We start from the raw sequence: 57,671 nt of genomic DNA on the forward strand, positions 1-57,671 counted from the left end.
GATACCATATTAAAAAATTCCGGATAGTATTCTTATCTAGACTGGAATACTACTTTCCTCAGCTTTTCGATTTACGCGCTATTGAACGGGACCATTCGAGCAATGTTTATGTACTAGACATCTGATTCATATATGCAGAGATCCCGAGGTAACCCTCTAACCGTGCTAGTAATATTTCTTACGTGCTGGATGCCTATCTTTGTCACTACTGACTTTGAGCGCTGATTTTCTGCCAAATGCGTCACGTGTAGACGCTTCAACCCAAAGTGTTTTTTACAGTGAGCAATAAGAGCCTTTGAAGCTTCTGTTGCATAACCGTTTCCCCAGTAAGGAACACCTAACCAATAGCCTAATATGCCAAGCCCGTCGGACAACTTAGGTAAACTCACTGTTCCTATAAGGTCACCAGTTTGTTTTAACGTTACAGCATAGATGATAGAAGTGCGGTTTTCGTAACGTTCACGATGGCTAGCAATCCAGGAAGCTGCATCAGATTCAGTGTACGGATAAGGTATATTTGATGTCATTTCAGATATAACTTTGTTTGCTAACAATTCAGCAACTCTCGTAGCATCTTGAGGCTCGAACGGACGCAAACACAACCGCTCTGTTACTATCATTTCTTGCATTGATACCACCAATTTAACCTTACGAATATTCTCAGAAGCAATGAGGTAGACGCACACCATTCCTCTAATCTAATGAAAAGCGCTTCAATTCTCTACCTTTCGAGAAAATTTTTCACCGATGGTGCTGCTCTCCACGTTCCCCCTTTTGACATTGCTCCTTATAACCCTTCTAACTACTTGTTAGCGATCGAAAAACTCTTCATAAACATCAAATCGCAGCGGGTTGTCCGAATGTTGCTGAACCTTAAAGACCAAGCAGCCCGGCTCTTCCAACGTCAACTTTTCATGATTAACAAGCTCTCGCGTCACAGCCTGAAGATCAGCGGCTGGCACGAGAATAAAGCCTTCTAGAGTGACTTTTGACATATAGTTTATTTTTTGAAAAATTCAGTTAGCATTAAGAAAATGCTCACTAACTAAACAGTGATATTCGTGGCCAGTAAAACGGATCAAGTCCAGAATCCCTCTTAAATTGCTTGTTAGCACACAATTTCCAAACTGTACTCCGCTGTATTTTCACTATTAGAAGCTGTCTGTTCAAAACCCAGTTTCTTTAGTACCGAAGAGCTCCTACTATTCCAAGAATGGACACCTGCCCAAATACTACCTTGATAACCCGAACTACGAACATGTGATAACAACGCTTTGCACATTTGCGTCGCTAAACCCTGACCCCAGAATTCCGGATTAATCCAATAAGCTAAAGCCAAACGATTTTCCTGAGGAAGCAATGTGACCTGACCAATAACTTGGGAGTTGTGCAATCGGCGACAGCTCCAAACATAACATTTGCCCATACTCCATTCTGACATACGATTTGAACACCAATTCTCAGCTTGAGTTAGAGTTTTAATGTTTGCTAATGGAAGCGACTCAGGAAATAAATCGGAGTTCACTGCGGTTAATAAATGCACTGCATCAGCGATTTCAATTGGAGTAAATACAAAACTTGAACATTCAAATTTTCTTGCGAATTTCAAAGTCTTCTCCTTGTGTGCTAACGCCTCAATAACCGACGCAGCTTTGCTGCGTCCGGCGCCTGAAAGGCGCGTAGTTGATTGACTTGTTAGCTTTTATGGTAAACGGACTTGCTTAAAGTCAATGTCTTTAAAGTCGATACACATAGGTTTGGTAAAGTGCCTTACATATACATCAGAATCAAACCGACTAAAATCAATACCTTTATCTTTGAAATGGCCAAACACTTTAGACATAGCTGAAATAAATATTGGAACGATATTTATATAAACCTGATTACTAGGATAGCGTTCGCTTATTGCTTGCGATGCAATTGAACTAAAGTAAAGATCTTCATTCAGTTGCTTTGTTAACTTCTCTCTATTCCTTTTGCCCATTTTATTTTCTAAATAAGGGGATGCCCTTGAGTCGTCAATACGGTCTAAAATGTCATCCAGCCTATAGAAATGCCGAGATGTATATATCCCACTGTTAACAATGTGGCTTGCCATGAGAAATGCAGCGCCGCTATTTTTTTCTAAACCTTTATTATGGAACATCTCATAATTCCAGCTATGAAACAAAGTATGGTCACGATGGTGTATTGCGTTTCGAAGTAGTATCAATAATGATGTATCTGCATTACCAAAGTAGTCAAACTCAGACTTCGACACGTCATAAAGGCTATGGAATGCCTCAAGCTTTGCTTCAAATGCTCGATCAAGATCGTCAATTGCTTCTTCTCGATCTACAAGTTTCAACCTATCGAACCCTGCGCAAACTTCTGAATACATTCTCATTGAGTTTGATAGCTTATCAATAGCTAATTTAATTACTTCCACTCGAACTCCATTTGGAAAGCTAACGCTTCAAACAGCAGCGCTTGCGCTGTCTGGCTGATTTGACTTGTTAGCTTCTGGTTTGCTGGAACCAAGAATATCATTAACTAAATTTTGTAATGTATCTGACTTTAAGCCCGCTTTCCAAGCATTCTCTAGAGCCCTTGAAACAGCCAAAGGATTTTTCTTCAATCCACCTGCATTTCCATAAAAAGCGGCAGCTTGATCTTCATGTTGCCTCCAATCTTCACCAAATTCCGGGCCTATGGTATTTGTTATATTTGTTTCCCACATTCTAAGGTTCGATTTTCTCACATCGTTACTAGGCCAATTCTCTGCTTTGTCGTGGCCTAAGAGGTGCAAAATAGCAGCATTGTCTTTCTTATGTTTGCTTATTTCATAAGCTCTCGTTTTGTCCGTATCTGCATCACAAACTACAAAAACTTCGATAGCGAGAAGTTTCGCTATCGCAAGAGGCTTGATTAGTTCATTCTTTCCACCGACAGGAATGATGTGGTATCCAGAACGCCTAAACTCAGACAATTTACCCATCAACTGAATATACGAGGTTAAATAAGCAACGTCCTCTATTCCTTCGACTAATATCAATTTTTTGCTAAAGAACATCTCACTAATTTCAGGTCGCAATGTTGGGTAAAGCTTAGCGATCATACCGCTTTCTTTGACTGCTTTCTCACCTGCATCCGTAAGCTCTTTAACTAAGTCATCATATTTTAAAGATGTTACAGATGAAGAAACCGGAGAACCAACCTCTCTAACCATTCTCACTGCATGGAAATCATCACTTGGTATAAAATATGGACTGTGAGAACAGACTATAATTTGAGAATTGTCGTTTGCTAATTCTTGTAATACTTCAGAAAGGTATCTTGCTTGAGGAGGATGTTGATACAACTCCGGCTCTTCAATAGCCATAATAAGCGTAGGAGCGTTTTCGTCATCAATATCGGCTAGCTCTTGAAGTAGAGTTAATAGATATGACCTCTGCATCCCATGACCAAAACGTGCCAATTCACTCTCAAATCCTTTTTCTCCAATTTGTATGTGAGCAAATGGTTCTTCTATTTTTATAGCTTTCTCAGCATCACTTTTCCAAAGAACTTTTGCCGTGGCACTCGGATTAGCCCATAGCTTTAACTTAGTTTCCAACGAATCAGAGATACTAGAAAGAACGCCTTGTTCTGCTTCTAGCATTGATTGGTAGTTTTTCTTTAGATCATTTCGTAAAGTGGTAACTTTTTCAGTGAAGTTTACCTTTGACCTTATGGCCCTCGATAATAGTTGGCCAAGGGCAGAGTTTTTATTTTCCTCGGCTTCTTCGGAAAAGTCTTTTGATGCGGAGACAAATACCCATTGTAAATGCGGAGCAAGTCTATTAGCACCTTTCGAAACACCGTAGAACTGGTCTTCACTAGGAATAAGACTACAACACTCAGGATGCGCAGCCTCAAAGGAATTAAGTGCTTCAGCCATATCAGCTTTTGAATTTGCTGTTGATATGTCCGGCCATTTTTCTCGTAAGTCAGCGAATATTTCCTTTAATTCCTTTGCTGGTTTCTTAGATTTTTCAGCTTCAAACCAAATTTTGAAATCGGTCATACCAAGCCTATTACCAAATTGTTTTACTTCCGCTCTCTCTGTTCCTTCATCATACTCAGCCTTGGCCGTAACAATTAACTTATCCTGCCTTACATAATCAGCTAGCCCTTTTTTCGCTTCTTCTGAGAGGTCTTTGAAAGTTACAGTAATTGAGATTGGTTCACTCGTATTTTTATGGTGAAAGTCGTCAGCGGAAAGCTTGCTTAAGTCGGTTTTAGAATCTTTATGTTGTCGAAAAAATACGTTCAATGCATTCATCACTGTTGATTTGCCAGCTCCATTTGGCCCAACAAAGCAACTATAATCATCAAAGTTTACGGTCTCGTCTTTAAAAGATCGAAAGTTTTTAATTCTAACTGACTCTAATTTCATGATCATCCTTGTTTAAGAAGCTAACGCCGCATTCAGCGGCTCGTCCGCTGCAATGCTTTGTTAAAGAATTCTCTAATTTATTATTGACGTACTCGACAAGCTAAAAGCTCATCCATTTAATATTCACTACAAGGAGCCTTCGATCGTGGCTAGCGCACATTAAGAGCGCATGACCTTGTTCCAATCAATGCTATGCCCAGCCGCTTCAAGTTCACGCGCTAATGCCTGTTTCCAGCCACCATTACTATCCATTGTTTCCCAAACGACACCCGCAAAATCACTAGGAATTTCCAGCGCACCGCGTTTGAGAGCACATACTTTGTCTCGGCCCAATCGGCCAATGAAGTAACCCAGCTCCAGTAATACATTTTGCCTGGCCCGCGGCTCGGGGTCTCCTCCCTTTACACAACCCTCATCATCAGGCGTGAGAAGAACTACCGCAAACCCAACATCGCTGTTTGCAACAACCTTTTCAATAATAGTTCTACCTTGATTGGCCTGTTCATGGAGAATAACGGCCTCTAACCCAATGCGTTCAAGAAAGCGGGCTACAGTTTCCCTAGCACCATCGTCGTGACCGTGAACGATAAATATCTTGCGTGATAACGGAGACTTCAACAAGGTTTCTGTACTCCCCTTTGACTGGACATAGTTCTTGTAATCACGAACAAAGGGGATGATGAGCTGTCCAGTAAGCGCATGGATTCCAGCCATGATTTTTCGCCCAGAATAGAAAAAATGATTGCTGAAGTTAGTAGCATAACTTGGATCGTTGGCCAGCTTTTCGATAAGAAGCAACGTTAATCCCATCGTTTTCTTATGGTCATCAGGCCATGCAAGCTGGGCACTGCCAACCATGCCACCCCCAGTTTTTTCGCTTTCTGCGATAAAAGTATCGAGATCCACTTCTTCCGTTAGTTCTTCGTTGTACGGTTCAAGATCCGCATGCCGCAATAATTGAGCGAGTTTTTTCAATGGACGCTCATATGTCTGCAACTGCGAATTCTGTAGATCAAGAACAGCGTTGTTAATTTCTCCGAAAATATCTTGGGCCATCATTAATCCTCGTCAGCCTGTAATCTGGCCTCAGCAGCTTTTTGGAGAATATTTTCTCTATAGCTCTCTTTCATTTGCTCAGCGAGAGACTCAACAATGGGATTGTCAACGTACGGTTCAACTCGGTTATCAATCATTCGGATAACTGACTGGATAGCAGCTTCAATACTCGTCGGTTCGTGAGGATCAAAGTTCACAACGCCCAACTCGCCATCCAGTTCGTTTAACGCTTGCTCTGCCTGTTTTAGCTCTTTTTGTAGCTTATCTAGGCCGTTTATTTTAAGCATGATTCCCTTATGGTGTGGCAGTGCCTTGTTCGCTTTAACGCCTCGTTAAGTTTCGTTATAACACCGCAAAAATTCGTTACGAAGCTCACAGCATGGCTCATCATGCTCAGCAGTTGTAACCCAACCGCATGAATCACAATATACGGTATGTGATTTACATTTTAAGCATTTAGCAATTGAAAACGATGATAATTTCCCTTGGATTTCAAAGCCAAAACCATGCTCCCAACAAAGTAAACCAGGTACCGCTTTGCCTGATTCGTAATTTACTAAACAATGACTGCAAACATCCGACATGCGCCCATATGATATTTCATTAAAAGAGCTTTCATATGCACTTTCCCAGTCAATATGTTCTAAAGTAATTCGACCTTCAAACTCTATAATTCTTTTCTCTGCAGATTTTGTGAAACCACTAGAAGAAATCAAAACCCCGTAGTCTGCTTTTACATCAGAAAGCATACCTAGAAAAGCTTCTACTGCTTTTAAATCAATAGGAGTTGAGTAATGCTTACACTCAATCATTGTCTTTGAACTTTGTGTTTCAACTAATATATCTATTTGTCTAGAACGTTCCGAATACTCTCCTACAACACGAGTATCATGCAATACTTTTGTATTCAATGAAGATTGATTGTCGTGGAATATCTTTGAAATAAGCCATTCGTATTGACGCCAATTTGGAACTTCCTTATCAGATGACACGCAAACTCCTTTAGAAACTTAACGCCCGCTTAAGGGGCAGACAACGCTACTACTAAGCTTCCGCATAACACCGTAATCACAAAAACCAACGCATAGTAAAAATGCCAGGCGTTAGCTGTCCCTCTTAAAGCGTTTGTTATGCCTATTGGTTTAACTGTTTGATAAACTTAATTTTACTAGTAGCAGTGCAACCATTATCTTCGTAACCTGATATTTGATAACCACTAGAAATAAGCAACTGCAACATCGCTTGATACTGGTTCATCGATTTTACACTAATGGCACTATAACCGTGATTAAGGGCCCATAATTCTTGTTGCTCTCGTAGCTTGGTGGCAACACCTTGTTTTCTATAATTTGGATCAACTCCGCCAAGCCAGCTATAAAACTCAGTATTAGAAATCTCATAACCAATTTTGTATGCCATTGGCTTTTCATTGTGGCTTGCGATTAGAATTAAGTGCGTTTTACCCGTTAATTTAGCCATTAATTTACTTGCTGTTGTTCTACCATCAAATTCAGGTATTTGAGCATCAACCTCTAAAACTTCATCTATCGTTCCCAAGCGGAAATCAAACTTCATACATATTTACCTTTCGAGAGGCATAACATTGCATTAATGCGCGTGCTCGATTTGTCAAAACCGTTATACGCATCTTTTATCGCCTAAGCTACTGTTAGTAAAATTATTTTCAACGCTCGAAGCAATCAACTCGTCTACGAAAGTGTGCATGCCGCCTATCACGGTTCAGGCGTTCACATTATCCCCAAGCAGTGAAATGCAATCCATTGATTAAATTGCATTTATGTCTCTTCATTTGGTGATAATGTGAATGTGTTTCGAATAATCGTGCACACGATCAGGCTTCCCTCGCCGATAAGCTGTGTAAATATGGCTCTTCACCGGATGTGGTGGAAAGTGTTTCTTTTCAAGTTTTCCGATTAATTGGAAAATGAGGAAACACTCTGCACTTGAGCCCTGAATCAGATGAAAGATACAGCACTCTATCAAGCGATCCTTGGACTGATTCCGCCATGGACTGTCGACTCTGTCCAGGTGGATAAAACGAGCCAACGTATTACCGTGACTATCATGTACGAAAGTCATTCAAGCGTTGCTTGTCCAACATGCTCGAAAGCGGTAAGAAAGCATGACTCTCGAAAGCGGATATGGCGTCATTTGGATACATGCCAATACGAAACATATCTTGAGGCCCAAGTTCCACGTGCTGACTGTCCAAAGCATGGGGTTCAGACCGTTTCTGTTCCTTGGGCATCTCCTGGAAGTCGCTATACCGAACTCTTTGAGACAAAGATTATTGAAACACTTCAGTTCACTTCTCTTCTCTCTGTATCTAAAGCCTTTCGACTGAGTTGGGGAGCCATTGATCGGGTAATGAAAAGGGCTGTTTCACGAGGGCTCGCCCGGAGAAATTTAAATAAGGTAGAAGATCTGTTGGTAGACGAAACTGCCTTTTGCCGAGGGCATGATTATGTCACGGTGATGTCGAGCCGAACGGGCCAAGTTCTCGCTGTTGCCGACGGTAAAAGTGAACAAAGCTTAGCAAACTGCTATCGAGTGCTGCCTAACATCGCTAAACAACAGGTCCGCTCAGTCTCGATGGATATGAGCCAAGCTTTTATGAATGCAACCGAGTCCTTCTTTGGCTCACGCTCTAAACGCCTGATTGCAGTTGATCATTTCCACGTGGCAAAAGTGCTCACCAAAGCTGTTGACGATGTTCGCAAGCAAGAGGTTAACCGTCTACCGCCATACCTTAAACGAGAGTGCTACAGAACGCGTTATGGCTGGCTCAAAAGAAATAGAAACCTCACTGGTCGCTTGAGGGAGCGTATAAACAAATTGGCCAAGCTCATGATAGATACAAGCCTTAGCTGGTTGCTCAAAGAGCAAGCAAGACTAATCTGGTACGGAGGTTCGATCAGAAGCGCAAGGAATCAATGGCTAGAGTGGCTTGCTTTAGTTAAGGCAAGTGGAATTAAACCATTGATGACAGCAGCGGCGACAGTGAAAAAGCACTTACCAGCAATCCTTAATGCAATGCGGCTGAAGGCATCGAATGGCCTGGCGGAAGCTATAAATGCCAAAATCCAATACATGAAGCTTAGAGCTAAAGGCTTTAGAAACAAACAACGGTTCAAGACAGCGATACTGTTCTATTTTGGGGGGCTTGATATGACTTTCCACCATGAACGATGAAGAGCCGTAAATATACAGCTCGGCAGTTAAAGGAATGCGCTTTAACACCCACGCTACCGCCATTGGTTGGCGGCGTCCAAAAGGCCTTATAGGGCAGTTTTTCGTGGGCTAGATTATCAGACGCTGGGCAGTGTGTTTAGGCAAAGGGGTCTAAAATGTTGGCGCGGTCAGGGTTTGGGGATTTATAAGGGGTTAAACGCAAAAAAGCCGCTGACTAAACAGCGGCTTTTCGGTATGTGGCGGAGAGATAGGGATTTGAACCCTAGAAGGGCTATTAACCCTTGCCGGTTTTCAAGACCGGTGCTTTCAACCACTCAGCCATCTCTCCGGAACGCGGCGTATATTATTGGGTTCGCCGTGGCTTGTAAACCCTTTATTTGCCGCTTTTTGTCTGCTCGCTCAATCAATGATCAGCTTGGCGAACATGCTAGCAAAAGGCGATTAGCTTGCCGCCAATCGCCCTGCTTTTAACTGAGACACGTTAGCTGAGTCTCTTTACTGCGCAGTGTTTATAGCGCGATAAAAATACCCGCCAGTGCCGCACTCATTAGGTTGGCAAAGGTGGCGGCAATCACTGCGCGCACGCCTAAGCTTGCCACATCTTTGCGGCGTTCGGGCACCATGGCACCAATCGAGCCAAGTTGAATGGCAATTGAGCCAATGTTAGCAAAGCCACACAAGGCAAAGGTGACAATCACCTGGCTTTGCACCGACAGGTTCGCTTTGATATCGGCAAAGGATAAGAAGGCGACAAACTCATTGAGTGCGATTTTCTGCCCTAATAGGTTACCAACGGCAAACACTTCATGCACCGGCACCCCAGTAAGCAATGCCAAGGGTGAGAATAAATAGCCGAACAGGCTTTCTAGGCTTAAGCCTTCTAAATCAAGCAGCTCGCCAATGCTCCCGAGCCCGGCGTTTAGCATCGCAATCACACTGATAAAGGCCACCAGCATGGTACCCACGGCCACCGCGACTTTCATGCCGTTCATCGCGCCGCTGGCCAAGGCATCAATCGCGTTCGCCTGGTCGCTATCGCTGATCTCCACCTGGTTTTGCTCAGCCGGTGTTTCCGTCTCAGGAACAATGATTTTGGCCATCAATAATCCACCGGGCGCGGCCATAAAGCTCGCGGCAATCAGGTATTTCAAATCCACGCCCATGGCGGCATATCCGCCAAGTACACTGCCGGCCACCGAGGCCATGCCGCCGACCATTACGGCGAAGAGTTCAGAGCGGGTCATTTTGCTAAGAAAAGGGCGAACTACCAAAGGAGATTCGCCCTGAGAAAGAAAGATGTTGCTGGTCGCGACCAAGGATTCTGCGCGGCTGGTGCCGAGTAATCGCTGTATGCCGCCACCGAGCAATTTAATAACCCACTGCATAATGCCGAGATGATAAAGGAGAGAAATCAGCGCACTGATAAAAATGATTAACGGCAGTACTTTAACAGCGAAAATAAACCCATCGTTCGCCAGTGGCCCAAACACAAACTCAATGCCTTCGTTAGCAAATGAGAGGAGCTTTGCCGCACCATTGCTCATTGCCCCCAGCATGGCCTGTCCCAATGGTATGTAGAGGACTAACGCCGCGAAACCGGCTTGTAAACCAAACGCGCCGAAAACGGTACGCCAGTTAATGGCTTTACGGTTGGTAGAAAATGCGCAGGCGCATAGCACCAGAGCGACCAGACCTGCCGCACTATAGAGGAGTTGCATAAATAGATGACCTTGCCGTGTTGTATTGCACTTGCGGTACGGATGAGTACGACACGCTGCCGGGGAGGCAAGAGGTTCCATCATGCGTTACATCGTACCGCGGGTTCGGTGAAGGTGGGCCCGACCTTGGACGCTTTTTCTTCAGCCGCAAATCGCGACACAGTCACTCTTTGGCTATCGCTGCGCAAAGAGCACATGTTGGGCGAGCATTCTAGTGTGATTAAACTCTCATTTCCAGCAGAATTTGACGCTCGATCACACTTATTGAGTGGTTATCGAGGGGTGCAAACTGTCCTTTTGGCTGTGTCTTGTCTCTCAGACAATGGTCGGATGTTTATCCCTCTCTTTTTGTGTCACCTTGGTGGTGTCTATCATTCACACCCTGCATCACGCCTGCGCTTAACAAATTTGGCAAGATTGGTTGACACGTTTGGCTCATATGATATTCATGGGTGGCTATTGACAAAATCATTGAAGGTAAAGCGATAAAAATAAGCCTCAATGGAAAAACAAAAGCAATAGCGCTAAAAAACATAAAACAAAGCAAACACAACAACGCAACCACAATAAAGGAAACACACATGCAAACCGTCTCTTCGCATCAGACAGGAGCTAGCTTGTCGGTGATGCAACGTCTACGCGCATTGGGGCCTGGCATCATGATGGCCGCGGCAGCTGTAGGCGGCTCTCACCTTGTTGCCTCGACCAAAGCCGGGGCCATTTATGGCTGGCAGCTCGCGGCATTGATCCTGCTCGTTAACTTGTTTAAATACCCCTTTTTTCGTGCAGGCGTGCAATACACCGCAGGAACCGGTGAAACCTTGGTCGAAGGCTATGCGCGTTTAGGTCGGCCTTATTTGTGGCTGTTTGTCGCGTTAAGTGCGGTCTCTGGGGTGATTAACACCGCGGCCTTGACCTTATTTAGTGCCAGCTTGCTCAGCTATTTTGTGCCGTTTGATCTCTCACTGACGGTGCTCTCGAGCATTATTGTGGCCACCTGCTTAGTCATCTTGATTGCGGGGCATTACAAGGCGCTGGACCTGCTTTCTAAAGTGATCATGGCAACGCTAACTTGCGCCACCTTGGTCGCGGTCACTGTTGCCGTAGGTAACCCTGTCGCGGTTGAGCCTAATTTTCAGGCTCCGTCCATTTGGTCAATCACGGCGATTGGCTTTATCGTGGTGACCATGGGTTGGATGCCCGCCCCGATTGAAATTTCTAGCATCACCTCGGTGTGGCTCAAGCGTAAAGCGCAATCTGAGCCCATCAATGCTAAAGCGGCGCTGTTTGATTTTAACGTCGGCTATATCGGTACCGCTGCATTGGCGATTGTGTTTCTATCACTCGGTGCCCTGCTGTTGCATGGCAGCGGGGTGGAGTTAAAGCAATCGGGTATCGGCTTTTCGCACCAGTTAGTGGGCCTGTATGCCGCTACGATTGGTGAATGGTCCCGCTATTTGATTGCCGTGGTCGCCTTTTTCTGTATTTTCGGCAGCACCATTACTGTGATTGATGGCTATGCGCGGGTCGTGTCAGAATCACAACGCTTGTTGCGTGAGCAAACAGAAGCCGAGGCGCACCCGGGCATCGCACAAGGCTGGATGATGCTGATCTCGGTGTTGGCACTGGCGATTGTGGCGTTTTGGACCGGCGCACTGCTGACCATGCTTGATTTCGCCATGGTGGCGGCATTTGTCACCACGCCCTTTTTCGCTCTGTTGAACTATATTTTGGTGACCAAACACCGCTTGCCGCCCGAGGTGACCATGAGCAAGGCGATGCGCGCATTGGCGATCACTGGGCTGGTCTATTTGTTTGGGTTTTTGGTGGTGTTCGTCTGGTGGAAGTGGTTGATGTAACAAACTTTACCTTGTTCGTGCTTAAAGGGCTGGGTTAACATCCCTTTACAACTTCACCAACGGTGTTAGGCGCGGATAAGGTATTATTGACTTTATAAAAGCCAGTCGTGGTTTAGGTTAAGGACGTGGGCGGCTTGAAAAAGTGAACGACTGCCCACATAACTGTCGTATATAAAAATGGATTGTTAACCCAACCGGGAGAACGTTATGAACGATCGTATCGTTTCGCACAGCCAGTCACAGCAGAGTGCGTTATCTACAAACAAAGTGCTACGTAATACGTATGCACTGCTATCGATGACACTGATCACCAGTGCTATCGCGGCCTTTATCGCTATCGCTGTCGGCATCGGCCCAATGATGTCGCTAGGTATGACCCTAGGTGCGTTGGCGATCGTGTTCTTTGTGCTACCACGCACCATGAACTCCTCCGCTGGTATTGTATGGACCTTCGTGTTCACCGGCTTACTGGGTGCCTCACTCGGTCCAACCTTGACCTACTACCTGAGCCTGTCTAGCGGCCCAGGAATTGTCATGCAGGCGTTGGCGACCACAGGTATGGTGTTCTTAGGCCTATCGGCGTATGCCATTACCTCTAAGAAAGACTTCTCTTTCATGGGTGGTTTCTTGGTTGCGGGTGTGATTGCTCTACTGGTGGCGATGGTCGCGAACATCTTCTTGCAGATCCCAGCGCTGAGCCTGGCAATCAGCACCATCGCGGTACTGATTTTCTCAGCCTTCATTCTGTATGACACCAGCAACATCATTAATGGCGGCGAGACTAACTACATCCGCGCCACGGTGTCGCTGTACCTGAACATCTTCAACATCTTCGTTCACATGCTAAGCATTCTTGGCTTTATGAACGACGACTAAGCCTCGTGCTTTAAACCGTAAGTCACAAAGAGCCGGCATGCGCCGGCTTTTTTTATGGCTGCTTTTTTAGCCCTAAAAGCGTGTGATTGAATGGCGAACCCACTCAGTGAAGCGCGCCACATCAGGCACAGTGAACGCCAGTTGCACTCGCCCGCCCTGCTCGCTATGCTTTGCAGCCTTAATTAAAGCGATAACGTCCGGTCAGATGACGAACAAAGGTAAGACGATGCTGGTGTATGAAGGTGAAACCATTGCGACGGATGCGCAAGGGTATTTAAAAAATGTGGAGGATTGGCACGAAGCCCTGGTACCACTGCTTGCCGAACAAGAAAACATTGCGCTGACCGAGGCCCATTGGGAAGTCATTCACTTTGTCCGCCATTTTTATCAAGAGTACAACACCTCACCAGCGGTGCGTTTGTTGGTTAAATCGATGGGAAAAGAGTACGGCCCAGAAAAGGGCAACAGCAAATATTTGTTTAAGCTGTTCCCGAAAGGCCCAGCGAAACAGGCCACCAAGCTTGCCGGCTTGCCTAAACCGGCAAAATGTTTGTAGCGTCCAGCGATAATAATGTTTGAGCGTCGCTAAAAAACACGGCGCTCATTCATCATTATTGGCACTATTTATAAAATAGCGAACCCATCGACTGACCGCCATTCAACCGCCTCTTGCTCAACCTGATCGACATCCGCTGTTGACGGGCCTTTATCTAACCATGCTAGCAATGAATCAACCGACTCTTCACGCCCACAGGCAAGCACTTCAACACGACCATCGGGTAAGTTTTTCGCGTGTCCGGTGAGTGAGAGCTTTAACGCTTCATGGGCGGTGTGATAACGAAAGCCAACGCCTTGAACGTGACCTGTGACATAGGCCTTGACACATTTTTGAGACATCTGTCACCTCTACTATATTCCCATTGCAAAAAGACACCTGTATAACGCTACATGAGACACGTCATTTGACAGGATTACGTCATGAAAGAAGTTGCGTTTCGATGGATTGATAAATATTTCATCCACCTTCGGCTCCAAGAAAAATTTTACCTTATCTTTTTCCTCCCCTTGCTCGCAATGGTTATGATTGCGCTTACCTTGGATTCGGCCTCGGATACTCGCGTGGCACATAAAATGGAAGCCGAGGGCCGAGTCATTCAAAGCCTGGTCGATAAATACGACCTCCCGCGACATGATGTTCAGATGCTGCTTGATCGCCAGCAAAGTGGCTTCAGTGTCACGGGGGATCAGCTAACTTATCAACTCGACGGCACCCTCTTTAGCCATATGGGTACATTCGACTGGAGCCTGCTGCTTGGGCTGATCCTGGTCATTGCTGTCTTGAGCTACTACATCATGACCTTTATTGGCGGCGCGATGTATACCATGAACCAAGCTTTATTAAAGCTAGCAGATGGTGAGCTGAGTTACCGGATGAACTTTATTCCTGTCCGTGATGAGTTTAGCCAAATTGCCGTTACTATCGATAAAGTGCTTGAGCGCGAGCAAAACTTGGTAAAGGCAATCCAGGAAAGCGCGGAAATGATGGATGGCTTGTCCTCCAGCCTGCAGCAGCGTAGCGATGAAAGCGAATCGCTCGGTGAGAGTCAGCGCCAGTATCTTGATTCACTGGCCAGCGCCACCGAAGAGATGGCAGGCTCGATTCGCGAAGTGGCCAGCCATGCCACTGATACCTCGACCCAAACACAAGAGGCTACCGAGGCGGCAAACCAGGGACGTCAGCAAGTCCAACAAACTATGACCGCCATTAACGGCCTTGCCAGCGAAATTGCCCAAGCGGCAGATAAGGTCAGCGAGCTAAGCAAGAATGCAGAGCAAATCGGCACCGTGGTGACTACCATTAACGGTATCAGTGAGCAAACCAACCTTTTGGCGCTTAACGCAGCGATCGAAGCAGCCCGTGCCGGTGAGCAAGGTCGTGGTTTTGCTGTGGTGGCTGACGAAGTGCGCACACTAGCAAGCCGCACCCAAGAGTCGACGGTTGATATTCAATCGATGATTGAATCACTGCAAGCGCATACTGCGGATCTGCGCCGCGTGATGGAAGGCACCGTTGAAAATGCATCCGCCAGCGAGGCAGCGGTGCAAGAGATTGATACCGAAATCAGTCAAATTGCTGAGCGAAGCAGCACCATTTCAGACCGTAGTACCGAGATTGCCGCCGCTGCCGAACAGCAAGGCAATGTTGCGGGCACGATTTCGCAAGATGTGGAGCAAGTACGTAGCCAGTCTACCCAGGTTGCCCAAATGCTGCGTGATTCCGCTACCGACGTCAGCGAGCTTGGCGCACAAGCCCACCAACTTAAAACCTTGGTGGCAGGGCTTCGCACCTAAACGTCATGGCTTGATTCCGTCATTCCCCTTATCGCGCGCCCTACTCTGGGCGCGTTTTTATTGCAATGCCGTCAGCCTTGCTCGACAATACCCGCCCTTTTTTGCTTTATTCGCAAGTCACGTCATGATGCAGGTGCCTCACTCAGCATTTTGACGTGTTTTGCACCACCCATTGTTAGGAACCGCCATGACTGCCACTGTGTATCTCGCTAAAGGCCGCGATAAATCCATCAAACGCCGCCACCCTTGGATTTTCTCGCGAGGAATCACCCGCGTTGAAGGCAAACCCGGACTAGGTGACACTGTCACTGTTTGTGATCATCAAGGCGAGTTTTTAGGCCTCGGCGCGTTCTCGCCGCAATCGCAAATTCGGGTACGCATGTGGTGCTTTGAAAAAACCCCCATCGACAGTGACTTTTTCCTTGCCCGAATTCGCGCGGCAAAACCGCTGCGTACCATGCTCGCCGAGCGTGATGGGTTAACCGGTTATCGTCTATTGGCCGCTGAGTCTGACGGCGTCCCCGGCATCACCGTCGACAAGTACGATAACTACTTGGTGTGCCAATTGCTCAGCGCCGGCGCGGATGCCCAGCGCGATAATCTGGTTACGGCACTGCGCTGCGAATTTCCAGACTGCCATATCTATGAGCGCTCGGATGTGGCCATTCGTAAAAAAGAAGGCCTCAAACCTCGCGTGGGTGTATTGCACGGTGAGGAGCCGCCTGCGTCCGTCATCATTGAAGAAAACGGCGTAGCGATTGAAGTCGACATTGCCAATGGCCATAAAACCGGCTTTTATCTCGACCAACGTGATAGCCGCGAACAAGCGGTGAAATACATGGATGGCAAACGGGTCTTAAACTGCTTTTGTTACACTGGTGGTTTTGGCTTGTATGCGCAAAAAGGCAATGCTAAACAGGTCACTAATGTCGATGTGTCACAGCCCGCACTCGACAAAGCGAAAGCCAATGCGGCGCGAAACGGCTTTGATCTTACGCGCGTGGAATTTGTGAATGCCGATGTGTTTAAACTGCTGCGCACTTATCGTGAGCAAGGCGAACGCTTTGATGTAATTGTGATGGATCCACCCAAGTTTGCCGAATCGAAATCACAACTTAATGGCGCGTGCCGCGGTTATAAAGACATCAATATGCTCGCTATGCAGCTTCTTAATCCGGGTGGTGTGCTGCTCAGCTACTCTTGCTCGGGTTTAATGGATGCGGGTCTATTCCAAAAGATACTGGCAGACGCGGCATTAGATGCGGGTAAAAATGTGCAGTTTATCGAACGCTTTGCACAAGCCGCCGATCACCCCACTCACAGTGCTTATCCTGAAGGCTTTTACCTGAAAGGTTTTGCCTGCTTGGTGCAATAACGCACGGCCTCTAATCCGTGTGCAGGCGGGCGCAAAGCGCGTCCGCAGTTCTGGACACAATTGTCTGATGAATCTACGTTTAGATAAGTAGCGACCCGACAGGAGTGTTCAGATGCTAAGCCCTATTAAACCCAACAACGAAGCTCAACGCCTCAAAAAATTACAAGATACTGGCGTGCTTGATACCGAAGACGAAGAGCGCTTTGATCGCATCACTCGCTTAGCCAAACGCCTTTTCGATGTTCCCATCGCACTCGTTAGCCTCATTGACGATGATCGCCAGTGGTTTAAATCCTGCTTTGGCCTTAACGTGCGCCAAACGCCACGCGATATTTCGTTTTGTGGTCATGCTATTTTGGGCGATCAACCCTTTGTGGTGAAGGATGCCAGCCTCGACCCGCGCTTCGCCGACAATCCCCTCGTCGCTGGCAAGCCACATATTCGCTTTTATGCAGGTTGCCCGCTCTCACTCAGCGACGGGAGCAACATGGGCACCCTGTGTGTGATTGATGATAAGCCGCGTCGTTTTAGCGATGAGGATCTGCGCTTTTTGAAAGATTTGGCCCTGCTCGCCGAGAGTGAGCTATCCTCAGCGCAAACCGCATATACCGATGATCTCACTGGAATTTCTAATCGGCGCGGATTTATGCAGCTGGCCAGTCGCGCCGTGCAGCACTGTCAGCGCATGAACTCCCCGTATTCCCTCGCGTTCATTGATTTGAACGATTTTAAAATCATCAATGATACCTATGGCCATTCCGAAGGGGATATCGCTCTTCGCCATATGGCTAATCTGTTGCGTGCCAATATGCGAGAATCCGACGTTTTTGCGCGATTTGGGGGCGATGAGTTTGTAGTGTTTCTCTCCGATGCTGGGCGTGAAGCCGCTGAGCAAGCACTCCACCGTTTTGCCAGTGTCGTGGAGCGGTTTAATCAAATCAATCGCCACACCTACCCCATATCATTCAGTTATGGCGTCGCGACCAGTTCAATGTCGACGCCGCGCAGCTTGGATGATCTACTGGATGAAGCCGACACCAAGATGTATCAACAAAAAAACGCTAATGTGTAAACCAAAAAGCGGGGAGCCATGCCCCGCTTCGCGTTAAAGCCTGCTCCAATACCTGCCTATCCCTACTAGGAGGAAGACAGCGCCGAAGCAATGGTCTCCAAGCTACTCGGATCGTCAATCGTCGAGGGCACTTGATAAGATTCGCCATCCGCCATCTGACGAATAATACGACGCAAGATTTTACCTGAGCGTGTTTTGGGTAATTTCTCCACGATAATCGCGTGTTTAAAGCAAGCAATCGCGCCGATTCTATCCCGCACACGCTGTACTAATTCCTGTTCTATCTCCCCGCTCACAGAGACAAAACCGTCCTTCAGTACCACTAAGCCGAGCGGCAATTGGCCTTTGAGCTCATCGTGCATGCCCACCACCGCACACTCCGCCACCGCCTCATGGCTGCCTAATACCTCTTCCATTTCGCCAGTTGATAAACGGTGGCCCGCGACGTTAATCACATCGTCAATCCGTCCCATCACAAACACATAACCATCTTCGTCCATGTAGCCCCCATCACCAGAGACATAGTAACCGGGGAACTGGCTGAGATAGCCGGCTTCAAAGCGATCGTGGTTGCGCCACACCGTGGGCAGGCAGCTCGGTGGCAGGGGACGCTTTACGGCAATGTATCCTTGCTGGTTTGGTGCGGCAATCTCGCCCATTTCATCGAGGATACACACCTGATACCCCGGGCTTGGCATGGTTGCCGAGCCAGGCTTGGTCGCAAAACAGGTTAACCCCAATGGATTACCCGCAATCGCCCAACCGGTTTCAGTTTGCCACCAGTGATCGACCACGGGTCGCTGGGTCTTTTCTTCTACCCATTCCAATGTTGGCGGGTCAAGCCGCTCGCCGGCCATAAACACCGTGCGTAAGGATGTCATCGGATAACGCGCCAGGTGCTCACCGTTTGGATCTTGCTTTTTAATCGCTCGAAAGGCGGTAGGCGCCGAGAACAAGATGCTGACGTTATACTCATCACACACGCGCCAAAACGCACCCGCATCCGGTGTGCCGACGGGTTTGCCTTCAAACATCACCGTGGTGCAGCCGTGTAGCAAGGGGGCATAGACAATATACGAGTGCCCTACCACCCAGCCGACATCCGAAGCGGCCCAAAACACCTCGCCGGGTTTGACGTTATAAATCGCGCTCATGCTGTACTTCATCGCTACCGCATGACCGCCATTGTCACGCACCACACCTTTGGGTTTACCGGTGGTGCCTGAGGTGTAGAGGATATACAAAGGATCCGTAGCATTGACGGGCACTGGCGCCGCAGGCGTTGCTTCAGCTAATAATACCGCCCAGTCAGTATCACGCGGATTGTCTAAATTGGCACGACACATCGCACGCTGATAGACCACCACATGATTGGGTTTGTAGCGACTGTCCATGATGGCTTGATCAACCATCGGCTTATAAGCCAAGGTTTTCGCGCCCTCGATGCCGCATGAGGCGGTAAGTACCACTTTAGGCTCCGCATCTTCAATCCTTACCGCCAGCTCGTTCGGGGCAAAGCCACCAAACACCACCGAGTGGATTGCCCCAAGCCTTGCACAAGCGAGCATCGCCACGGTTGCTTCTGGGATCATGGGCATATAAATCACCACGCGATCCCCCTTTTCAACCCCTAACCCTGCCAACATGCCCGCAACTTTCGCCACGTAGTCACGCAACGCCGCATAAGTGTAGGTGGTTTTTTTGTCGGTAACCGGTGAGTCGTAAATAAGCGCGGTTTGTTCGCCCCGACCTTGTTCGACATGAGCATCGAGTGCCATATAGGCGGTGTTCATGGTGCCATCGGCAAACCAGCGCTCAATGCCATTATCGTCTTTGCTAAGAATGGTTTGTGGAAAGGTAAACCAATCGAGCTGCTTGGCCTGTGCCTGCCAAAATCCCTCGGGGTCACGGCTGGCCCAATCCGCATGGTGTTGATAACTGGCTTCTTGCATAAGCGGCTCCTTATCGCCCACCCTTGGCAGGCGATACGTTTGCAGGCAATGGATTCATTCAGCGTGCTTAGTTAATCACAAACAACGACATAAACTCATGCACCGGGGTTTTCTCCAGCGCGGCCTGATCGCTACACAAGGCAGCGATTTTTTCGCTCTGTGCTTGCGGGAACCGGGTCGCCAAGTTAGTGCGGAATTTTTGCTCCAGCACAGGGATCCCTTCTTCGCGACGGCGGCGGTGACCAATCGGGTATTCCACCGCGACCTGCTCAGTACTGCTGCCATCGGTAAAGAAGATTTGAATGGCATTGGCAATCGAGCGCTTTTCAGGCTCGAGATACTCGGCGCTATAGCGTGGGTCTTCTTTGATCACCATTTTCTGGCGCAAGGTATCAATCCTCAAATCCGCTTGATGGAAGGCATCTTCATAGTGCTCAGCCACTAAATTGCCGTATAGCAGCGGCACTGCCACCATGTATTGCAGGCAGTGGTCACGGTCAGCCGGGTTAGCCAACTCCCCTTCTTTAGAAATGATGCGAATGGCCGATTCATGGGTGGTGATTTCAATACGTTCAATCTCATCCACGCGGTCTTTCACCTGTGAATGCAGGGTAACCGCCGCTTCCACCGCCGTTTGGGCATGAAACTCCGCTGGGAAGGAAATCTTAAACAGCACGTTTTCCATTACGTAGCTGGCAAAGTCTTGTTTGATACTAAAGGGATTACCGTTAAACAGCACATCGTAATAACCCCACTTGGGCGCACTGAGGACCGACGGCAAACCCATTTCACCTTTCATGGTGATCATCGCCAACCGCACCGCGCGGGAGGTGGCATCGCCCGCCGCCCACGATTTGCGTGAACCGGCGTTCGGCGCATGGCGATAAGTGCGCAGCGCACAACCATCCACCCAAGCTTGAGAGACGGCATCAATGATCTGATCGCGATTACCGCCCAGCATTTTGGTGACCACAGCCGTTGATGCCACACGCACCAATAAAACGTGATCCAGCCCGACGCGGTTAAAGCTATTCTCAAGGGCAAGCACGCCTTGGATCTCATGCGCTTTGATCATCGCAGTCAACACATCACGCATGGTAAGCGGCGGTTTGCCTTCGGCCACGGCCACACGGCTTAAGTAATCGGCGGTGGCCAAAATCCCACCTAAGTTATCGGACGGATGGCCCCACTCGGCGGCGAGCCAAGTATCGTTAAAATCGAGCCAGCGAATAATACAGCCGATGTTAAACGCGGCAGTGACCGGATCAAGCTCGTGAGAGGTGCCCGGCACACGCGCGCCATGGCGCACAGTCGTCCCCGGCACCAGTGGACCCAGGTGTTTGGTACATTCAGGGAAACGTAGCGCCAGCAAGCCACAGCCAAGGGTATCCATCAAACAGTTACGGGCAGTGTTGTAGGCTTCTGTCGAGGCAATCGGCGTGCTATCAACATAGTCAGCAACTTGCACCAATAAGGCATCAGGGTCGGGGCGCTGGTTCAATTCTACGTTGTTGCTCATGGTCAATTCCTTGTGTGATGGTTAATCCAGTTAATACGCGCTGATTAGGGGCGCTGATCGATAGGTAGCCAATCTTGGTGCTCTGGGCCGTCGTAATCGGCACTGGGGCGAATAATGCGGTTATTAGCGCGCTGCTCAAACACATGCGCCGCCCAGCCCGTTACTCGGCTCATCACAAAAATCGGGGTAAACAACTTGGTCGGGATCCCCATAAAGTGATAGGCCGATGCGTGATAGAAATCGGCATTGGGGAACAAGCCTTTCTCGCGCTTCATCACTTGTTCAACCCGTTCAGACACATCGTACAGCCAAGCGTCTGGTGCGTTTTCCGCTAGCTGTTTCGACCAATGTTTGATAAGCGCATTGCGGGGGTCTGATTCACGGTAAATCGCATGGCCAAAGCCCATCACTTTGTCTTTGTTGGCGAGCATTTGCATTAGCCCGGCTTCAGCGTCGTCAGGCGACCGCCACTGCTCGAGCATCGCCATCGCCGCTTCATTAGCACCGCCATGCAATGGGCCGCGCAAGCTGCCGATGGCGGCGGTAATGCAAGAGTGCAAATCGGACAAGGTAGACGCACACACACGGGCAGTAAAGGTCGAGGCATTGAACTCATGCTCGGCATACAGCACCAGCGAGCAATGCATCACAGATTCATGCAGTGGCGACGGGGTTTCATCAGTCAGCATTTTGAGGAAGTAACCGCCAATGCTTTTCACCTCAGGCTGGTAGGTATCGACTCGCACACCATCATGCGAATAGCGATACCAATAGCAGATAATGGCCGGCAACATCGCCAACAGCGTATCGGTTTTATCCGCTTGCTCATTAAAGTCGGTTTCTTGATCCAAATTACCCAGCATCGAGCAGCCGGTACGCATCACATCCATGGGGTGCGCATTGGCAGGAATTCGCTCCAGCACCGCTTTTAAGGCGTCAGGCAATCCCCGTTTGCCGACCAAGGTTTCTGTGTAGTCGCCCAGCGCTTGGCGATTGGGGAGTTGGCCTTTGAGTAGCAGGTAAGCCACTTCCTCAAATTGGGCGTGATTGGCTAAATCGGTAATATCGTAACCGCGATAGGTTAATCCAGTACCGGTTTGTCCCACCGTACACAAGGCGGTGGTGCCGGCACTTTGACCACGAAGGCCCGCGCCGGAGATGGCTTTGTCTTTGGGTGCGACGGCGACATTTGTCATGATTGGCTCCTTTCCTTTGATGCCATCAGATTCAACCGCTGCATGAATCCGTGAACGTAGCGATAATTCCAGTGTGGCGTAACCGACGTTTTCACACCGAGGGTGTGCGTTCGTGATCACTCTTTTCCAAATAAGCGATCCAATTGTTGTTCGTAGGCGTGATACCCCAAGAAGTCATAGAGCGCATCACGGGTTTGCATGGTGTCGACCACGTTTTTCTGGTGGCCATCATCCAGCAAGTGTTGATACACATTGAGGGCGGCTTGGTTCATGGCACGAAATGCAGAGAGCGGATACAGCACCATGCTGACCCCGACGCCCGCCAACTCTTGGCTGGTAAACAGTGGGGTTTGACCAAACTCGGTGATATTCGCCAGCACCGGCACCTTTACTTGCTCGACAAAGGCTTGGTACTGCTCGAGTGTTTGCATGGCTTCGGGGAAAATCATGTCCGCTCCCGCTTCTACGTACGCTCTGGCGCGGGCGACGGCACTGTCCATGCCTTCCACCGCCAAGGCGTCGGTGCGCGCCATGATCACAAACTCAGGATCGGTCCGCGCATCGACCGCGGCTTTAATGCGGTCGACCATTTCGGCTTGGCTGACAATTTCTTTGTTGGGACGATGACCGCAGCGCTTTTGCGATACTTGATCTTCCATATGTACCGCGCCTGCACCGGCCCGCTCCATTTCGCGAATGGTGCGAGCAATATTGAGCGCGCCGCCAAAGCCGGTATCTATATCCACCAGTAAGGGCACGTCTGTCGCTGCCGTGATCCGGCGGACATCTTCCAACACATCATTAAGCGTGGTGATCCCCAAATCCGGTAAGCCATAAGAGGCATTGGCAATTCCACCTCCTGACAGGTAAATAGCTTGATGCCCCACTCGCTCCGCCATCATGGCGCAATAGGGGTTAATCGTACCGACGACTTGCAGCGGAATATTGTTGCGCACCGCTTGGCGAAAACGTGCACCTGCACTCATAGTATTCTCCTTGTGAACTCATGGCTTAGCGGATTAATTAATCGGTAATTTGCTGTTCAATCAGTTGGCGACTGCGCTGAATATGACGACGCATCAGCATTTCGGCCAACTCGGCATCGCGCTCTCGAATTGCCGCCAAAATCTGCATGTGCTCTTGCAACGCTTGCTGGGGGCGAGAATGCGCCCGGGGCGATTGAAAGCGGTACATCCGCAGCAAGTGGTACAACTCACCGCACAACAGGTTGATCAGTTTCTGGTTATGACTGGCTTTGATGATGCAATAATGAAAATCAAAGTCGCCTTGTTGGTGAAAGTAGGCCGCCCCCTCCACCCGTTCGATATAGGCATGGTGGGTGTCGAGCACTGCACTTAACTGCTCAATTTCCTCATCGGTGATATGCGCGCAAGCAAGCCGAGCAGCCATGCCTTCCAGTGCTTCTCGCACCGCATAAATCTCAGCCAGTTGACGATGCGTGAGAGTCACTACCCTTGCCCCGACATGAGGGACGCGCTCTACCAACCCCAAGGCTTCGACCCGCATCATGGCTTCACGCAGTGGCCCTCGGCTGACGCCAAATGCAGCAGCCAACCCCGCTTCCGATACCTTGGTGCCCGCTGGATAAGTGCCGGTGACAATCGCCTCGATAAGTTGCTCGGTCAGACTGGCTGACTTGGTGGGCTCACGTGACTCAGCTGGAAACGATTGGGCGTGCTGCGCGAGAACTTGGTCATTTGTCGACAATAAAGACATAAATACCGCCTAAAAACTTCAATAAAGCCAGAATAGAATAAAATTGTAGACAATGTAGATTAGACTTTGGTCTGTAGCGGCGCCTTTTTATCGTGATCAAAACCACAACGTAAATGATAATGTACGCATTGGATTGTTATTCACTTGTTATCAAACAGGTGTTTGACTCGACCTATTGCGAGAGCGGCGTATGGTAGTGCGGTCGTTTTAATAGGGATAGAACGCAAATATGGATAGAAATCATTCCAAGCGTGAAAACGCATTAGCACTGCTTATCGGCAGTAGTTTGGTGTCACTCGGCATCTTCTTTTTCAACCAACTAGGATTACTGACCGGCGGTACCGCTGGATTGGCGCTGTTTTTACAGCGGGTCACTGACTTCAGTTTTGGTGAGCTTTTCTTCGTGATCAACCTGCCTTTTTATTGGCTCGCCTACACCCAAATGGGCAAACGCTTTACCTTAAGCACCTTGGTTGCGGTCAGCATCGTTTCATTCGGTGCGGATCATCTAAGCGCCGTATTAACCATCAACAGCATTCATCCTGTGTATGCGGCGCTATTTGGCGGCGGGTTAATCGGCATGGGCATGCTAGTGATGTTTCGCCATCAATGCAGTTTGGGCGGATTTAACACCTTAGCGCTGTTTTTGCAGCAACGGTTTGGCATCCGGGCGGGAAAAGTGCAAATGGCGCTGGATTGCTCGATTGTGATCTTATCACTGCTGGTGGTCGAGCCTTGGCTAATTGGCTTATCGGTCGCTGCCGCAATCACCACCAATCTCGTCCTTGCCATGAACCATAAACCCGGACGCTACCAAGTTCAGCCACCACAAGCCGCATAGCGGGCGTGAATGACACGGAAAACATAGATAAACATAGATAGAGGCGGCCTTCCGCCTCTTTTTCAATCACTTCCTCTACAACACCTTGTCCCCAATCGTTACGACAGCGCCTCGACATCTAAATACGAATCACTCTTACAATTGATTGCTGCGCATGCTAAATTTCACCTTTTAGGCGCCAATCATAAGGAGTGTTGATGAACGCGGCCGATCCTTGCTTTGAAGCACCACAACTGCCTGCCGCGGTTGCACTGTCCCCTTTCCCCACCGCTTTAGGCTTGTCAGTGATCCCTGATGATGTGCAAGGCGTGTCGCTTCGGGAACAACTCACCACACATCAAGGACTGGCGCAATGTTTTGCCGCGGTGAACTCGACCTATGGCAATGCAGATAGCCGTGCCCAAGGCACACTTTTTATCGGCGCCTATGCCTATGAGTTTTTGCTTCCAGTGCTTGCCAGCTGGCTACAGGCTGGAAAGCTTCCCTCGCTGGACCTTGATAACTGGCACGTAAAATACCAGCCTACCCGTGTCACTAAACCGAATGGCAAGGAGCTCGTTTATCACAAGCCACATTTTTATCTCAATGCCTTGATTGGCTGGAAACAACCTGCGGCAGAAGAGTGGCTAACTATTTTGCACGGCGCGTTGTTACGTCACTTTTCGCCCATCGTTGATGCGGTCGCGGAACAAAGCGGTATGCGTGAGGGGCCACTTTGGAAAGTGGTTGCCGATTCAATCTGTATTGCCTTTTTGATGGTGGGTAAACATCGTGATTGTGAGCAGGCCGCACGTGACACGGCGCTGTCGATCGTCCATCAACGTGGCACCCCGCTTTATAGCAAGCGCAGTGGTTTTCACGATGTGACCGTCTACGATCCGAATGACACCCAAACCGTGCTGCAAACCCATAGCTTCCGTCTGCGCGGCGGCTGCTGCCGGATCTTTACCGTGGATGAACACAGTTATTGCTCAACCTGCTGCTTTTTAAAGCCTGACGAACAAGCTAAACGTCTCGCGGAAGTCGCGTATCAGCGTGAAGGCGTGGCACTGGACACGCAGCCTCGCTAACTCAGCGCCACATCGACCCAGACAAGACGATGATCGGAGTGAGCACGCGCATGCTCTTGGCCGTTTTTATCACAAATCAGTGGGTAGTCGGCATCATTAGATCCAGGCCAAAATACGCTGGAAGCTAACACCGCTAGATCTCGTGAAGGCAAGACGTAATCGAGACGCAACCCACCGTTATGGGTAGCAATTGCCCGCCCCTTACCATCGATAAAGCGAAACGCGTGAGACTGTGCCGCCTCACTTTTTGGCACCAGCGTGCCGACAGCAACCTCGGGATGCACACGCGGATGGTGAAGCAAGGCGCCAATGGCTTGCTTATCCCCATCACCGTAGCTCGGATCTGCATTTAAATCGCCAATCACCACAAACGGCGTCTCGGAGGAAAGCCCGCCGTGGGCGCCCTTGTCGTCCACCAGCCAATCAGCGTTATCCAAAAGGCCAATCAGTTGGTGAATTTCATCACTGTTGCGCCGCCAGTTACGCTTCTCCGGTCCATCAAACACGGGTGGTGTGGGATGACAGGCCACCACTTGTATTCGTTCATCACCAACCAAAATCGGCACTGAAACCAAGTTTTTCGAGGCGAGACGTAGCGCCTGTTGTGCTTGTTCGGTGTAATACTCTGCGGGGATTTGATGGTGAGGCAACTGATGCCACGCAAAATGTTGCCAAGTGCGTATAGCGGCATCTTCGATGGGATAACGCGATAAGATCACAAAGCCAAACTGGCCGTGATAATCGCCAAAGCCATGACACTGCTGGGCATCACTCAAGCGTTTGTTCTCGCTCACCGGCACCGTCAATTTCAGGCCAGTGTTGGTAGCCGGCAAGTAACGATACGGATAATCAATCGGGGTTTCACCGTGCTGAGGCTCGGCCAAATGACGCTCACAAAATGCGGCGAGCGCACCATCATCGCCGCCGTCACCTAGATGATCAAACTCGCAAAGCACCACCACATCGGGTCGCAGGCGCTGTAAGGTGGCAGCCAGGTTTTTAATTTGCCGACTCGGCGTTGGTGCCAACATCTGCGATTTTATGTCGCCGACCTTGCGCCCAGCCAAAGACAGGTTAAATTGCGCAAACCTTAGGGTCGAAGGTGTTGTCATGACATCCCACTAATATGCTGATAGGAATGCTATTTTAACAAGCTATCGAGCGCGCGACGAATTTGGCGTGCATCTTCTACGGCACGGTGCGGTGCCGGCCCTAGAGCCTCCATTTCACGGCTAAAGTCACCACGATCTAAGTCACTGTGCTTTTTTAGCCACTGATTTACCTCCATCAAGGTGAAGGAAGGACGCATATAACAGGCTTTGTAAAGCCGTCCCATCCAAAACAAATCCCACTGGCTATCACAGAGCACATGATCAAAGGGCGCTAGCGTTTGATTTAAGTGCTGACATACTGCCAGCACGCTGGTCCCTTCGGTGAGTAATTTTTCTTGAGAGATGCCATGAATACGATGCTCAGCGTCTTGGTCCCAATGATGCCAATGGCCACTGGCCGTGGAGGGGTCAATTAAAAAACTCTCGCTATCACCACTTGGCAATACGTATCCTACCTCAATCGGGTAAGACACTAACGACAAACCGGATGCTTCAAAATCCAGCGTCACCCACATATGCGTACTCCTTGCTCATAAACTCTCCTGCATGAATAGGCACTTCCTTTGCCTAGGGGCTGTTGACCCTTATTACCTAACTGTAGCCTGTTTGTGACTGATTAGACGAGTTGTCGCGCTACTTTTGCGTGCTTGATTAACAAGTGGCTGAAAAAATAGGCTTCATTTCATGCGCTTGGATGTTTTTATTGATAATGTGATAACTCTAACAAGTAACATTCCGAGTTTGTCAGCTGTACGCTATATTTCATCGCTGGATTGATTTAGGCTTCGATAAAAGCTGCATCGTTCAGTTTGATGGTAACCGCCTTGTTTTAGATGGAATCGATTATGAAACAAACGTCTCGCACCATGCTTGCACGCAAACACGTCGCTTTGGTGGCACACGATCACTATAAAAATGCACTGAGCGAGTGGGTAAAAGAAAACCAAGACGTACTTAGCCAACATGAACTCTATGCCACCGGCACCACGGGGCATATACTCGCAAGAGAAACTGGATTAAAAATCACTCCGTTGATCAGTGGCCCCATGGGCGGTGATCAGCAATTGGGCGCGATGATTTCTGAACAGAGAATTGATGCGATGATTTTCTTCTGGGATCCGCTCAATGCCGTGCCTCACGACCCGGATGTCAAAGCGCTGCTCCGCGTCAGCACGGTATGGAACATTCCCGTTGCCACCAATCGCTCGACCGCCCGCTTTTTGATTACGTCGCCGCTATTTGGCCAAGAGGTGGATATTCAAATCCCCGATTATCAAGCGTATTTGGATGAGCGCTTGTAATCTTTTTCCACACTGTCCGTCTGTGACTAACGCCGTCTATGGCTAACAGTGTGGGTTCCCGTTTCTTAAAGGTACCCTTTCAACTCCTCCACAAACGATGAGGCATGACCTTTTTGGTGCACCAGCCACACTTGCTTTTGTGCGCGTGTCAGGGCGACATAAAACAGTCGCCGTTCTTCCGCGTGCTCAATCGGATCTTCATTTTTTCCCAGTAACGCCTCATCGAGTGAGAGCGAACGAGGCTTGGCGGGAAATACGCCATCATCCATGTCGAGGATGAACACATAGTGGGCTTCTTGGCCCTTGCTGGCGTGTGCGGTGGTATAGCGAAGCGCCAATGAAGGATACGCATTCTGCCAGCTTTCTAGTGCGTCAGGACGGATGGCATGCGTGCGACCAATCAGCATCACACTCACAGCTTGCGCCGCCTTAGCATGCTTTTTTTCTAAGCTTGCCAGTGTTTTTTCTAACTTATCGTCCGTGATCATCTTGAGCGTTTTGGGCGTTTTCGCCGATGCCTTATCGCGCGCGTAATCCAATTGTTTGCTGAGCTGTTTGGGGTTTTGGCCAATGAATTGTTGTGCCACATCCCCCAAGGTAGACGGATAGCGATAACAGGTGGTCAGCCAGCAAATTTCACTGTCACCGAAACGCTGTGCAAACTCGGTGGTTAAACTGACGTCGGCTCCGGCAAAGCGATAAATGGCTTGCCAATCATCCCCCACGGCATATAAGGAAGCGCGTGGTGATTGGGTTTCACTGTCCGTTTTACCGTGACACAGTGCCTCGAGCATCGCCAATCGTGCTGGGGAGATGTCTTGATACTCATCGACCATCACAAACTGAATAGGCGTGACGAATTTTCGCTGCTGAAATAACTTGGTGGCTTTTACGATCAAACCATCAAAATCAACCGCCTGCTCCGCTTTTAGCGCCTGTTTGTAGGCTTGGTACAACGGCCAAATCACCGCCAGTTCATTTTTTAACGCACTCTGCTCATCAAAGCTCGCCAATCTATCGGTCAGGGCGCGCTTGGTGGTATTGGCTTGGATCACTCGAGAAAGACGCGACCAAATCCAGGCGTGCAACCGGTTTTCATGGGCACAGGCGCTGAGCTCAGCATTATCATCAAGTGGCAGTGCGTGCTGCTGATGTAATTTGTCCCATGCTTTACGGGTAGAGGACTGTTGCCAGTGTTCGGCGAGTGTTTGGGTCAGCCATGCCGCTTTGGCCGTATCATCACGTGCGAGTGGAGAAATAACTGGCGCCTTCCCTTCATGTTCAGCAAGTTGCTGGCGGGCAAAGCCATGAAAGGTGGTTACATTCACTTCATGGCCAGTTTTGGTCTTAATCCGAGTTTTGAGCTCTTCAGCGGCATCTCGACCAAAGGCAAGCAACAAAAGCTGCTCAGGCTTGGCTTGACCGCTTTCAATCAAGTAGGCGGCGCGTGCTACCAACACGCTGGTTTTGCCGCTACCGGGCCCCGCAACCACCAAGGTATGGGATTCATCGGTGAGCACGGCGGCGCGCTGCCCGTCATTCAATGGCGATGATTCGATGCGATCAAACCACGTTTGCCACAGATTGAGCATCGCCGCTTGCCACTGTTGATTGCGGGCTTTCAGCCAGCTTGAATCGGCCTGCAACACAGGCGCTAACGTGGTGGCAAGGCTTTCGTCCAAATTGGCTAAGAATGAGGCGGATATCCCCTCGCCTTCCAGCTTATTCAATACCGTTTGCTGCGCGGTGCGTAATTGCGCGACACGGACGTAACCTGGCGCATTCACCAATGCATCAAACTCGGCCAACAAACACGGCCGAATCATCGCCAGTCGTTTTTGGTAGCGCGTGATATACGCTTGATACTGGCGGTAAATCGTTTGTCCTGCTTGTTGGGCGTGATGCCACGGTAAACCAAATACGTCAAATGGGCGCGGTTCACCATCTTGGGTATAACCGGTTAAAGAAATGGTCCCCCACAGCAACCCTCTCGATATCGTCAGTTCCCCGTCCCATGCTGAAAACGGAATATATTGACGATGGTGGCGAGATTCGAGCAGTAAGCCATTTTCTTCAAGCTGTAGACTATAATGATCGCCATAAACGAGCCATTGTGCCCAGCGATTGGCCGTCAGTTTCATATTTATACGTTATTCAGCGAATAAGGCACAGGCTGTGCCCTAGAAAGATGCTTGGCATGCTACTGCTCAATGCTCGATAAATCAATTCACTAGACTTAGCAGCAAAAGTAAACGCGGAGGCGATACCTTGAAATTGACCTGCCGCAACCATTTCCTCAATCTATGACAAAATGCCCGAATGAGGCTTAGTTTCTGACCCCGTTTCTGCTATCTTGCCAACATTGTTGGCCGATCACTGTTATTTATGTCTCTTTCTCTGCCACGTATTCCTTTCCTGCCACTCGCCGTGCGCGAGTATTGGGCGAACCATCGAATTAATGACAGTATTCGCGTCCTTATCGCGCTAATGGGGGTGGCTCTGTATGCTAGTTATGCGGGGCGCACCGATATTGTCACGCCGCTTGTGCTCGGTGTAATCGCCTCTGCACTGGCAGAAGTCGACGATCATTTCTGGGGCCGTGTTCGTGCACTCGGCGTGACCTTGATATGCTTCACCGTCGCTGCATTTTCGGTCGAACTGCTCTACGACACCCCCTGGCTATTTGCCGTTGGTCTCACACTATCAAGTTTTGGCTTTATCATGCTGGGCGCCATTGGTGAGCGCTATGGCACCATTGCGTTTGCATCGCTGCTACTCGCGGTTTACACCATGCTGGGGATGGAGCAAGGCAGTGATATGTGGTTGCAACCTATGATGCTGCTGTCAGGCGCACTCTGGTATGGTCTTTTATCACTGGTATGGCTCCTGATTTGGCCACACCGTCCGGTTCAACATCGGCTGGCGGCAGTGTTTCGCCAAACCGCAACCTATATGGAAACGAAATCTAGCCTGTTTCACCCAGTGGCAGAATTAGTGCCCCAACCGACTCGCATTGCCGCCGCCAACCAAAATGCGCAAGTGGTGGCCGCGCTTAACCAAGCGAAAGCATCGTTATTAGCTCGCGCGCGACGCGGCCGGCTAACGCAACGTCATCAAACCTTGTTGCAGACGTACTTCATTGCCCAAGACATTCATGAACGAGTAAGTTCGTCGCATTATCGTTATCAAGATCTCGCTGCACACTTTTTCCACTCTGATATTCTGTTTCGTTTTGAAGCCTTACTCAATGCCCAGGCCAAAGCCTGCCGAGAGGTGGCACAAGCTTTATCCTTGGGGGCCCGCTATCATCACCCTCAAGGTGCTCAGCAAGCATTAATGGCGATTAAACAGTCCATGCAGTATTTATCGGCACAGGCGACACAAGTACCATCGCGTATGGCCTTACTCCAACAGCTCGACTTTTTGTATAAAAACTTAGAAACGGTTGAGCAGCAACTGGCGAGTCTGAGTAACTTGGCGGCAAACGATGGCACACAAGAGAGTGAGTTAGCCGATCCCGATGCCCGCTCTCTAGGTGAAATGGCGTATCGAATTCGCCGACAGTTGACGCTCAAATCGCTACGTTTTCGTCATGCTGTCCGCTTATCTTTATCGTTGCTCACTGGCTATGGGGTGATTCAGGGGTTATCGCTTGAACATGGTTTTTGGATCTTGATGACGATACAGTTCGTTTGTCAGACCAACTACTCCGCGACTCGAAGTAAACTCAAGGAAAGGATCCTGGGAACGGTGGCAGGCTTGCTGTTCGGCGTGCCGGCGCTCTATCTCTTTCCAGATCCCAGCAGTCAACTGGCTTTGATGGTGATCACCGGTGTGCTCTTTTTCGCATTTCGCACCGTGCAATATACGCTCGCGACGCTGTTTATCACCCTGCTAGTACTGATGTGCTTTAGCCAATTTGGTCAGGGTTTTGCGGTGATCTTGCCTCGCTTAGGTGATACCGTCATCGGCTGCTTAATTGCCGTAGCAGCAGTACGTTACGTGCTTCCCGATTGGCAAGCTCACCGCCTGCGTGGGATCATGACCGAGGCACTACAAGCTAATCGTGATTACCTCGCCCATGTGATCGCTCAATATCGCGTCGGTAAACGCGATAATCTCGCTTACCGTATCGCGCGACGTCACGCCCATAACGCCGATGCTGAGCTCACGACCGCAATCAGTAATATGTTGGTCGAACCGGGCCGTTATCGAACCAATATTGAAGAAACCTTCCGGTTCTTATGCTTAAACAACGCGATGTTGAGCTATATTTCGGCACTTGGAGCCCATCGAAGCCGAATGGACGATGAAGTGAACCATCAGAAAATGGCGCAGCTACATCGCGAGATCCATCAATCGCTAAATGATTTAACTGAGCGGCTTAGCCATACCCTGCCGGTAGAGCAGCCTGCCCAAGTTGCCTCAACAGGCGATAAAGCCCTGTCAGGTCAACCAGCAGAGAGTAGCGTAGAAGCGGCTTATCGTGAGACGATCACGGAAACGACGTCCCATGAGGCCACTAATAACACACCACTGAGCATGGTGTTGCAGCAGTTAGCCTTGATACAACGGATGCTTCCAGAATTAGCAACGCTCACGTCAACCTTGCGCCAGCAGGCGCTCAAACAGAGCCGAGCCTAGGTAGGCGAAGGCCAAGCCAATTTCTATGCCGGCTTGGCCTTGTTCACCGCCTGGCAGCACCATGGCGTTTACCCTCTGACACTTCACTCTGCACGTCAGCATTCTGTTAAATTACACTTATTTACGTCGTTAACGGTTGAAAGCTTGACGTTCAGACCGGATATTAATAGTTACGCCACCTGTTGAGACTGGCAACTATACTTGTATTAAGCGGCCCATTGCCGCCGCGTAGCCCGCCCGGAGCATTTATGGCTATTCATGTAGGAATCATCGACTCGGACCCAGTCCGCCTCGTTACACCCGTTTTGCATCAGCAATTACCGGTCAGTAAGTTGATCTTAATCGGAACGCTTGAACAGGATCTTGAGTTTGAACGTCTCACCCGTGTCCTTGCCCCGAAAGGGATTGAGACAGAGTTTTTTGAGATTTCTGATGACATCAACATCCGTGAAGTCAAACGCCAAGTCAAACGTCTTGCCGAGCAGCTCAGTCCCTCTTCTGAAGACATCCTTTTTAACGCGAGCTGTGGCTTACGCCATCAATTATTGTCGGCTTATGAAGTGTTTAGAACGTACCAATGGCCGAGCTATGTTATTGAACCTTATAGCGACGAATTGTGTTGGCTCTACCCTGATGGCCTTCCGCAGCAACAAGTGGAAGATCATATAAGCTTAACCGAATATCTGACTATTTTTGGCGCCCGTTGCGAGCACGAAGATCATAATGTTACGGGTTGCTTGACCAATGATATTTATCGTTTAGGGGAGAAATGGGCCAGCAATGCCCATGAGCTAGGCCCAGGTCTTGCAACCTTGAACTATCTTGCGACAACGTGCCGAAAAGAACAGCGCCTAGATGTTGCCCTGAGTGAAAAACAACAAGGCTATCGCGAGCTGGGTATTTTGCTTGATGATCTCGCAGAGGCAGGATTAGCGAATTACCAAAAGGGGATCCTCACATTTAGTTGTGAAGAAGCCCGCCGATTTGCTAACGGCGAATGGCTAGAAAGCTATGTTCATCACACCGTCACGTCAATTCAAAAAGAACTGCCGACCATTCAAGATAGCGCGCTTTCTTTGCAAGTGTACCGTCAAATTGGCGAACGTGAAGTACGCAATGAATTAGATGTTGCCATGGTGGTTAACAATAAACTCCACATTATCGAGTGCAAAACCAAAGGCATGTCTAGCGATGGCGATGACACCTTGTATAAGCTAGAGTCATTACGTGATCTGCTTGGCGGCCTACAAGCACGCGCCATGCTTGTGAGCTTTAGACCGCTGCGCCATCATGATATTACGCGTGGCACAGACTTAGGTTTGGCCCTTATTGGCCCCGATCAACTGGCCAACCTTCGGACGCATCTTTACGACTGGTTTATTGCCGCTGGTGGGACCATTGCTGTGCGCACCAGCTAACCAAATGTGATGTCATGTTGTGAGCAACACCGCATGACTTTTATCGTGAGTCATCCATAAAAAACGCGGCACCCTCGGGCACCGCGTTTATTTTTAGGATAACAAAGCCTAACTTTTTACAGGAGCTTACGCGCCGCTTCTACCACGACTTTGATTGAGCGCGCTTCCGTTTTTTTCAAGGTTGCGTGATCTGGGGTTTCTTTTTGTGTGCGGTTGATAATTACACCTGCTACACAGCCCGCTCGTAGACCAGAGCTGGCACACATGGTCAGCAATGTGGCTGATTCCATTTCAAAGTTCAGCACGCCCATGTCTTGCCATTCTTTCATCGAGCCTTGGAAACGACTAACGACGCGACCACTAAAGGTGTCATAACGCTCTTGGCCCGGGTAGAAGGTATCACTGGAGGCGGTGACACCTGTGTGTACGGTTGCACCATCTTCATCTACGGCGGCTTTCATTGCTGTCGCGACATCAAAGTCAGCAACTGCAGGGAACTCCATCGGAGCAAAATGGGTACTGGCACCATCAAGACGGACTGAGCCCGTCGTCACAATCATATCACCTACATTAATGTCAGGCTGGATCGCCCCTGTGGTACCAACACGCAGGAAGGTACGCACCCCTAATTGTGCCAATTCTTCGACCGCGATAGAGGTTGATGGGCCACCGATACCGGTTGAGCATACCACGACGGACTTACCATCGATCCAACCTAGATACACGGTGTACTCGCGTTGTGCAGCAAGAAACGTTGGGTTTTCCATCAAGTTCGCGATTTTTTCAACGCGCGCTGGATCACCGGGGATAATCGCAACCGTTGCGCCTTGCAGATCCGATTTTGTCACGCCAAGGTGGAATACAGGGGTATCAGACATCATGAGTCTCCTCGCTGAATGCTTTCATCAGCATTAAAAATGACATAAGGCCTACTTGAGTAGGCCTGAACTCGTTATCGGTTATGTGTTTAGGATACCCAAATTTTACGCCTTTTATGTGACCATAATCGACCTATTGCACTATTAAGTCTTACAGATTTCAAAATTTAGAGATCACTATCACTTTATAAAGGCAAAAACAGGCAGATGCTGTCCTGGTTTTTGGCACTAGTCACGTAACAAACGTAGCGCATTCAATGTGACCAGTGCGGTGGCCCCACTGTCGGCCAACACCGCCACCCAGAGCCCGGTAATCCCTAGTACACTCGTCACCAAAAATACCCCTTTGAGCCCTAATGCGATCGTGATGTTTTGCCGTACATTAGCTTGGGTGGCACGCGCCAGTTGTAACACTCTTGGCAACTCCACCAACCGGTTATGGCTTAATGCGGCCTCAGCTGTTTCTAACGCAACGTCGGTGCCACTTCCCATGGCCACCCCAAGTTGTGCCGCTTTCATCGCCGGCGCATCGTTGATGCCATCTCCAACCATAGCAATGCGATATTGGCTTGCCAGTGCCTCAACGGCCTCTACCTTGTTCTCTGGCAATAAACCGGCGCGATAATCAATCCCCAGCTCTCCGGCAATTTCAGCCGCTGATGTGGGGTTGTCGCCAGTGAGCATCACAGGTTGAATACCCATCGCACGCAACTGCTCAATCGCCTCACGTGCGTCTTCGCGTAACTTATCACGCCAACCAATCATGCCATAAGGTTGATCATCCACCATCACCACCGCCACTGTAGTACCGCGTGCGGCGACAGCTTTGGCTTCTTGCTGTTGCGCGTGGTTTAAGGTCGACTCACCCACTTTGTCTAACGCAACTAACCTGATTGATTGTCCCTCGACCACACCTTGCACTCCTCGCCCTGCATTCGCTTGGATACGCGAAGCTTCGGGTACCGAGATGCCACGCTCGGCGCTATACAACACTAAGGATTTTGCTAATGGGTGATGGCTACCACGCTCGATGGCGGTTGCCGCTTGCAGTAGCGTCGTTTCCTCACCTTGCCAGGCGCGCACATCTGTCACCATCGGTTTACCCTCGGTGAGCGTCCCCGTCTTATCGAAAGACACAGCATTGATACTCGCCAAGGTTTCCAGTGCGGCCCCCCCTTTGATCAACGCACCTCGGCGCGCAGCCGTCGCCAGGCCGGAGGTAATGGCCGCCGGTGTCGAAATCACCAACGCACACGGGCAGGCTATCAATAATAGAGCGAGGCCACGGTATAACCATTCTTGCCAACTTGCGGCAAAGAACAGCGGTGGAACGATAACGACCAACGCGGCTAAGCCTATCATTGCTGGGGTATACCAGCGGCTGAACTTATCAATGAAACGTTCAATGGGGGCTTTTTTCGACTCAGCCTGCTCAATCAAATGCAGTATCCGGTCAATGGCATTTTCCCCTTGAGCCGATGTGACGGTGAGCGCCACGGTTCTATCAGTGGCCAAACTGCCTGCCATTACCTTGTCCCCAACCTCAATATCGATAGGAATGGGCTCACCGGTGAGTGCGCTTTGGTCAAAACTGGCGGCGGACTCCATTAATTGCCCATCAGCAGGTAAGCGTTCACCAGCACTGATCTCAATGACATCTCCAGGTCTTAATGCACTCGCGGCTACCGTCTCACGATCGCCATGTTTGTTGATGCGGGTAACCGTTTCAGGTACCAGGGCCATCAGCGATTGAATACCATCACGAGCACGTGACGAAGCATATCCCTCTAATCGTTCACCGATTAAAAATAGTACCAAGACCATGGCGGCTTCGGTCGTTTCTCCTAAATACAAGGCGCCTAATGCCGCAATACTCATTAATGTTTCAATTGAAAACGGTGATCCCTGACGCGCAAGTCGTCCCGCTTTAAATACAATCGGTGCTAACCCAATAATAGTGGCACCTGTAAATAACAGGCTTGAGAATGAGGCAGACCAATAGTGCACCCCCCAAGCCATCGCCATCACGACGATGAGTCCAATCAATAACGCCTCATCACGCCACTTCTGCCAACCGGTTAGCACCGCGGGTGTTTGATGAAGCTCAACCAAGGGAAAACCTGCCTGTTTAGCGGCTTGTTTTATCGCTGAGAGCGTCCCCGTGGGTGTATCTGGCGTCAGTACGACGCGCAGTTTCTCGGTGGCAAATAGCACCTGAGCCTGTTCCACGCTCGGTGTCGCGTGTATGGCTTTTTCAAGCGTCGCCGCACAGCTTGGACAATCCATCCCCGTTACAGCCCACTCGTACGTAGTTGATGAGGGAGTTAGGTGAGGTGGTTCATCCGACGAGGCGGGCTCACAGCAATCATGATCACGCAGCCTATCGGGGTCATCCTCGCCAGCGTTTCCCTCTCCATCTTGATGGCTAGCACAGCAGCCCGTGTCTTGGCAGGTATTCTTCACCTCTTGGGCGGGTTGAGACGCGGTTTGATGGTGCGGTTGATGACAATGATGTGTTCCACAGTGCTTACACATACTTGATTCCTTATTAGGTCGTCACGACAAGTGATGGTTGCAGTATAAGGGTTGGAGCCTACTCCAGAGTCAAGCACATAATAACTATGATCAAAAATAGCCATGATCAAAAACAGCTATGATCAAAAAACGCCCAGTCATTCGTTTATGGCTGGGCGTTAATCGGTCACGAGCGTGTGTTCGGTTACTGAATCACAAAGATATAGCCTTGCAGAATGATAAGATTCACGATGTCGATAAAGAACGCACCCACAATCGGTACCACCATGAAGGCCTGAGGGGCTGGGCCAAAGCGGTTTACAATTGATCCCATATTCATCACCGCTGTGGGTGTCGCGCCCAATCCGAAGCCGCAGTGCCCGCCAGCAATCACCGCACCGGTATAATTGCTCCCCATCAATTTAAACGTCACATAGTAACTAAATAGCCCAATCACCACCGATTGGACTGCCAGGATAATTAAAAATGGAACGGCTAAGTCGAGAATATTCCATAATTTCAGAGTCATTAACGCCATGGCCAAGAATAAAGAGAGAGAAACTGTCCCCACCATATCTATCGTTTCTGATTCAAGCTTACGGAGTTTAAACACTTCTAAGATATTTGTAACGATCACACCTAAGAATAACGCGTAAACAAAATCAGGTACCATTAGCCATTGGATATCAAACCCACTTATCCATTCAGACAAGTGACGAGCCCCCGTGATACAGAGTAATAAAATGAAGAGGACTTCGATCACTTTTTTGGCGGTGACTTTATCTTCTTCATTCTCATTATAGGTAACGAGTTCAGGATATTTTTCGTGAGTGGTGGTACCACGCCCATATTCAGACTCAAGTTGATGTTTATTAATCAAACGCTGGGCAACGGGACTCCCGATTATCCCGCCGATGACCAGGCCGAGAGTCGCCGAGGCCATCGCTATCTCTAAGGTACTTTGAATCCCGTATTCTTCGGTTAAAATTTGCGCCCAAGCAGCACCCGTACCATGGCCACCAGAAAGCGTAATTGATCCTGCGACTAACCCCATAAGAGGATCTAGCCCAAGCAGTGAAGCAAAGCTAACGCCTATGGCGTTCTGAATAATAATATAAACAGACGCGATGGCGAGAAACCAAAATACTTTTAAACCACCTTTCACCAGCTGTTTATAATTCGCCGCCAGTCCAACAGTGGCAAAAAACATCAACATAAAGGTGTTTTTTAACGGCAAATCAAACTTAAAATCGATGCCGTTATAATGAAGAAAAGATATAACACAAGCGATAATAAGCCCACCGACGATTGGCTCAGGAATATTAAACCGTTTAAGTGATGGGATTTTTGAATTAACGAAATGGCCAAGAAAAAGCACACTGATAGCAATCAAGAATGACTCTAACGCACCAATAGAATTGAGTTGATACATATAACCTCTTTGTTTCTCTCACCTCGTCATCCCTGATCGTCCAATTTAACCTTTGTTTCTACCTCATTTTATTTCGTCGTGACGTCAATGCTGGCCATCAAACCTCTACGATATTCCAGCATCCTGCTTATCGTATTAACAGCGTGACAAGAGACTAATCTCTCTATCTACGTGGCAGACCACCAGCTTGCCAATGGGCGGCACAATAGCAGAAAACCTTAAATTTGGCATCAATAATCGAACTATCTATCACGATATTGGTTTTAGTTATTGAAATATCAAGAATAAAAGGCAAGTTATCAGCAGGTCGTGCTGATTGAAAATTGCGCGCATTTTGCTCAACTTTACGTCTGTTCAGAGCTTGTTCGCCGGCGTTAAATAAACGTGGCTAGCAAAGAGACCATTGGAAAGAAATGAGAAGGCTAAAGATGGGGAGTGGAGGAATAAAGCCCAAACACCTTACTGATTGGGCAGTAAGGTGTAAGCGGGGAATTGGCGATCAAACAGGGTGAGTTAAGCACTCTCCCATCTGCATACTGATTGCTCGCAGCACATCGCGACGAGTAATAATACCGACAAGTTTACCCTCATCAACCACGGGATAGAGTTTGGGTTTAGTCGGGGCCATCATCTCTGCCAACTTAATAATACTGTCTTCCGATGACACCGCTAGGGCGTTCGTAGTCATGCAGTCGGATACCGCATGAGAATCTTGGCAGTGATAACTATCTCGTAGTAGCTGCTGCAACATATCTTGTTCAGAAATAAATCCCACCAAGCGCTTACTTTCATCGACGACGGGTCCACCGGTTTGCTGACTACGGAGCAACTTTTCCAGCGCACTAGAAAGCGGCATGTCCGGTGAAAACGTGACAGGCCGTTTGTTCATATAATCTTTGACTGTGATCGACTCCATGTCGCCTCCCTTAATTGTCATGACATTATTCTGTCTTGTGCTTTAAGTGTTGTCGAAGTTCACGAAATGTCTAAATCACTTTTAACAATTTGTGTAATTGCGCAAACCAATCACTGTCCCACTCTATTTGTCGGATAACTACCAACCCAATAGAGGGTACAATTCCCCTGATTTTACCGTCCTGTGCGCATTATCGATGGTGCCATCTTGAGCCCATTCGGCGATGACGGGCCGAATAATTTCCCGAGTCGTCTGCCAATCTTGGCCTGGTTTCACAGTATCTAGGTACAACAGCTGCAGTAATAAACTATCTAGGCCAGTCAGTAGCTGTTCAGGCGTTTGATCATTGAAAATAGAGGGAAATACACGATCATCGTCATTAGGTAGCCCCATGACTTGTGTGAGCTCTTCCACGACACAAGCGACTAACTTCCCTTTTGAGCGCGCTAAATCAACAGGGATCACCACCGCGGCATAACGAATCACACCTTGCTCATCCACTTTAAAGTTGGCGGCGCATACCGCATTTTTTAACGGTGTGACATCTGATGTCGCAAACTGTGTTCGAGCGTCGTCTAAAAAGCGAGCATGATTTGTAAATACAATCGACAAATTTGCACGTTGGGGGATATCCGTCGAGATAAAATCCACCCCTGTAATGTTGCGCAAATGGGTAAGGTGATACGACACTAAATTATCATGCAGTTCACTTTCATTAATCGGATGAGCAACATGATAACGAATAGGAGACTGCCATTTGCGAATACCGTGCTCTCCTTCAATGTATTCACTTTTAAATGCAATCCGATAGAAGGCATCAAGGATGTATTCAGGCGCTTGCCACGCCTGCCCATTAGCGTGAGCCGATCCCACCCACACGCATCCTAATAAAATCAAACTCTGCCACCATCGACGATACACGGCATCACTCCCAGCATTAATCGCTTTATTGAGCATAGTCGCAAACAAAGAATATTGTCTCCATTCTGGCTACAACTATGGCGATGGGGCCAATAATAACAGTACCTGAATTCCTATGCCCTATAGGAAAATCTGGAAGGGTTATCCCATTTTTCTAGACAGGCTTTGAACCAGATCCGCACTCTAGCATTGATCAGATTTCACACTTCAAGCGCCTGTGGATAGTAAGCAACAATCTTTCACGCTGTAACGAGGATACTATGCGTAAAACGCTACTTGCTTTAACCCTTCCATTGGCGATATCAGCCCAGGCCGCCAATGTGGTCGACGCATCAAGCTTAGATTTGAGCGCCGCATTAAACGATAATCCATCACGGGCAATGATGGCCTCAACGCCGGCACTCAGCTTTCGTGAACAATCACGCCTTCAAATAGATAATAAAACCTTAGTGCGCAAGCAGCAGCTGCATCATGGTGTCCCCGTTTATGGTTATTCGGTAGTCGAAAATACCGCCGCACGCGGCTTTGCGCCAAGCGTAGATGGTGACGTTGTCACTGGCATTGAGCAAGATCTTGGTAGTACCTTGCCGATGATTAATCAGCAACAAGCCATCGCCATCGCCATTGCTCAGGGCCAAACAGGCCAAAGCAATCGCCACTTTCACCAAACAGATGCAAACACCGATTTACTGATTTGGCTGGATGAACAACAAACAGCACGCCTCGTCTACAAGATTGATTATCTCGCCAGTGATAATGGCCAGCCCTCTCGCCCGATCAAAATTATTGATGCGAAATCTGGCGATATTCTAGATAGCTGGGAAGGCATCGCCCATCTTGACGCTGGCGGTCCTGGTGGTAACCAAAAAAGTGGTCGCTTCAACTTCGGCCCCAATACCCAACTAGGCAGCTTTCAAGTCAACCGCTCCTGCCAGATGGACAGCCCGAATGTGATGACACTAAACATGGATAACCGCGAGTGGGGCGGAAACCTTCATCAGTTTAATTGCCCGCAAAACACTTATCGTCAAGTTAATGGTGCGTATGCACCGATGAATGATGCGCAGTTTTTTGGTCAGAAAGTATTTGATATGTACCAAGACTGGCTTGGCATTCGCCCTATCAGGCAAAAACTCACTATGCGCGTCCACTACGGCCAAGGTTATGGCAATGCGTTCTGGGATGGTCAGCAAATGACTTTTGGCGACGGTAATCGCAGCATGTATCCCCTAACCACTTGGGATGTGATTGCTCACGAAGTGAGCCATGGTTTTACCGAGCAAAACTCAGGGCTTGAGTACCGAGGCATGTCCGGTGGCATGAATGAGTCTTTCTCGGATGTCGCTGCAGCCGCCCTGGGTCAGTATGTGTTTGGCGAGTTTAACTGGAAAATGGGTGAAGATGTGATGAAGCATAGCGAGGCGATGCGTTATTTCATCAATCCAAGCCAAGATGGACGCTCGATAGGTCATGTGAATCGCTACTACTCTGGCATTGATGTGCACTTTAGTTCTGGCATTTTCAATAAAGCCTTTTATCATCTCGCCACCAGCGAACAATGGAACATCAAAAAAGCTTTTAAGGCATATGCGACAGCGAACCAGCTTTATTGGCGTCCCAATGCCAGCTTCCAGCAAGGCGCTGAAGGCATCTGTGAAGCGGCAAAAGCGTTAAACTACCCAGCCGGCGCAGTCAGCCAAGCCTTTGCTGAAGTAGGTATTCAAACTCAGGGCTGCCAAGGTTCAGGAGGAAACCCCAAGCCGGATCCAGAGCCACAACCTGAGCCAGAAGTGATACCACTTAGTATCGACCAGCCGGTACAAATCCAAGGAAATGCGGGTAACGCTTATCAGTTCGTGGTCCAAAATGCACCTCGCGGTACGGTTTGGTTACAAACCTATCGCGGACACGGAGAGGTCGATTTGTATGCCGCGGTGGGTCGTCCCGCTACCGTCAATGACAACGACTGTGCCTCAACGAACGCGGGCAATGAAGAATACTGTGGTTTTAGCCAAATTCAAGGGATGGATTTATATGTCACGGTTGTTGGCGCACATGATTATGCCACCAACGTTTTAGCGCGTCTTGACGATCGCAGGGTTGAGACTAACCGCTGTACCAACATGCCAAGTTGGGGAGGATACAACTACTACCCAGCAGGTATCACTGTTCAGTATCAAGGGCATATGTTCCAAGCTTCACAAGACAATTGGGGCATCGACCCGTTCACTAACCAATGGGTTTGGCAGTATCAAGGCAGCTGCCAAGGTTAACTCTCATCGCGGTCGGCACAATCCCGGCCGCTTTATGATTATCTCCATCGTCAAGGGTTACGCCAGTACTGTGATCCGACCGCGATTATTCCTGACATCTTTTTATCGCATTCGCATTACTATGTATTTGCATCTATGTTAATGATTATTAGTGAATAATTAAGACACATGGATACGGTTGATGCGAATAACTCCTTTCTCTTCAGTTTGGCACTGGCGTAGTCTCGTCGCGCTCTCACTCCTCATCCCCGCCGCCGTTTGGGCCGCAGAAACAGGTACGTCTTCGATTCACTCTCCCACCATGATCATGGGATTGCTAGGAGGGTTAGCGCTCTTCTTGTATGGCATGGACAAAATGTCTAATGCACTTAAAAATGCCGCTGGGAGTCGCTTAAAAACACTGTTAGCCAAACTCACCACGAATCGTATCGCGGGTGTCTTTACCGGTGCCGGCGTCACCGCGACCATTCAATCTTCCTCGGTCACGACCGTCCTTTTGATTGGCTTTATTTCTGCTGGTTTAATGTCACTTGCTCAAGCCACTGGCGTGATCATGGGCGCCAATATTGGCACAACAGTCACTGCGCAGATTGTCGCCTTCAAAATCACACAAGCTGCTTACCTCATGGTCGCCATTGGCTTTTTAGTTCAATTCACCGCGCAAGCCGATAAAACCAAGCAATACGGTAAAATGCTGTTCGGGTTAGGGTTGATCTTTACTGGCATGAATGTGATGAGTGAGGCGATGTCACCTCTGCGCGATTATCAGCCCTTTATCGATGCCATGGCGAAAATGCACAATCCTTTCTTCGCTATTTTACTTGCCACTTTATTTACCGCGTTAGTGCAGTCTTCTTCTGCCACAACTGGGATTGTGATCGTATTGGCGGGACAAGGCTTTATTTCATTAGAAAGCGGGATAGCACTCGCCATGGGCGCTAACGTAGGGACCTGTGTCACGGCCTTGTTAGCCGCCATTGGTAAATCGCGTGAATCGAAGCAAACCGCTAGCGTACATATTCTCTTCAATGTTATCGGGGTGTTGATTTGGTTGCCCTTGATCAGCGTCTTAAGTGACTGGAGTATTGCTCTATCTCCTAGTCACCCCGATCTGACGGGGGTTGAGCGATTAGGTGCAGAGCTTCCACGTCAAATCGCCAATGCCAATACCTTATTCAACGTTGTGAATACACTGATCATGCTACCTTTTGTTGGCGGCTTCGTATGGTTAGCAAAAAAAATCGTGCCTAAAACATACAAGCCGACTGTTAGCGAGCTCCCGATAGTTTCACCAAAATATCTGTCGAAAGAACTGTTGATGACCCCCGATATTGCAATGGATCAGGCGCAACTTGAGATAGGCCGAGTCGGTCGTCGGGTCTGTAACATGATGCACACGCTTCCACCGTTAACCTCCAAACTGGCGGCACCGGAAGAACAAGAGATCGCGGTACAAGCACTAGAGAAAATCGATGATCTTGAGCACCAAGTTGATATTTTACATGGTCATATTTTGTTTTATCTGGGGCATCTGCGCAAAGAGCCGCTGACTGAAGCTCAAAGCAATCGCCAGATTGCGTTAATCAGTATCACAGACCAACTTGAAAGCATTGCTGATCTCATTGCCGACACCTTAGTACCGATTATGGATAAATCACTGCATGCGGAAATCAATATCAGCCATGAAATGCGCACGACCTTGGATGAAATCCAAGATAAAGTAACACACGCGTTACTTGATAGCGTGAATGCGATTCGACGTGGTGATAATAAACGAGCCAAGCAAGTACTACATACCAAACGTGCGCTGAACGCTTTGCTAGATAAAGTGTTAGCCCATCAGGCAGAACGGCTGGTTGAGCATGATGCCAATCGCTTACAGCTATTTAGTGTCGAAATGGAGTGGACCGAGTCGTTGAAGCGGGTGTACACAGTGACAAAACGGATTGCCAAAATACACCTGAGAGGAAAAGAAGCATAATGCTGAATGAGTAACTAATAACAAAAATAAAACGGAACCAAGCCCTAATTTTTGGGCTTAATAATCCAATGCTGCCTGTAAAATCGTTATAACGGCTCCGCCTAAATCAATCTAGGAGCCTGAAATGTCTACACTATTCCCTTCACGACCCAAACCGTTATCGGCGCTAGTGGCGCTCACCGTGCTCAGTAGCACCAGTGCATGGGCTGACGCCCAGTGTAATATTGCCGATTTAGCGGCGAGCCACACCCCCGTACAAGCGATCATGAGTGCCGACCGCAGTTGTTTTACCAGCTGGTACGACACCACATCCATTCGTTATAACAGCGTCTATCAAGAAGATTTTGTCAGCAAAGTGGCACAACGCTTGTCACAAACCGTAGCCAATTATCAGGGTGAAGCAGCCCAAGCACGCCAAATCGCTAACCTGGCTGAATATGTGCGCGCGGCCTACTATGTCCGTTTTTATGCTGATACAACGAACGCCGACTTTTCCGACACACTAGATGACCGCCTTGCGGGTGCTATACAAGCATTCCTACGCTCGCCTTATGCCACCGCCAAAGGTGACGCTCAGACCGATGCATTACACGGTTTAACGCTAATGGCCGATAGCATTAAGCGCTTACCGAAAACCTTAGATTTACAAATTCAGCTACTTGAAAACCTCAAGCAAGATCGCTTATCTGAACGCCGTTACGCTGACGCACTCAACAACCTTTTCCGCGCGATGGCCGGTCACCAGTCTCGTCAAGTCTTTTACGATGTGCTAGCCGCCGATCTCTCCTTGATTGACCGCCTCTATCAATTTGTGGTGGACAACCCAGCGTTGTCAGACAGCGACCATGGTGCATTATTGGTATCTAATACCGTCCGTGAAATGGGCCGTCTATTAATCGCCCCACAAGCCAGCGTGAGAGAGCGTGTGATTAGCCATTATCGCGACCTTTTGCCACGTTTCCCGCTGGGCGGTAAAAACGACGCGGTTTGGGTTGGCATGGTGGAAATGGTGGATGCTTACGCCCCCGACAAAATGGCCGAATTAGGTCTGTCTGATGCAAAAGCAACACTGGAAGCTAAAGTGGTACCTTATCGCCACCAATGTGACGGCCCTGCAATCATTCGCTCACAAAGCATGACACAAGCACAATCTCAACAAGCGTGTGAGAGCCTGCACCAAAAAGAAGTCGCCTTCCATCAAACCGTGAACTCCGGCTATCAAGCGGTAACGGATGATCTGAACGACAGCGTTGAAGTGGTGGTATTTGATAATCCCACAGATTACAAAACCTATTCATCATTCTTGTTTGGCAACTCAACCGATAATGGCGGCCAATACTTAGAAGGCAACCCCGCCGAACCAGACAACCAAGCCCGTTTTATCGCGTACCGGAATGACAACGGCCAATCGCTTTCGATTTGGAACCTCGAACACGAGTACGTTCATTATCTCGACGGCCGATTTAACATGTACGGCGACTTTAACGACGTACTTCGCCACGGCCATACCGTGTGGTGGCTAGAAGGCTTTGCGGAATACATGGCCCATGGTGATGACTATGCCGAAGCAATACGCTTGGGCAAAGAAGGCGGCTATTCACTCAGTGACGTTTTTGCCACCACCTATCAGCATGATGTGAACCGCGTGTATCGCTGGGGATACTTGGCCGTCCGCTTCCTCTTTGAGCAGCATCCAGAAGCAGTTGATACCTTGCTTGCAGCAGGACGTACAGGAAAGTTCGAGCAGTGGGCAAATTTAGTCAAAGACTATGGTCATCGCTATGACAACGCATTCGCGCAGTGGCTGACCACTCTGGAAGACACCGATAACGGTGAGCCACCTCGTCCTGATCCCGAGCCAGATCAGCCAGAAGTAACAACACTGTCTCTAGGCCAGACCGTCACCATTAGCGGACAAGCGTACAGTGAGCATCTGTATCAGATTGATATTGCCCAGCCTGCCAATGCGCTTACATTTAGCATTGAGGGGCAAGGAAACGCGGATCTCTACGTGGCCAAAGGTCGCCAAGCGCACTATTACGATTTTGATGCCACCGAGTGGAATCCAACCAGTCATGAAACCGTGACGCTTAATGATGTAGAACCAGGCCGCTATACCTTAAGTGTCACCGGACGCGGTGACTTTACCGATGTCACAGTCGCGGTCAATGCTGAAGGCCAAGTGCAACCTGAGCCAACCCCAGAACCACAGCCAGAAACACCGGCTGGCACCGATGACTTGCGCCCAACGCAACTGAACGTCGCCAGCCCTAATAGCATCAGCGTCTATCAACGTCGTTACCTGTATGCCGATGTGCCTAAAGGCGCGACCAAGGCCCAAGTGTGGGTCATGGCCGATGGTGACGCGGGCGACGTGAGCGTATTCGCTGCTGAAGATTACTGGCCAACACAAGCGCAAAACCACGCCGCCTCTGAAGTGCCAGGGAGCAACCAGTACATCGAAGTCGATTTAAGCGATCAGCAACGTCTGCACTTGCTACTCGCTGGCGACGGGAGCCGAAGCCAAACCGATGTGCGTGTTTATTTTCGTTAAGCGTTAAGCGTTAAGCTTTAAGCTTTAAGCTTTAAGCTTTAAGCACCATGTTATTAAGCGCCACCGCCGAGTGGCGCTTTTCTTTGATAGCCATAGAAAGGGAAAAGAATAGAAAGAGGAAAAACGCTCAAGGGATAATTTCTGTTTTCACTCTCTCACAACCTGAGATAATGCCGCAATGACTGCCCTTGTATCGCTGTTCAGGAGTAATAAGGAGAAACCATGACCGAATGGGAAAAGATGTGCCAAGGATTTGTCTTCGATGACAGCGATGGATCCATTGATATCCGGCGAGACCATGCCACACGAACCTTGCAAGCATTCAATCAAAGCGTAGAGACTGCAACAAGAAAGCAACTACTCAACACGTTATTGCGTACCATCGGCGAAGGTTCGGTCATTCAACCTCCGTTCCATTGTGAGTTTGGCGAGACTATTCAGGTTGGCAGCAACACTTTAATCAACATGAATGTCACCATGCTGGATGGTGCGCCAATCACCATCGGCGACCATGTGCTGATTGGCCCCAATACGCAGTTCTACACCCCGACCCACTCCCTCGACTATCAAAGCCGCCGCGCATGGGAGACATGGTGCCAACCCATTGTGGTAGAAGACGATGTGTGGATTGGCGGTAACGTGGTGATCTGTCAAGGCGTTACCATCGGGGCACGCAGCGTCATCGCCGCCAATGCGGTGGTTAAGCATGACGTGCCACCTGACAGCCTTTACGGTGGCACCCCTGCTCGCCACATCAAAGCACTGAGCAGCAAGCAGGAGGCGCGAGCAAACTCAACTAGTCAATATTGCGCCAATGAGAGAGAGGAGTGAGCCCCCAGCGCTCAAACTCTGTGGCGCTATAAATCGCTCTGCCTTTTTTGCCATGGATCACCGAAATCGTAGAGGCATCCTCACCGGATAAAATTCGATTGACGTATTTACCCGCTTGCACACCTTGAGATTCGCCAAATAGCACCACGCCACCCGCTGTTTGGCCTTTCCCGACCGAAAAGTCCCAAAAGCCGAACAAGGGCGTTTCACTGTTTTCATTGGTCCATGAGAGCACTTTGTTAGCATCAACCACGTTGTCCGACTCATCACGAATAATCTGGTATAAACCAACGACAATCGCATCATATTCATCGGCTTGTTCCACCGAACTTTTCCACGATGAGAACAAACGGTGATTCTCAATAGTGGCATCAATTCCCAACTGTTGTTTTAAGTCCTCGTATTGGTTAGCAATATGATCGGTTGCGATAGTCGCCGTAGTGCCTGCATCAAACAGGATTTTGACCTTCATTTGATCTTTCCCTAGCAATTCGCTCATCTCTTTCATACTGCGAGCAAACAAGGGACGTTCCAATACACCGGTGACTCGCGCCGTACCGGCGTATTTAGCCATTAATCGACGTGGGTTGGAGTTAATGCCTAAAAACACAATATCGATATCTTCGTTCTTAAGCCTTGGCAGCATATAGCTCAGCGCATTATCATCCCCTAAAACAACAACGTCAGGGCTAATCTCTTGATAAATCGCCAACGCTTTATCCGCTTGCGCGTCAAACTGGGACTTGGGCAAGCGTTTGGTGTCCATCTCAAAAGTATGTAACGTCACATCATCACCCAGTGTACTTTCAAGGCCGCGGATATAGCTTTCATCCCAACCGTACTCTTTGTGATAGCTTTCAATCAGCAGTACATCGGCAGCCCATACGGGCACAATACTCATTAGATAAAAGGCTAGGATTTGTAAATAGAATCTCATTGTGGCTCCTTGACGCAGGTTAAACCCTCTACAACTGTAGAACACGTTTTTTAGATGCGGGAAGTAACAAAAGAAACCACCTGAAATAAAAAGGCCGCATCACTGGATACGACACTTTTACTTACCGCTTGCTTTTACTGCTTACTTGACAGGTTTGATAGTCAGCTCGGCATTTTCGAAACCGAGGCTCGCGAGTTCATCGGGGTCAAAGTTGGAGATTAGCTCTACCCCATTGGCGCTATCATGGCTAGCCATGGGTGTCGCAGAACGCTTACTGCGTGTCGTTTGGTGCGACATTTGCGATTTCGCTTGTCCGACTTCGATTGTCCCTGCGTATTGCGACTCGGCATTAAAGTCACCAGAAACATACGAGTAGAAAGGACGTAAGCTTTTCCCCATCGCCCACTGCATGCTGGGTAAGCCGTACTGTTCGACTGCCCAGCTCCAATCCCACCATTTTACTTCACCTGGGATATAGCGATGGTGCCACTGGTAAGCAATATCCGCGGAAGGTTGGCTACTGCGCCCCATGGTGAATGTATGACTCTGTGTAGGACGATTTTCAGGGTGCGAATGCCACGCGTTTCCGCTCCAACGCAAGAAACCATTCAAGTTCACATCGTAGCTAATGTCTGCACCAAAGCGATACGGGTACGAGATAGTCGAACGATAGAGTTCAACGCGAATAGGAATCTCGGAGTTCGCCGGGACAAATGGACGTGCTTGCAAGGTCACTTGCTCGCTACTCGTACCACCATTACTGCTGGCAAAACTTTGGTTTGCCTCAAACGAAATGGTTAACTTGGTCTCGCCCACCAACGGCCAGTCAAAACTGTTTTCGGTTTCCACTTTTTGTGAAAAGCCATAGGTGTTGGTTTTTTCCCAACTGGTGGATTCATCGACTTTAAGATCGACCACGACCTGTTGATCAATATCGGTATTATTTCGTGCTACCGCTGAAACAGTTTTAACTAACTGGCGGTCAGACTCGACCACATCACCGTGCCAAAAATCGCTATCATTGAGGGTATAAGCAAAATTATCGACCGTGATAGTGGTCTTATCACCACAGCGATATCCATCACAGCCCCCATCATTATTACCGCGGATATACCACTTATCACCTGAGCGCCAGACGTCCATATCTTCACCGACATAGTCACTGTGATTTCCACCTACCCATGCATAACCGAGGTAATGCGCGAGATAGCTCAGTGGTTTAACAAACTCACTGCGGTTATTCACGAGTGCATACTGGATATCAAGTTCTGTGCCCTCAGGGATGCTCTTGGCAGCATAATGAGGGATTTCGCCCTCATCGTTTTCTGGATAACACCAAGTATCGGCTGGCGCACCAGACTGCTGTTTGATTTCGCCATTGTACCCACTGCCCATTATGACCCAGTTACCTGCTAGGCCGGAAATCTGCCACTGCCCCATGCGATCGGTCAAATAGTCTCGATGGGTACTTGCTTCGTCTACAGTTAACGGTCGATAGTTCGCTCGGCATTGGTCATCGCCTAAGGAATCGAGAACAATTTGATCGGGATAAACTCTCGCTTGAGCAACACCCGCACTAACGAGCACCGCGATTGTAGAGAGAGTCAACGTTGTTACACGTGAGATTGTCACCATTTGACGTCTTCCTCTTGTTAAATGTTATTAGTGTATTGTCACCCGTTCAGAAGCTGACCCTTTGACCTTCCCATACCTAAAAACAAAAACAAAATGAAACCCGATGATTTAAATTCCCTTTTTACTTCATAAGGTTAAAGTGAATTCACATTTCTTTTCAGAAAATAAACCGTGATATTGATTCAGCAACAAAACGCTTGAAAAATAACTAAAAAAACACTAATAGAGTTAAGGCTCTATTATTTTGGCAGGGCGTTTTATAATCGGCAGCCTACATGAAAATATATGGAGTGACGCCTTAGGAAAGGCAAAAAAAATAAAGTGAATACTCTATTATCTATTCTCCAGACAGGAACTGTTTAATCTCACTGGTGGCATGTGCAACATTAAAAGGCGAATAACGGATAAGCACACTGCGATGAGTCTTTCTTGATACAAAATGCATCGTCGCATACTTATGTTTTTTTTCTAGATACACGAGGCAATCACATTGACTGTAAGTTAAAAATTGCTCCATAGGAAAATCAAGCCGTGTATCTTGAGGATAAAAGACATAAAGGCTGCCTACGCGTTTCTGAGTCAGCCCTCCTCGCTGGACCAAATCACTCCAACGCCAGTTATTGATTTTACCGACCACAAACACGCTGCTTGCCACACAAACGAGTAGCATCAATGCCATGATCACGCACTGACGTATTGGTTTGCTCATCACTGCCTTATCAGGTACACGAGGCTTATCAGTCACTGCATCTATAGCCACTGGCGGAATATTTTCTTCATGGGGATCCGGCATCGCCTGTGGCTCGTCCGCTGTGATGGTTTCCATCACGCCTTCAACCATACGATAGCCTTGCTTAGGCACTGTCACCACAATAGCGGTATCCGCGCCTATTGCCAGCAAGCCCCGCCGCAGCGCACTAATCGACTTAGCGAGAGAAGTGTGACCAATGTACTCACTCCCCCACGCAGTGCAAATCAGTGTTTGTTTTGACACCGTTTCCGGCGCATGTGCCAGCAAGCACTCCAGCACTAAGGCTTCTCGAAAGCCCAAGCGGGTGGATTTAGTATTGTACTGTAGTTTCCGAGCAACATTATCGAAGTAAATCATAGGCTTTTTCTTTTTGATAATAAAACAATCAATTATTTAGTGCGATGAACGTCGTTTTATTTAGAAACAAGATCACATTTCAACAATCACTGTGACCGATATTAATATTCAAAAAAATAATAACCACCAAAACAAAATGGTTATAAAGCAACCAACTCGATCACCAGAAAAGCAAACTACGGATATTTACTAGACAAAACAAGAGAATAAATTGGACATTATCTCACTTTTTTCACTTATGCTCCTGATTATTGACTAGTTTATTATTATGGTAATGATTTCATAATCAGCTATATAATATTGAGTGTTTACTCAAAACAGGTTGGCAACAAACATGAAAATTATTTATAGCGTGCTTTTGATACTGACAGCCTTTTTTTCCGCTTCTTCCTTTGCGGCAATCGGGCTATATAACGTGGTGTTAATTCATGGGTTTCAGCCCGAACAATTACAGAGTCGCCCTGATCGTGATCAAGTCACAAAAGATGGCGCTGACTATTGGCAAAACTATTGGCTACAGCATGCGGACGCCCGTATTGACTGGCCCGCCCACGAGCGCATCGAAGGAAAAATTGCGTCAGATTATCTATGGCCGGCGTTAAAAACCCTTTCAGAGCAACAAACCTGTCTGTCCGGCTGCATTTTAGTGACCCACTCTACCGGCGACTTAGTGGCTCGCTACCTGTTAGATAATCAAGAGAACTGGCTAAATAACGCGGGCCTTAAACCACTCAATATTGTCGGCACCTTTGACTTTGCGGGTGCAGGCGGCGGTGTGGAGCTGGCTAACATCGCGGTGAATGTTGCCGAAGGAGGCGGTTGGCTAAATCATGCCATGAAAAAAGCCGTCTCACTGTGGATGGGACAACTCCCTAGCAAAGATAACATCGGCGTGCTCAACGATCTGAAAGTAGCCAACGCCCGCCAACTCGCGATATGGCCAGATAACCGTGTGCCGCGCATCCGCTTTGTCGGTAATGGCTCTGACTTCTTGGGCGCAACATCGCCCTTTATCCCCGGCAGTGATGATGGTGTAGTTGCCGCGCACTCCGCGTGCGGCGCCGCCGATGTCGATGAATTTGATAGCTGCTCAACCGCGATTGAATTTAACGGTAAACTCGATTTCGTCCACAAAGGGGTCAGACGCTTTATGCCTTCACACTATCCACTGTTGATGGGCGACAAGTATAGCCACCTGACTATCTTTAATCCGTGGCATAAAGGTAAAGTGACCGCCACCGATCCAGAGCTTGAGCTCGGTGATCAATCTCGCATCACTGTCGAGACCGTTGACGAAGATGGCTGGTTTGGCAAGAAATACCGCTTCGTCCGTGATTCAGACCGTGACACCTTGTCAGAACTGGTACGCGCACTCCCGCAATGAGCGACTAACTCTGTGACCTTACCAACAAAGCTGCTCTTTTCCGTGTTATCGAGCAGCTCATTGTATTTCCTCAGTTTTTATACTCATGATAGTTTGTCGGTAACACATTAATTAGGGATTGTTATGACTAGACTGCTGCTCGCAGTAACCTTGTTAGTATCAATGGGAACGACAGCGTATTTATGGCTTGATGCCCCTGACTCTTCGAAACCACAGCGTATGGTCGAGCGTGATCACACATCTTCGCCCCCACATGTTAGTGAAGACATATCCTCGTCCCCTGAAGACGCACTCCGCAAGACACAATACCAACCAACTATCGAACCCGATGTGGTACAAACGTCGATGGCTCCGACACTGAGCTATATTGCCGCTGATTACGCAGAGCAAATCCAACACCCCGCGTACTCAATCCCTATTCCATCAAAGCAAAGCCCCTATTTACACTGGAACCGGTATATTTCAACGCCAATGTTCATTCTTGATGGATCGGTGAAAGCGGCGTTAAAGCTCAACCAATATCGGTACTTTTATCCAGAAGCCATTAAAGCCTCGCTTGTCACTCCTGCATCACTGAAACAGGCAACCGTGTCGGTCATTGATGTTGACACCAATCGAGAGCTAATGAGCTTAAATGTTACAGAAAATCAATGGCTGATTGAGCCTGAAGCCGATTGGCCTATTGAACTTCGCCTCAAAGCTGAGCTGAACTTTGATAGCGGCGATGATGTACTCACCGCCGACTTTCGTCTCTATCAACCCATTGCGGAAATGAAAGGGGTAAAGCCGGTTTTCGGCCGCGGGCCGGATATGGTTATCCCGCTCGTTTTGGATATCGACAAAAGCGGTATTTACCGAGTACGTGCCAATTTATTTACTGCTGACGATCAACCTGTTGCGGTATTAACCAGCAAGACACGCCTCAGTGAGGGAGTGCAAACTCTGGAACTTCGAGCGTTTAGAGCCTCAATGAGCGGTTATGGCGATGAATGGCAACTGAAAGACGTCGTTATTGAGCGTATGTCAGGCTATCCCGGTGAGCGAGCACAATTTGGCATCAGCCCAGAAGACCATTATTTCCTCGGCATTTTTGATACAGGGCAGTTATCCGACGAGCCCTATCAAATGAGCGAGCAAGAACGTATGCAGTTGGAATTTTTGCAGCATGCCGCTCAACAGTCTTAATTGTCCGTGAGTCTCTCTGTCTCCAGACGTTCTATTTGTTCGCGTGCAGTATGGATGCACTGGCGTACCACCTGAGCAGTATTCGTACGCTGCCACGCCAACACGACATGACTCACCAAGGGCATGTCCTCAACACTTACCACTGCAACATGATCACTCAATTGCGTAGTCAGTGACTCAGGCACTAAGGCAATTCCAAACCCCGCTGACACCATCGCCGTTGCCGAATGTAATTGCGGCGCTAGCGAAGCATTCGATGGCGCCAGTCCTGCCCCTTTTAAGGCATCCACTAAGGCATCGTGTAACCCTGGGCCAATATCACGCGGAAACAGAATAATCGGGTCATCGCCTAGTTGTGACAACGTCACACTACACTGCTGTGCAAATGCATGATTAGCGGGCACGACCAGCTTAAAAGGGTCAGGAAACAGCGGCGTATGCGCTACCTGTTCACTGGCATAACACGGCAGGCGAAGAAAGGCGAGATCGACATCCTGTTGGCGTAAGGTTTCCACCAAAGAAGGCATAGGCAATTCTACCGGTTGAAAATCAATCTCTGGGTGCGCCTGCTGCAACCGCCTGACGAGCTCCAACACCGCTTGGCTGACCACCGTGGAGCTGGCAAACCCAAGCCGTAGTTGATTCCGCTCCCCCCGCGCCACTTGTTTGACCCGCTGCACCGCATGATCCAACTGCGCTAAAATTTTCACCGCATCACCATAAAGCACCTGACCGGCGGGTGTTAACGCCACCCCACGCGATAAGCGTTCAAACAAGGGCACACCCACCTCTTGCTCGAGTTTTTTAATTTGTTGACTCAGTGGCGGTTGCGCAATACCCAGTTTTTCGGCTGCGCGGGTGAAGTGTCGGCACTCTGCCACCGTTACAAAATACCGCAAATACCTTATCTCCATCACCTTACCTCTGAGAAATCGCTGATATTCAGTATCTTACCACGTTTTTCATGTGCTATATCTTTTCGATATCAAAGCCAACCTTTTTTGTATTGGATGCTATTCACGTCAGCTCGCATCATAACCATAGGTTTCACACGACTGACCGTCTGGTTACCAGAACGGTTGTTAAACACGGTTAACGAGGACGCTTTATGAGCACCCAAACCTGCCACTGTGCCGAGCACATTGCGGCCGCCTACGTTCAACATCACCAACACACTGGTGAGGGAGAAATCTATCAAACCTCCTTGATGAGTGCCCTGATTGATGGCGTCTACGAAGGCGACACCACCATGGCCGATCTCCTCAAACATGGCGACTTCGGTCTGGGCACATTCAACCAACTCGACGGTGAGCTCATCGCGTTTGATAAAACCATATTCCAGCTACGTGGTGATGGCTCGGCACGTCATGCCGACCCGGACCAAAAGACCCCCTTTGCGGTCATGACCTTCTTCAAACCAGAGATCAGCCAGTCTTTTGATCACCCCATGTCGCGCCAAGAGCTGCATGATGTCATCGATAGCTTGGTGCCAAGCGATAACATTTTTTGTGCGGTTCGTATCGATGGTGCCTTTGAGCATGTGCGCACCCGCACCGTGCCGAAACAAACACCACCGTACAAACCCATGCTTGAGGCCATCGCTGCACAACCTGAGTTTCGCTTTGACCATGTCAATGGCGTGATAGCTGGCTTCCGCAGCCCACAATATACCCAAGGAATCAATGTCGCCGGCTATCACGAGCACTTTATCACTGACACTCGCGCAGGCGGCGGCCATGTCCAAGACTACGAATTGGCCTGTGGCACGTTGCAAATTGGTCGGGTCTCAAAACTGGTCATTGATCTTCCGACCAATGCCAGCTTCCTCGGTGCGAACTTAACCCCGGACAACATACACGCCGCTATCGAACAAGCAGAAAAATAATATCACCTCCCTTAGGGAGTCAACCTCACGAGGAGCCCAACATGACAAAAACAACACAGTGGGACACAGGCGCACAACTGGTCGCAACACACTTGGAACGCCAAGGCGTCGATTATATCTTTGGTATTCCGGGGGCAAAAATTGATCGCCTCTTTGATGCGATTGAAGATACCAATATCAAAATGATCCCAGTCCGCCATGAGGCCAATGGCGCGTTTATGGCCGGTGTAATTGGCCGCTTAACCGGTAAAGCAGGCGTGACCATGGCAACGTCCGGCCCGGGCTGCACGAACCTGGTTACCGGACTGGCGACCGCTAATTCCGAAGGCGATCCGGTGGTCGCTTTGGGTGGTGCGGTAAAACGGGCCGATCAACAAAAACAAACCCACCAAAGCCTCGACACCGTCAGCATTTTCAATTCGGTGACCAAGTACAGTGCCGAAGTACAAGCTGCTTCAGCCACCTCTGAAATTCTTGCCAACGCCTTCCGTGCAGCGGAAAGCGGTCGC

Annotated in this window: 48 protein-coding genes and 1 tRNA gene (1 of these 49 cut by a window edge); 20 read left to right on the forward strand and 29 right to left on the reverse strand. The window is 48.9% G+C overall.

Annotated features, from left to right (window positions below; all coding sequences use genetic code 11):
* Positions 1–113 precede the first annotated feature (113 nt).
* The 9 genes from BUQ98_RS05330 to BUQ98_RS05375 form a co-directional block, all read right to left on the reverse strand.
* The gene (locus BUQ98_RS05330; protein ID WP_074213594.1) at positions 114–629 is read right to left on the reverse strand and encodes a GNAT family N-acetyltransferase; all 516 of its coding nucleotides are present in this window, start codon (positions 627–629) and stop codon (positions 114–116) included.
* A gap of 180 nt (positions 630–809) precedes the next feature.
* Positions 810–995 carry a putative quinol monooxygenase gene (locus BUQ98_RS16905; protein ID WP_139294642.1) on the reverse strand — a complete coding sequence of 62 codons (186 nt, stop codon included), beginning with the start codon at positions 993–995 and terminating at the stop codon, positions 810–812.
* A gap of 113 nt (positions 996–1,108) precedes the next feature.
* Entirely contained in the window at positions 1,109–1,609 is a 501-nt protein-coding gene (locus BUQ98_RS05340) for a GNAT family N-acetyltransferase (RefSeq protein WP_074212835.1), read from the reverse strand.
* Positions 1,610–1,702: 93 nt separating this feature from the next.
* On the reverse strand, positions 1,703–2,428 hold the full coding sequence (locus BUQ98_RS05345; protein ID WP_083605210.1) for a hypothetical protein: 726 nt from the start codon (positions 2,426–2,428) through the stop codon (positions 1,703–1,705).
* A 27-nt stretch (positions 2,429–2,455) separates the two neighbouring features.
* Complete coding sequence (locus BUQ98_RS05350) at positions 2,456–4,417, reverse strand: ATP-dependent nuclease (RefSeq protein WP_074212836.1); 1,962 nt, start codon at positions 4,415–4,417, stop codon at positions 2,456–2,458.
* A gap of 159 nt (positions 4,418–4,576) precedes the next feature.
* The gene (locus tag BUQ98_RS05355; RefSeq protein WP_254813879.1) at positions 4,577–5,476 is read right to left on the reverse strand and encodes a TIR domain-containing protein; all 900 of its coding nucleotides are present in this window, start codon (positions 5,474–5,476) and stop codon (positions 4,577–4,579) included.
* Positions 5,476–5,760 carry a hypothetical protein gene (locus BUQ98_RS05360; protein ID WP_074212838.1) on the reverse strand — a complete coding sequence of 95 codons (285 nt, stop codon included), beginning with the start codon at positions 5,758–5,760 and terminating at the stop codon, positions 5,476–5,478. Before BUQ98_RS05360 ends, BUQ98_RS05355 begins: the two co-directional genes overlap by 1 nt.
* A 45-nt stretch (positions 5,761–5,805) precedes the next feature.
* A complete protein-coding gene (locus BUQ98_RS05365) occupies positions 5,806–6,465 on the reverse strand; it encodes a restriction endonuclease (RefSeq protein ID WP_074212839.1) in 660 nt (219 codons plus the stop codon).
* A gap of 142 nt (positions 6,466–6,607) precedes the next feature.
* On the reverse strand, positions 6,608–7,048 hold the full coding sequence (locus tag BUQ98_RS05375; protein ID WP_025739799.1) for a GNAT family N-acetyltransferase: 441 nt from the start codon (positions 7,046–7,048) through the stop codon (positions 6,608–6,610).
* A gap of 405 nt (positions 7,049–7,453) precedes the next feature.
* Between BUQ98_RS05375 and BUQ98_RS05380 the strand changes: the two genes are divergently transcribed.
* Positions 7,454–8,686, forward strand: a complete 1,233-nt coding sequence (locus tag BUQ98_RS05380; RefSeq protein WP_074212231.1) for an ISL3 family transposase — start codon at positions 7,454–7,456, stop codon at positions 8,684–8,686.
* 237 nt (positions 8,687–8,923) lie between these two features.
* Here BUQ98_RS05380 and BUQ98_RS05385 read toward each other — a convergent pair.
* Together BUQ98_RS05385 and BUQ98_RS05390 are read right to left on the reverse strand one after the other, a co-directional pair.
* Positions 8,924–9,014: transfer RNA gene (locus BUQ98_RS05385), tRNA-Ser, on the reverse strand.
* Positions 9,015–9,195: 181 nt separating this feature from the next.
* Entirely contained in the window at positions 9,196–10,404 is a 1,209-nt protein-coding gene (locus tag BUQ98_RS05390; protein ID WP_074212840.1) for a NupC/NupG family nucleoside CNT transporter, read from the reverse strand.
* 581 nt (positions 10,405–10,985) lie between these two features.
* Between BUQ98_RS05390 and BUQ98_RS05400 the strand changes: the two genes are divergently transcribed.
* The 3 genes from BUQ98_RS05400 to BUQ98_RS05410 all read left to right on the forward strand — a co-directional run bounded on the left by BUQ98_RS05400 (position 10,986) and on the right by BUQ98_RS05410 (position 13,695).
* A complete protein-coding gene (locus tag BUQ98_RS05400; protein ID WP_074212842.1) occupies positions 10,986–12,263 on the forward strand; it encodes an NRAMP family divalent metal transporter in 1,278 nt (425 codons plus the stop codon).
* A gap of 207 nt (positions 12,264–12,470) precedes the next feature.
* Positions 12,471–13,139: a Bax inhibitor-1/YccA family protein gene (locus tag BUQ98_RS05405; protein WP_046073363.1), complete on the forward strand. Its 669-nt coding sequence runs from the start codon at positions 12,471–12,473 to the stop codon at positions 13,137–13,139.
* A gap of 226 nt (positions 13,140–13,365) precedes the next feature.
* Positions 13,366–13,695 carry a TusE/DsrC/DsvC family sulfur relay protein gene (locus BUQ98_RS05410; protein WP_074212843.1) on the forward strand — a complete coding sequence of 110 codons (330 nt, stop codon included), beginning with the start codon at positions 13,366–13,368 and terminating at the stop codon, positions 13,693–13,695.
* A 68-nt stretch (positions 13,696–13,763) separates the two neighbouring features.
* Here BUQ98_RS05410 and yccX read toward each other — a convergent pair whose 3' ends face one another.
* Positions 13,764–14,036, reverse strand: a complete 273-nt coding sequence (gene yccX / locus BUQ98_RS05415; protein WP_074212844.1) for an acylphosphatase — start codon at positions 14,034–14,036, stop codon at positions 13,764–13,766.
* An 81-nt stretch (positions 14,037–14,117) separates the two neighbouring features.
* Between yccX and BUQ98_RS05420 the strand changes: the two genes are divergently transcribed.
* The 3 genes from BUQ98_RS05420 (at position 14,118) to BUQ98_RS05430 (ending at position 17,938) form a co-directional block, all read left to right on the forward strand.
* Positions 14,118–15,491, forward strand: a complete 1,374-nt coding sequence (locus BUQ98_RS05420; RefSeq protein ID WP_074212845.1) for a methyl-accepting chemotaxis protein — start codon at positions 14,118–14,120, stop codon at positions 15,489–15,491.
* A gap of 187 nt (positions 15,492–15,678) precedes the next feature.
* Complete coding sequence (locus tag BUQ98_RS05425) at positions 15,679–16,866, forward strand: class I SAM-dependent methyltransferase (protein ID WP_074212846.1); 1,188 nt, start codon at positions 15,679–15,681, stop codon at positions 16,864–16,866.
* A 112-nt stretch (positions 16,867–16,978) separates the two neighbouring features.
* A complete protein-coding gene (locus BUQ98_RS05430) occupies positions 16,979–17,938 on the forward strand; it encodes a sensor domain-containing diguanylate cyclase (protein WP_074212847.1) in 960 nt (319 codons plus the stop codon).
* 65 nt (positions 17,939–18,003) lie between these two features.
* On the opposite strand, the gene BUQ98_RS05435 is transcribed toward BUQ98_RS05430, so the two are convergent.
* The 5 genes from BUQ98_RS05435 to BUQ98_RS05455 all read right to left on the reverse strand — a co-directional run bounded on the left by BUQ98_RS05435 (position 18,004) and on the right by BUQ98_RS05455 (position 24,342).
* Positions 18,004–19,911 carry a propionyl-CoA synthetase gene (locus BUQ98_RS05435; RefSeq protein ID WP_256359490.1) on the reverse strand — a complete coding sequence of 636 codons (1,908 nt, stop codon included), beginning with the start codon at positions 19,909–19,911 and terminating at the stop codon, positions 18,004–18,006.
* Between the two features lie 46 nt (positions 19,912–19,957).
* Positions 19,958–21,409, reverse strand: a complete 1,452-nt coding sequence (locus BUQ98_RS05440; protein WP_074212849.1) for a bifunctional 2-methylcitrate dehydratase/aconitate hydratase — start codon at positions 21,407–21,409, stop codon at positions 19,958–19,960.
* 44 nt (positions 21,410–21,453) lie between these two features.
* A complete protein-coding gene (prpC, locus tag BUQ98_RS05445) occupies positions 21,454–22,605 on the reverse strand; it encodes a bifunctional 2-methylcitrate synthase/citrate synthase (protein WP_074212850.1) in 1,152 nt (383 codons plus the stop codon).
* 116 nt (positions 22,606–22,721) lie between these two features.
* Complete coding sequence (gene prpB / locus BUQ98_RS05450) at positions 22,722–23,591, reverse strand: methylisocitrate lyase (RefSeq protein WP_074212851.1); 870 nt, start codon at positions 23,589–23,591, stop codon at positions 22,722–22,724.
* Between the two features lie 37 nt (positions 23,592–23,628).
* Entirely contained in the window at positions 23,629–24,342 is a 714-nt protein-coding gene (locus BUQ98_RS05455; protein ID WP_074212852.1) for a GntR family transcriptional regulator, read from the reverse strand.
* Positions 24,343–24,571: 229 nt separating this feature from the next.
* Between BUQ98_RS05455 and BUQ98_RS05460 the strand changes: the two genes are divergently transcribed.
* Entirely contained in the window at positions 24,572–25,183 is a 612-nt protein-coding gene (locus BUQ98_RS05460; protein ID WP_074212853.1) for a DUF6198 family protein, read from the forward strand.
* Positions 25,184–25,380: 197 nt separating this feature from the next.
* Complete coding sequence (locus BUQ98_RS05465; protein WP_074212854.1) at positions 25,381–26,253, forward strand: ferric iron reductase; 873 nt, start codon at positions 25,381–25,383, stop codon at positions 26,251–26,253.
* On the opposite strand, the gene BUQ98_RS05470 is transcribed toward BUQ98_RS05465, so the two are convergent.
* Both BUQ98_RS05470 and BUQ98_RS05475 read right to left on the reverse strand, forming a co-directional pair.
* Positions 26,250–27,365, reverse strand: a complete 1,116-nt coding sequence (locus BUQ98_RS05470; protein WP_074212855.1) for an endonuclease/exonuclease/phosphatase family protein — start codon at positions 27,363–27,365, stop codon at positions 26,250–26,252. The genes BUQ98_RS05465 and BUQ98_RS05470 overlap by 4 nt on opposite strands.
* A gap of 29 nt (positions 27,366–27,394) precedes the next feature.
* Entirely contained in the window at positions 27,395–27,880 is a 486-nt protein-coding gene (locus BUQ98_RS05475) for a hypothetical protein (RefSeq protein ID WP_074212856.1), read from the reverse strand.
* Positions 27,881–28,210: 330 nt separating this feature from the next.
* On the opposite strand from BUQ98_RS05475, the gene BUQ98_RS05480 reads away from it, so the two are divergent.
* Entirely contained in the window at positions 28,211–28,666 is a 456-nt protein-coding gene (locus BUQ98_RS05480) for a methylglyoxal synthase (RefSeq protein WP_074212857.1), read from the forward strand.
* Positions 28,667–28,731: 65 nt separating this feature from the next.
* Here BUQ98_RS05480 and helD read toward each other — a convergent pair whose 3' ends face one another.
* Entirely contained in the window at positions 28,732–30,807 is a 2,076-nt protein-coding gene (helD, locus tag BUQ98_RS05485; RefSeq protein WP_074212858.1) for a DNA helicase IV, read from the reverse strand.
* Positions 30,808–31,051: 244 nt separating this feature from the next.
* Between helD and yccS the strand changes: the two genes are divergently transcribed.
* Positions 31,052–33,310: a YccS family putative transporter gene (gene yccS / locus BUQ98_RS05490; protein ID WP_074212859.1), complete on the forward strand. Its 2,259-nt coding sequence runs from the start codon at positions 31,052–31,054 to the stop codon at positions 33,308–33,310.
* A 248-nt stretch (positions 33,311–33,558) separates the two neighbouring features.
* Positions 33,559–34,728, forward strand: a complete 1,170-nt coding sequence (locus BUQ98_RS05495) for a Card1-like endonuclease domain-containing protein (protein WP_074212860.1) — start codon at positions 33,559–33,561, stop codon at positions 34,726–34,728.
* A gap of 116 nt (positions 34,729–34,844) precedes the next feature.
* Here the strand turns inward: BUQ98_RS05495 and udp are convergent, their stop codons facing one another.
* The 5 genes from udp to BUQ98_RS05520 form a co-directional block, all read right to left on the reverse strand.
* A complete protein-coding gene (gene udp, locus BUQ98_RS05500; RefSeq protein ID WP_074212861.1) occupies positions 34,845–35,606 on the reverse strand; it encodes a uridine phosphorylase in 762 nt (253 codons plus the stop codon).
* A gap of 228 nt (positions 35,607–35,834) precedes the next feature.
* Positions 35,835–38,141, reverse strand: a complete 2,307-nt coding sequence (locus BUQ98_RS05505; protein ID WP_074212862.1) for a zinc/cadmium/mercury/lead-transporting ATPase — start codon at positions 38,139–38,141, stop codon at positions 35,835–35,837.
* Between the two features lie 184 nt (positions 38,142–38,325).
* The gene (gene gltS, locus BUQ98_RS05510; protein ID WP_074212863.1) at positions 38,326–39,552 is read right to left on the reverse strand and encodes a sodium/glutamate symporter; all 1,227 of its coding nucleotides are present in this window, start codon (positions 39,550–39,552) and stop codon (positions 38,326–38,328) included.
* 499 nt (positions 39,553–40,051) lie between these two features.
* Positions 40,052–40,468 (reverse strand): CBS domain-containing protein, encoded by a 417-nt coding sequence (locus BUQ98_RS05515; RefSeq protein ID WP_074212864.1) that lies wholly within the window; start codon positions 40,466–40,468, stop codon positions 40,052–40,054.
* Between the two features lie 138 nt (positions 40,469–40,606).
* Entirely contained in the window at positions 40,607–41,437 is an 831-nt protein-coding gene (locus BUQ98_RS05520; RefSeq protein WP_139294644.1) for a DUF2927 domain-containing protein, read from the reverse strand.
* Positions 41,438–41,649: 212 nt separating this feature from the next.
* Here BUQ98_RS05520 and BUQ98_RS05525 point away from each other — a divergent pair, with 212 nt between their 5' ends.
* From BUQ98_RS05525 to BUQ98_RS05540, 4 genes are all read left to right on the forward strand, one after another.
* Entirely contained in the window at positions 41,650–43,662 is a 2,013-nt protein-coding gene (locus tag BUQ98_RS05525) for a M4 family metallopeptidase (protein ID WP_074212866.1), read from the forward strand.
* A gap of 181 nt (positions 43,663–43,843) precedes the next feature.
* Entirely contained in the window at positions 43,844–45,643 is a 1,800-nt protein-coding gene (locus BUQ98_RS05530) for a Na/Pi cotransporter family protein (RefSeq protein WP_083605212.1), read from the forward strand.
* A 124-nt stretch (positions 45,644–45,767) separates the two neighbouring features.
* Positions 45,768–48,197 carry a M9 family metallopeptidase gene (locus tag BUQ98_RS05535; RefSeq protein WP_074212868.1) on the forward strand — a complete coding sequence of 810 codons (2,430 nt, stop codon included), beginning with the start codon at positions 45,768–45,770 and terminating at the stop codon, positions 48,195–48,197.
* A 222-nt stretch (positions 48,198–48,419) separates the two neighbouring features.
* Entirely contained in the window at positions 48,420–49,028 is a 609-nt protein-coding gene (locus tag BUQ98_RS05540) for a sugar O-acetyltransferase (protein ID WP_074212869.1), read from the forward strand.
* On the opposite strand, the gene BUQ98_RS05545 is transcribed toward BUQ98_RS05540, so the two are convergent.
* From BUQ98_RS05545 to BUQ98_RS05555, 3 genes are all read right to left on the reverse strand, one after another.
* Entirely contained in the window at positions 48,994–49,965 is a 972-nt protein-coding gene (locus BUQ98_RS05545) for an ABC transporter substrate-binding protein (RefSeq protein ID WP_074212870.1), read from the reverse strand. The genes BUQ98_RS05540 and BUQ98_RS05545 overlap by 35 nt on opposite strands.
* 141 nt (positions 49,966–50,106) lie before the next feature.
* Entirely contained in the window at positions 50,107–51,600 is a 1,494-nt protein-coding gene (locus BUQ98_RS05550) for an aerolysin family beta-barrel pore-forming toxin (protein ID WP_074212871.1), read from the reverse strand.
* Positions 51,601–51,937: 337 nt separating this feature from the next.
* Positions 51,938–52,708: a transcriptional regulator gene (locus tag BUQ98_RS05555; RefSeq protein WP_074212872.1), complete on the reverse strand. Its 771-nt coding sequence runs from the start codon at positions 52,706–52,708 to the stop codon at positions 51,938–51,940.
* Positions 52,709–53,042: 334 nt separating this feature from the next.
* Between BUQ98_RS05555 and BUQ98_RS05560 the strand changes: the two genes are divergently transcribed.
* Positions 53,043–54,092, forward strand: a complete 1,050-nt coding sequence (locus tag BUQ98_RS05560) for a hypothetical protein (RefSeq protein ID WP_074212873.1) — start codon at positions 53,043–53,045, stop codon at positions 54,090–54,092.
* Between the two features lie 123 nt (positions 54,093–54,215).
* Entirely contained in the window at positions 54,216–55,277 is a 1,062-nt protein-coding gene (locus tag BUQ98_RS05565; protein ID WP_074212874.1) for a hypothetical protein, read from the forward strand.
* Here the strand turns inward: BUQ98_RS05565 and BUQ98_RS05570 are convergent.
* Positions 55,274–56,191 (reverse strand): LysR family transcriptional regulator, encoded by a 918-nt coding sequence (locus BUQ98_RS05570; protein WP_074212875.1) that lies wholly within the window; start codon positions 56,189–56,191, stop codon positions 55,274–55,276. The genes BUQ98_RS05565 and BUQ98_RS05570 overlap by 4 nt on opposite strands.
* A 194-nt stretch (positions 56,192–56,385) precedes the next feature.
* On the opposite strand from BUQ98_RS05570, the gene budA reads away from it, so the two are divergent.
* Together budA and alsS are read left to right on the forward strand one after the other, a co-directional pair.
* Positions 56,386–57,162: an acetolactate decarboxylase gene (gene budA, locus BUQ98_RS05575; protein WP_074212876.1), complete on the forward strand. Its 777-nt coding sequence runs from the start codon at positions 56,386–56,388 to the stop codon at positions 57,160–57,162.
* Between the two features lie 41 nt (positions 57,163–57,203).
* Positions 57,204–57,671, forward strand: the 5' portion of a protein-coding gene (gene alsS / locus BUQ98_RS05580) for an acetolactate synthase AlsS (protein ID WP_074212877.1). It continues 1,215 nt past the right edge of the window; the window shows 468 of its 1,683 coding nt (coding positions 1–468); it begins with the start codon at positions 57,204–57,206; its stop codon lies off the right edge, out of view.

The sequence above is a fragment of the Salinivibrio sp. ES.052 genome (genome assembly GCF_900141775.1).
Classification (GTDB): domain Bacteria; phylum Pseudomonadota; class Gammaproteobacteria; order Enterobacterales; family Vibrionaceae; genus Salinivibrio.

What these genes read in the sequence shown, in the direction of transcription:
- BUQ98_RS05330 (WP_074213594.1), bottom strand. Translation starts at nt 629, where the DNA reads ATGCAAGAAATGATAGTAACAGAGCGGTTGTGTTTGCGTCCGTTCGAG.
- BUQ98_RS16905 (WP_139294642.1), bottom strand. Translation starts at nt 995, where the DNA reads ATGTCAAAAGTCACTCTAGAAGGCTTTATTCTCGTGCCAGCCGCTGAT.
- BUQ98_RS05350 (WP_074212836.1), bottom strand. Translation starts at nt 4,417, where the DNA reads ATGAAATTAGAGTCAGTTAGAATTAAAAACTTTCGATCTTTTAAAGAC.
- BUQ98_RS05355 (WP_254813879.1), bottom strand. Translation starts at nt 5,476, where the DNA reads ATGATGGCCCAAGATATTTTCGGAGAAATTAACAACGCTGTTCTTGAT.
- BUQ98_RS05360 (WP_074212838.1), bottom strand. Translation starts at nt 5,760, where the DNA reads ATGCTTAAAATAAACGGCCTAGATAAGCTACAAAAAGAGCTAAAACAG.
- BUQ98_RS05375 (WP_025739799.1), bottom strand. Translation starts at nt 7,048, where the DNA reads ATGAAGTTTGATTTCCGCTTGGGAACGATAGATGAAGTTTTAGAGGTT.
- BUQ98_RS05380 (WP_074212231.1), top strand. Translation starts at nt 7,454, where the DNA reads ATGAAAGATACAGCACTCTATCAAGCGATCCTTGGACTGATTCCGCCA.
- BUQ98_RS05390 (WP_074212840.1), bottom strand. Translation starts at nt 10,404, where the DNA reads ATGCAACTCCTCTATAGTGCGGCAGGTCTGGTCGCTCTGGTGCTATGC.
- BUQ98_RS05400 (WP_074212842.1), top strand. Translation starts at nt 10,986, where the DNA reads ATGCAAACCGTCTCTTCGCATCAGACAGGAGCTAGCTTGTCGGTGATG.
- BUQ98_RS05405 (WP_046073363.1), top strand. Translation starts at nt 12,471, where the DNA reads ATGAACGATCGTATCGTTTCGCACAGCCAGTCACAGCAGAGTGCGTTA.
- BUQ98_RS05410 (WP_074212843.1), top strand. Translation starts at nt 13,366, where the DNA reads ATGCTGGTGTATGAAGGTGAAACCATTGCGACGGATGCGCAAGGGTAT.
- yccX (WP_074212844.1), bottom strand. Translation starts at nt 14,036, where the DNA reads ATGTCTCAAAAATGTGTCAAGGCCTATGTCACAGGTCACGTTCAAGGC.
- BUQ98_RS05420 (WP_074212845.1), top strand. Translation starts at nt 14,118, where the DNA reads ATGAAAGAAGTTGCGTTTCGATGGATTGATAAATATTTCATCCACCTT.
- BUQ98_RS05425 (WP_074212846.1), top strand. Translation starts at nt 15,679, where the DNA reads ATGACTGCCACTGTGTATCTCGCTAAAGGCCGCGATAAATCCATCAAA.
- BUQ98_RS05430 (WP_074212847.1), top strand. Translation starts at nt 16,979, where the DNA reads ATGCTAAGCCCTATTAAACCCAACAACGAAGCTCAACGCCTCAAAAAA.
- BUQ98_RS05440 (WP_074212849.1), bottom strand. Translation starts at nt 21,409, where the DNA reads ATGAGCAACAACGTAGAATTGAACCAGCGCCCCGACCCTGATGCCTTA.
- prpC (WP_074212850.1), bottom strand. Translation starts at nt 22,605, where the DNA reads ATGACAAATGTCGCCGTCGCACCCAAAGACAAAGCCATCTCCGGCGCG.
- prpB (WP_074212851.1), bottom strand. Translation starts at nt 23,591, where the DNA reads ATGAGTGCAGGTGCACGTTTTCGCCAAGCGGTGCGCAACAATATTCCG.
- BUQ98_RS05455 (WP_074212852.1), bottom strand. Translation starts at nt 24,342, where the DNA reads ATGTCTTTATTGTCGACAAATGACCAAGTTCTCGCGCAGCACGCCCAA.
- BUQ98_RS05460 (WP_074212853.1), top strand. Translation starts at nt 24,572, where the DNA reads ATGGATAGAAATCATTCCAAGCGTGAAAACGCATTAGCACTGCTTATC.
- BUQ98_RS05465 (WP_074212854.1), top strand. Translation starts at nt 25,381, where the DNA reads ATGAACGCGGCCGATCCTTGCTTTGAAGCACCACAACTGCCTGCCGCG.
- BUQ98_RS05470 (WP_074212855.1), bottom strand. Translation starts at nt 27,365, where the DNA reads ATGACAACACCTTCGACCCTAAGGTTTGCGCAATTTAACCTGTCTTTG.
- BUQ98_RS05475 (WP_074212856.1), bottom strand. Translation starts at nt 27,880, where the DNA reads ATGTGGGTGACGCTGGATTTTGAAGCATCCGGTTTGTCGTTAGTGTCT.
- BUQ98_RS05480 (WP_074212857.1), top strand. Translation starts at nt 28,211, where the DNA reads ATGAAACAAACGTCTCGCACCATGCTTGCACGCAAACACGTCGCTTTG.
- helD (WP_074212858.1), bottom strand. Translation starts at nt 30,807, where the DNA reads ATGAAACTGACGGCCAATCGCTGGGCACAATGGCTCGTTTATGGCGAT.
- yccS (WP_074212859.1), top strand. Translation starts at nt 31,052, where the DNA reads ATGTCTCTTTCTCTGCCACGTATTCCTTTCCTGCCACTCGCCGTGCGC.
- BUQ98_RS05495 (WP_074212860.1), top strand. Translation starts at nt 33,559, where the DNA reads ATGGCTATTCATGTAGGAATCATCGACTCGGACCCAGTCCGCCTCGTT.
- udp (WP_074212861.1), bottom strand. Translation starts at nt 35,606, where the DNA reads ATGTCTGATACCCCTGTATTCCACCTTGGCGTGACAAAATCGGATCTG.
- BUQ98_RS05505 (WP_074212862.1), bottom strand. Translation starts at nt 38,141, where the DNA reads ATGTGTAAGCACTGTGGAACACATCATTGTCATCAACCGCACCATCAA.
- gltS (WP_074212863.1), bottom strand. Translation starts at nt 39,552, where the DNA reads ATGTATCAACTCAATTCTATTGGTGCGTTAGAGTCATTCTTGATTGCT.
- BUQ98_RS05515 (WP_074212864.1), bottom strand. Translation starts at nt 40,468, where the DNA reads ATGGAGTCGATCACAGTCAAAGATTATATGAACAAACGGCCTGTCACG.
- BUQ98_RS05525 (WP_074212866.1), top strand. Translation starts at nt 41,650, where the DNA reads ATGCGTAAAACGCTACTTGCTTTAACCCTTCCATTGGCGATATCAGCC.
- BUQ98_RS05530 (WP_083605212.1), top strand. Translation starts at nt 43,844, where the DNA reads ATGCGAATAACTCCTTTCTCTTCAGTTTGGCACTGGCGTAGTCTCGTC.
- BUQ98_RS05535 (WP_074212868.1), top strand. Translation starts at nt 45,768, where the DNA reads ATGTCTACACTATTCCCTTCACGACCCAAACCGTTATCGGCGCTAGTG.
- BUQ98_RS05540 (WP_074212869.1), top strand. Translation starts at nt 48,420, where the DNA reads ATGACCGAATGGGAAAAGATGTGCCAAGGATTTGTCTTCGATGACAGC.
- BUQ98_RS05545 (WP_074212870.1), bottom strand. Translation starts at nt 49,965, where the DNA reads ATGAGATTCTATTTACAAATCCTAGCCTTTTATCTAATGAGTATTGTG.
- BUQ98_RS05550 (WP_074212871.1), bottom strand. Translation starts at nt 51,600, where the DNA reads ATGGTGACAATCTCACGTGTAACAACGTTGACTCTCTCTACAATCGCG.
- BUQ98_RS05555 (WP_074212872.1), bottom strand. Translation starts at nt 52,708, where the DNA reads ATGATTTACTTCGATAATGTTGCTCGGAAACTACAGTACAATACTAAA.
- BUQ98_RS05560 (WP_074212873.1), top strand. Translation starts at nt 53,043, where the DNA reads ATGAAAATTATTTATAGCGTGCTTTTGATACTGACAGCCTTTTTTTCC.
- BUQ98_RS05565 (WP_074212874.1), top strand. Translation starts at nt 54,216, where the DNA reads ATGACTAGACTGCTGCTCGCAGTAACCTTGTTAGTATCAATGGGAACG.
- BUQ98_RS05570 (WP_074212875.1), bottom strand. Translation starts at nt 56,191, where the DNA reads ATGGAGATAAGGTATTTGCGGTATTTTGTAACGGTGGCAGAGTGCCGA.
- budA (WP_074212876.1), top strand. Translation starts at nt 56,386, where the DNA reads ATGAGCACCCAAACCTGCCACTGTGCCGAGCACATTGCGGCCGCCTAC.